This is a genomic window from Maribacter luteus (genome assembly GCF_009674825.1).
GTDB lineage: Bacteria > Bacteroidota > Bacteroidia > Flavobacteriales > Flavobacteriaceae > Maribacter_A > Maribacter_A luteus.
This window is the reverse complement of the sequence record NZ_WKJH01000005.1, coordinates 173,014-230,684: the sequence shown is the minus strand read 5'-3', so window position 1 is coordinate 230,684 and position 57,671 is coordinate 173,014. Positions and strand designations below refer to the sequence as shown.

The 57,671-nt window shown below is 39.7% G+C and carries 56 protein-coding genes (2 of these 56 only partly in view); 40 read left to right on the top strand and 16 right to left on the bottom strand.

The window, feature by feature from the left end; all coding sequences use genetic code 11:
• The 20 genes from porW to GJ691_RS08800 form a co-directional block, all read left to right on the top strand.
• Positions 1-994, top strand: the 3' end of a protein-coding gene (gene porW, locus GJ691_RS08895; RefSeq protein WP_154365983.1) for a type IX secretion system periplasmic lipoprotein PorW/SprE. It extends 1,559 nt beyond the left edge of the window; 994 of the gene's 2,553 nt are visible here — the last part of the coding sequence; its start codon lies off the left edge, out of view; its stop codon occupies positions 992-994.
• A gap of 2 nt (positions 995-996) precedes the next feature.
• Positions 997-1,434 (top strand): bactofilin family protein, encoded by a 438-nt coding sequence (locus GJ691_RS08890; protein WP_154365980.1) that lies wholly within the window; start codon positions 997-999, stop codon positions 1,432-1,434.
• On the top strand, positions 1,412-1,642 hold the full coding sequence (locus GJ691_RS08885) for an AtpZ/AtpI family protein (RefSeq protein WP_154365978.1): 231 nt from the start codon (positions 1,412-1,414) through the stop codon (positions 1,640-1,642). The genes GJ691_RS08890 and GJ691_RS08885 overlap by 23 nt, the downstream gene beginning before the upstream one ends.
• Complete coding sequence (locus GJ691_RS08880; protein WP_154365976.1) at positions 1,642-2,037, top strand: DUF6168 family protein; 396 nt, start codon at positions 1,642-1,644, stop codon at positions 2,035-2,037. The genes GJ691_RS08885 and GJ691_RS08880 overlap by 1 nt, the downstream gene beginning before the upstream one ends.
• A gap of 114 nt (positions 2,038-2,151) precedes the next feature.
• Positions 2,152-3,282, top strand: coding sequence for a F0F1 ATP synthase subunit A (gene atpB / locus GJ691_RS08875; RefSeq protein WP_154365974.1), 1,131 nt, complete (start codon positions 2,152-2,154; stop codon positions 3,280-3,282).
• 62 nt (positions 3,283-3,344) lie between these two features.
• A complete protein-coding gene (gene atpE / locus GJ691_RS08870; protein WP_109648393.1) occupies positions 3,345-3,536 on the top strand; it encodes an ATP synthase F0 subunit C in 192 nt (63 codons plus the stop codon).
• 85 nt (positions 3,537-3,621) lie between these two features.
• Positions 3,622-4,122 (top strand): F0F1 ATP synthase subunit B, encoded by a 501-nt coding sequence (locus tag GJ691_RS08865; RefSeq protein WP_154365973.1) that lies wholly within the window; start codon positions 3,622-3,624, stop codon positions 4,120-4,122.
• Between the two features lie 6 nt (positions 4,123-4,128).
• Complete coding sequence (gene atpH / locus GJ691_RS08860) at positions 4,129-4,668, top strand: ATP synthase F1 subunit delta (RefSeq protein WP_154365971.1); 540 nt, start codon at positions 4,129-4,131, stop codon at positions 4,666-4,668.
• A gap of 46 nt (positions 4,669-4,714) precedes the next feature.
• Complete coding sequence (atpA, locus tag GJ691_RS08855) at positions 4,715-6,295, top strand: F0F1 ATP synthase subunit alpha (RefSeq protein WP_154365969.1); 1,581 nt, start codon at positions 4,715-4,717, stop codon at positions 6,293-6,295.
• 73 nt (positions 6,296-6,368) lie between these two features.
• On the top strand, positions 6,369-7,229 hold the full coding sequence (gene atpG, locus GJ691_RS08850; RefSeq protein WP_154365966.1) for an ATP synthase F1 subunit gamma: 861 nt from the start codon (positions 6,369-6,371) through the stop codon (positions 7,227-7,229).
• Between the two features lie 163 nt (positions 7,230-7,392).
• The gene (locus tag GJ691_RS08845) at positions 7,393-8,853 is read left to right on the top strand and encodes a lipopolysaccharide biosynthesis protein (protein WP_154365964.1); all 1,461 of its coding nucleotides are present in this window, start codon (positions 7,393-7,395) and stop codon (positions 8,851-8,853) included.
• Positions 8,850-9,284, top strand: a complete 435-nt coding sequence (gene dut / locus GJ691_RS08840; RefSeq protein WP_154365962.1) for a dUTP diphosphatase — start codon at positions 8,850-8,852, stop codon at positions 9,282-9,284. The genes GJ691_RS08845 and dut overlap by 4 nt, the downstream gene beginning before the upstream one ends.
• A gap of 145 nt (positions 9,285-9,429) precedes the next feature.
• On the top strand, positions 9,430-10,356 hold the full coding sequence (locus tag GJ691_RS08835; protein WP_154365960.1) for a tetratricopeptide repeat protein: 927 nt from the start codon (positions 9,430-9,432) through the stop codon (positions 10,354-10,356).
• A gap of 3 nt (positions 10,357-10,359) precedes the next feature.
• The gene (lolB1, locus tag GJ691_RS08830; RefSeq protein WP_154365958.1) at positions 10,360-11,145 is read left to right on the top strand and encodes a lipoprotein insertase outer membrane protein LolB1; all 786 of its coding nucleotides are present in this window, start codon (positions 10,360-10,362) and stop codon (positions 11,143-11,145) included.
• Positions 11,135-12,379, top strand: coding sequence for a murein hydrolase activator EnvC family protein (locus GJ691_RS08825; RefSeq protein ID WP_154365956.1), 1,245 nt, complete (start codon positions 11,135-11,137; stop codon positions 12,377-12,379). Before lolB1 ends, GJ691_RS08825 begins: the two co-directional genes overlap by 11 nt.
• A gap of 9 nt (positions 12,380-12,388) precedes the next feature.
• Positions 12,389-13,237, top strand: coding sequence for an aldo/keto reductase (locus tag GJ691_RS08820; protein WP_154365954.1), 849 nt, complete (start codon positions 12,389-12,391; stop codon positions 13,235-13,237).
• A 128-nt stretch (positions 13,238-13,365) separates the two neighbouring features.
• Positions 13,366-13,695: a hypothetical protein gene (locus tag GJ691_RS08815; RefSeq protein ID WP_154365952.1), complete on the top strand. Its 330-nt coding sequence runs from the start codon at positions 13,366-13,368 to the stop codon at positions 13,693-13,695.
• Positions 13,696-13,719: 24 nt separating this feature from the next.
• A complete protein-coding gene (locus tag GJ691_RS08810) occupies positions 13,720-13,917 on the top strand; it encodes a hypothetical protein (protein WP_154365950.1) in 198 nt (65 codons plus the stop codon).
• A 30-nt stretch (positions 13,918-13,947) separates the two neighbouring features.
• A complete protein-coding gene (locus GJ691_RS08805; protein WP_154365948.1) occupies positions 13,948-15,930 on the top strand; it encodes a tetratricopeptide repeat-containing sensor histidine kinase in 1,983 nt (660 codons plus the stop codon).
• Complete coding sequence (locus GJ691_RS08800) at positions 15,923-16,540, top strand: response regulator (protein ID WP_154365946.1); 618 nt, start codon at positions 15,923-15,925, stop codon at positions 16,538-16,540. Before GJ691_RS08805 ends, GJ691_RS08800 begins: the two co-directional genes overlap by 8 nt.
• Here GJ691_RS08800 and GJ691_RS08795 read toward each other — a convergent pair.
• A complete protein-coding gene (locus GJ691_RS08795) occupies positions 16,537-17,061 on the bottom strand; it encodes an acyl-CoA thioesterase (RefSeq protein WP_154365944.1) in 525 nt (174 codons plus the stop codon). The two genes, GJ691_RS08800 and GJ691_RS08795, sit on opposite strands and share 4 nt — an antisense overlap.
• A gap of 56 nt (positions 17,062-17,117) precedes the next feature.
• Entirely contained in the window at positions 17,118-18,068 is a 951-nt protein-coding gene (locus tag GJ691_RS08790) for an HU domain-containing protein (RefSeq protein ID WP_154365942.1), read from the bottom strand.
• 105 nt (positions 18,069-18,173) lie between these two features.
• On the opposite strand from GJ691_RS08790, the gene dprA reads away from it, so the two are divergent.
• Positions 18,174-19,277, top strand: coding sequence for a DNA-processing protein DprA (gene dprA / locus GJ691_RS08785; protein ID WP_154365940.1), 1,104 nt, complete (start codon positions 18,174-18,176; stop codon positions 19,275-19,277).
• A gap of 230 nt (positions 19,278-19,507) precedes the next feature.
• Here dprA and trpS read toward each other — a convergent pair whose 3' ends face one another.
• On the bottom strand, positions 19,508-20,476 hold the full coding sequence (trpS, locus tag GJ691_RS08780; protein ID WP_154365938.1) for a tryptophan--tRNA ligase: 969 nt from the start codon (positions 20,474-20,476) through the stop codon (positions 19,508-19,510).
• Between the two features lie 73 nt (positions 20,477-20,549).
• Between trpS and GJ691_RS08775 the strand changes: the two genes are divergently transcribed.
• Positions 20,550-21,296, top strand: coding sequence for a lysophospholipid acyltransferase family protein (locus GJ691_RS08775; protein ID WP_154365936.1), 747 nt, complete (start codon positions 20,550-20,552; stop codon positions 21,294-21,296).
• A 37-nt stretch (positions 21,297-21,333) separates the two neighbouring features.
• Here GJ691_RS08775 and GJ691_RS08770 read toward each other — a convergent pair whose 3' ends face one another.
• From GJ691_RS08770 to recA, 4 genes are all read right to left on the bottom strand, one after another.
• A complete protein-coding gene (locus tag GJ691_RS08770) occupies positions 21,334-22,848 on the bottom strand; it encodes an outer membrane beta-barrel protein (RefSeq protein ID WP_154365934.1) in 1,515 nt (504 codons plus the stop codon).
• Positions 22,849-22,907: 59 nt separating this feature from the next.
• Positions 22,908-23,474: an RNA polymerase sigma factor gene (locus tag GJ691_RS08765; protein WP_154365932.1), complete on the bottom strand. Its 567-nt coding sequence runs from the start codon at positions 23,472-23,474 to the stop codon at positions 22,908-22,910.
• Positions 23,475-23,499: 25 nt separating this feature from the next.
• Complete coding sequence (locus GJ691_RS08760; RefSeq protein ID WP_154365930.1) at positions 23,500-23,919, bottom strand: hypothetical protein; 420 nt, start codon at positions 23,917-23,919, stop codon at positions 23,500-23,502.
• Between the two features lie 156 nt (positions 23,920-24,075).
• Positions 24,076-25,080: a recombinase RecA gene (gene recA / locus GJ691_RS08755; RefSeq protein ID WP_154365928.1), complete on the bottom strand. Its 1,005-nt coding sequence runs from the start codon at positions 25,078-25,080 to the stop codon at positions 24,076-24,078.
• Between the two features lie 534 nt (positions 25,081-25,614).
• Here recA and GJ691_RS08750 point away from each other — a divergent pair.
• Genes GJ691_RS08750 through trhO form a run of 3 tightly spaced genes read left to right on the top strand, consistent with a single transcriptional unit; the run spans position 25,615 to position 28,171 of the window.
• Entirely contained in the window at positions 25,615-26,856 is a 1,242-nt protein-coding gene (locus tag GJ691_RS08750) for a peptidase U32 family protein (RefSeq protein WP_154365926.1), read from the top strand.
• The gene (locus GJ691_RS08745; RefSeq protein WP_154365924.1) at positions 26,856-27,086 is read left to right on the top strand and encodes a ferredoxin; all 231 of its coding nucleotides are present in this window, start codon (positions 26,856-26,858) and stop codon (positions 27,084-27,086) included. The genes GJ691_RS08750 and GJ691_RS08745 overlap by 1 nt, the downstream gene beginning before the upstream one ends.
• A 53-nt stretch (positions 27,087-27,139) precedes the next feature.
• A complete protein-coding gene (gene trhO, locus GJ691_RS08740; protein ID WP_154365922.1) occupies positions 27,140-28,171 on the top strand; it encodes an oxygen-dependent tRNA uridine(34) hydroxylase TrhO in 1,032 nt (343 codons plus the stop codon).
• A gap of 2 nt (positions 28,172-28,173) precedes the next feature.
• Here trhO and GJ691_RS08735 read toward each other — a convergent pair whose 3' ends face one another.
• Positions 28,174-29,355 carry an MFS transporter gene (locus GJ691_RS08735; RefSeq protein ID WP_246200151.1) on the bottom strand — a complete coding sequence of 394 codons (1,182 nt, stop codon included), beginning with the start codon at positions 29,353-29,355 and terminating at the stop codon, positions 28,174-28,176.
• Between the two features lie 162 nt (positions 29,356-29,517).
• Between GJ691_RS08735 and GJ691_RS08730 the strand changes: the two genes are divergently transcribed.
• From GJ691_RS08730 to GJ691_RS08705, 6 genes are all read left to right on the top strand, one after another.
• Positions 29,518-30,681 (top strand): PSP1 domain-containing protein, encoded by a 1,164-nt coding sequence (locus GJ691_RS08730; protein WP_154365920.1) that lies wholly within the window; start codon positions 29,518-29,520, stop codon positions 30,679-30,681.
• A complete protein-coding gene (locus GJ691_RS08725) occupies positions 30,674-31,159 on the top strand; it encodes a gliding motility lipoprotein GldH (protein WP_154365918.1) in 486 nt (161 codons plus the stop codon). Before GJ691_RS08730 ends, GJ691_RS08725 begins: the two co-directional genes overlap by 8 nt.
• A complete protein-coding gene (locus GJ691_RS08720; protein WP_154365916.1) occupies positions 31,152-33,512 on the top strand; it encodes a penicillin-binding protein 1A in 2,361 nt (786 codons plus the stop codon). Before GJ691_RS08725 ends, GJ691_RS08720 begins: the two co-directional genes overlap by 8 nt.
• A gap of 131 nt (positions 33,513-33,643) precedes the next feature.
• Positions 33,644-34,345, top strand: coding sequence for a CoA transferase subunit A (locus tag GJ691_RS08715; RefSeq protein ID WP_154365915.1), 702 nt, complete (start codon positions 33,644-33,646; stop codon positions 34,343-34,345).
• A complete protein-coding gene (locus tag GJ691_RS08710; protein ID WP_154365913.1) occupies positions 34,345-34,998 on the top strand; it encodes a CoA transferase subunit B in 654 nt (217 codons plus the stop codon). The genes GJ691_RS08715 and GJ691_RS08710 overlap by 1 nt, the downstream gene beginning before the upstream one ends.
• 343 nt (positions 34,999-35,341) lie before the next feature.
• Positions 35,342-35,884: a GNAT family N-acetyltransferase gene (locus GJ691_RS08705; protein ID WP_154365911.1), complete on the top strand. Its 543-nt coding sequence runs from the start codon at positions 35,342-35,344 to the stop codon at positions 35,882-35,884.
• A 3-nt stretch (positions 35,885-35,887) separates the two neighbouring features.
• Here GJ691_RS08705 and GJ691_RS08700 read toward each other — a convergent pair whose 3' ends face one another.
• From GJ691_RS08700 to GJ691_RS08685, 4 genes are all read right to left on the bottom strand, one after another.
• The gene (locus tag GJ691_RS08700; protein WP_154365909.1) at positions 35,888-36,370 is read right to left on the bottom strand and encodes a very short patch repair endonuclease; all 483 of its coding nucleotides are present in this window, start codon (positions 36,368-36,370) and stop codon (positions 35,888-35,890) included.
• Positions 36,371-36,435: 65 nt separating this feature from the next.
• Positions 36,436-37,185, bottom strand: a complete 750-nt coding sequence (locus tag GJ691_RS08695; protein WP_154365907.1) for a succinate dehydrogenase/fumarate reductase iron-sulfur subunit — start codon at positions 37,183-37,185, stop codon at positions 36,436-36,438.
• Between the two features lie 79 nt (positions 37,186-37,264).
• Complete coding sequence (locus GJ691_RS08690) at positions 37,265-39,280, bottom strand: fumarate reductase/succinate dehydrogenase flavoprotein subunit (protein WP_154365905.1); 2,016 nt, start codon at positions 39,278-39,280, stop codon at positions 37,265-37,267.
• Between the two features lie 12 nt (positions 39,281-39,292).
• On the bottom strand, positions 39,293-39,970 hold the full coding sequence (locus tag GJ691_RS08685; protein WP_154365903.1) for a succinate dehydrogenase cytochrome b subunit: 678 nt from the start codon (positions 39,968-39,970) through the stop codon (positions 39,293-39,295).
• Positions 39,971-40,527: 557 nt separating this feature from the next.
• Between GJ691_RS08685 and GJ691_RS08680 the strand changes: the two genes are divergently transcribed.
• The 3 genes from GJ691_RS08680 to GJ691_RS08670 all read left to right on the top strand — a co-directional run bounded on the left by GJ691_RS08680 (position 40,528) and on the right by GJ691_RS08670 (position 43,243).
• A complete protein-coding gene (locus tag GJ691_RS08680; RefSeq protein ID WP_154365901.1) occupies positions 40,528-41,418 on the top strand; it encodes a RimK family alpha-L-glutamate ligase in 891 nt (296 codons plus the stop codon).
• Entirely contained in the window at positions 41,396-42,367 is a 972-nt protein-coding gene (locus GJ691_RS08675) for a succinylglutamate desuccinylase/aspartoacylase family protein (protein ID WP_154365898.1), read from the top strand. The genes GJ691_RS08680 and GJ691_RS08675 overlap by 23 nt, the downstream gene beginning before the upstream one ends.
• A gap of 306 nt (positions 42,368-42,673) precedes the next feature.
• Positions 42,674-43,243 (top strand): peptidylprolyl isomerase, encoded by a 570-nt coding sequence (locus GJ691_RS08670; protein WP_154365896.1) that lies wholly within the window; start codon positions 42,674-42,676, stop codon positions 43,241-43,243.
• Between the two features lie 11 nt (positions 43,244-43,254).
• Here GJ691_RS08670 and GJ691_RS08665 read toward each other — a convergent pair whose 3' ends face one another.
• Positions 43,255-46,413, bottom strand: a complete 3,159-nt coding sequence (locus GJ691_RS08665) for a WD40/YVTN/BNR-like repeat-containing protein (protein ID WP_154365895.1) — start codon at positions 46,411-46,413, stop codon at positions 43,255-43,257.
• A gap of 164 nt (positions 46,414-46,577) precedes the next feature.
• Here GJ691_RS08665 and GJ691_RS08660 point away from each other — a divergent pair, with 164 nt between their 5' ends.
• From GJ691_RS08660 to GJ691_RS08650, 3 genes are all read left to right on the top strand, one after another.
• Positions 46,578-47,870, top strand: coding sequence for an aminopeptidase P family protein (locus tag GJ691_RS08660; protein WP_154365893.1), 1,293 nt, complete (start codon positions 46,578-46,580; stop codon positions 47,868-47,870).
• Positions 47,871-48,043: 173 nt separating this feature from the next.
• On the top strand, positions 48,044-49,123 hold the full coding sequence (locus GJ691_RS08655; protein ID WP_154365891.1) for a glycoside hydrolase family 53 protein: 1,080 nt from the start codon (positions 48,044-48,046) through the stop codon (positions 49,121-49,123).
• 132 nt (positions 49,124-49,255) lie between these two features.
• Positions 49,256-50,914, top strand: a complete 1,659-nt coding sequence (locus GJ691_RS08650; protein ID WP_154365889.1) for a SulP family inorganic anion transporter — start codon at positions 49,256-49,258, stop codon at positions 50,912-50,914.
• A gap of 13 nt (positions 50,915-50,927) precedes the next feature.
• On the opposite strand, the gene GJ691_RS08645 is transcribed toward GJ691_RS08650, so the two are convergent.
• Positions 50,928-52,379: a sodium:solute symporter family protein gene (locus tag GJ691_RS08645; protein ID WP_154365887.1), complete on the bottom strand. Its 1,452-nt coding sequence runs from the start codon at positions 52,377-52,379 to the stop codon at positions 50,928-50,930.
• A 99-nt stretch (positions 52,380-52,478) separates the two neighbouring features.
• A complete protein-coding gene (brnQ, locus tag GJ691_RS08640; RefSeq protein ID WP_154365885.1) occupies positions 52,479-53,750 on the bottom strand; it encodes a branched-chain amino acid transport system II carrier protein in 1,272 nt (423 codons plus the stop codon).
• A 265-nt stretch (positions 53,751-54,015) separates the two neighbouring features.
• On the opposite strand from brnQ, the gene GJ691_RS08635 reads away from it, so the two are divergent.
• Positions 54,016-54,234: a hypothetical protein gene (locus tag GJ691_RS08635; RefSeq protein ID WP_154365883.1), complete on the top strand. Its 219-nt coding sequence runs from the start codon at positions 54,016-54,018 to the stop codon at positions 54,232-54,234.
• Here GJ691_RS08635 and thiL read toward each other — a convergent pair whose 3' ends face one another.
• The gene (gene thiL / locus GJ691_RS08630) at positions 54,235-55,284 is read right to left on the bottom strand and encodes a thiamine-phosphate kinase (RefSeq protein WP_154365881.1); all 1,050 of its coding nucleotides are present in this window, start codon (positions 55,282-55,284) and stop codon (positions 54,235-54,237) included.
• A 234-nt stretch (positions 55,285-55,518) separates the two neighbouring features.
• Here thiL and glgP point away from each other — a divergent pair, with 234 nt between their 5' ends.
• Entirely contained in the window at positions 55,519-57,162 is a 1,644-nt protein-coding gene (gene glgP, locus GJ691_RS08625; protein WP_154365879.1) for an alpha-glucan family phosphorylase, read from the top strand.
• Between the two features lie 208 nt (positions 57,163-57,370).
• On the top strand, positions 57,371-57,671 hold the 5' portion of the coding sequence (locus GJ691_RS08620; protein WP_154365877.1) for a HesB/IscA family protein. Its footprint extends 29 nt past the window's final position; only the first 301 of its 330 coding nucleotides appear in the window; it begins with the start codon at positions 57,371-57,373; the stop codon falls past the right edge of the window.

The window sequence follows — 57,671 nt, the reverse complement described above, 5'->3', positions numbered from 1 at the left end:
CCCCACCGATGAGGAAAAGTTTTCCTTGGATTTTTATATGGATCGCATCCCGACCGATGTTTCGGTCATCGATAGTCTAAAGACCGAACGGAATTTCGCGAACTATCAATTGGGATTGATCTACAAAGAAAAATTCAATGAGAATCTATTGGCCGCCGGTAAATTGGAAGATGTGTTACGGTCAGATCCTGAGGAACGTTTGGTCCTTCCATCTAAATACAACCTTTACAAAATCTATGAGGAAGAAGGGAGCACATTGGCGGCAGAAATGAAAGCGGATATAGTTCAAAACCACTCCAATTCAAGATATGCCGAGATTTTATTGAATCCGACAGCCATATTGGAAGGTAACACAAATAGTCCCGATGCTCAATATGAAAGGCTTTATAAGATGTTCCAAGACCAAAAGTTTTTGCAGGTAATAGCGGAAACGGAGAAAAACATAAATAAATATACAGGTGACCCCATAGTGCCCAAGTTCGAGATGCTCAAGGCCAACGCAATAGGTAGGTTACAGGGCTATGAGGATTTCAAGGAAGCCTTGAACTACGTGGCATTGACATACCCTAACAATCCGGAAGGCAAGAAGGCGGAACAAATGGTGGCCGAGCAATTGCCTAAATTGGAAACCAAGGAGTTCTCAAAAGAAACCGGTTCCACAGGCAAAGGAAATTGGAAAGTGGTCTTTCCTTTTAAGAGAAGTAATGATAAAGAGGCGGTTGATTTAAAGGAGCGACTTGAGAAATCGATCCAAGACCTTAAATACAAAAATATCGTTTCAAAGGATATTTATAATCTCGAAGACCAGTTTGTTGTTGTACACGGATTCAAATCCAAGGATTTCGCCTTGGGTTATGCCGAACTACTAAAAAACAATAAGGATTACAGAATTAGCAATGAGAATTTTGTAATTTTATCTTCGAACTATAAGATCATACAGGTACATAAAAACCTGTTGGATTATAAGAATTTCGTTTTAACCCCAAAACCATAAACATGTTTTCAGACAAACAAAAACCCAGAGCTATGAATGAAATAGGTGGACAGCCGAACAGAATCGAAAAGAACACAAAGATCAAAGGGGAAATCATCTCCGAAGCTGATTTTAGGATCGACGGTAAACTCGACGGTAACGTAAAGACCTCAGGAAAGGTCGTAATAGGTAAAGATGGCTATATTCACGGAAAAGTGGAGTGCGTAAATGCCGATATCGAAGGTAGTTTCAATGGAGAGCTGCTCGTGTCCGATCTATTGTCATTAAAATCATCCGCTGTAATCGAAGGAACGGTTTCCGTAACCAAATTGGCCGTAGAGCCAGGTGCGACTTTTAATGCTTCGTGTACCATGAAAGGTAAAGGAAGTACTATAAAGGGGTCCAATACGGGCGGTTTTAAAGGATCGGTAAGTGGAAATGAGCAAGCAAAAGCCTCCTAATAATAAGAACAACCTTAGAAATATTGCAATGCTTTCGGGTATTGCGTTTGAGATGGGTGCCATAATCTATTTAGCAGCCCAAGGGGGAATATGGCTCGATGAACACTATCAAACCGAAAAAAGAATATATACGGCAATTGCCACACTTATCGGTGTGGCAATTTCTATTTGGGTGGTTTTGCGACAGCTTAAAAGAATAAAGTATTGATGGCAAAAGTCAACCCCATAGTTCAGTTTATTTTAAGTGCGGCTTTTTCTTTAGGCGCGGTTTTTCTAATCCATTTGATCATTCTCGATAATTTGGGGTTTCCAAAGTTCAATGATCTTATTGGCCTTTCGTATATCGTAAACGGTTTATTGGCCATCGCGATTTTTGTTTCCATCTATATTTTCAGAAGTAAATTAAAGAATCAGATCGGTTTTCTTTTCATGGGCGGAAGCTTTTTGAAATTTCTTTTTTTCTTCATTTTGTTTTATCCAGCATATAAGTCCGACGGTGAAATGAGCCGATTGGAATTCGCCGCTTTTTTTGTCCCATATGTTGTCTCTTTGGTCGTTGAAACGATCTTCACCGCACAAATTTTAAAAAAATGGATTAATTAGAACATTCTCATTTAGAGCGCCTATACCTTTAAATAAACTCAAAAATGCTTTTTTCTTTTTGCGAGAATAACTTACATTTGCAGCGATTTTTAGAGACCGATACCATAAAGTGATATGCGAAAACCATTTTTATTGAAATTTCTTTTGGCTGCTGTTCTTCTTCTGGGAAACACTGCTTTTGCTAGTGATAGCGACGTTGAAGAAGGCAAGGATAAAAAAACAGAGATAAAGGAATTCATAGAACATCACCTTCAGGATTCCCATTATTTTAACCTTTATGGTACCACCGATGAGCATGGGAAAGTGCATCATGTAGGTATTCCATTGCCTGTTATTTTATGGGATAATGGGTTAAAAGTGTTTTCGTCTTCCAAATTCCACCATGGGGAGGAAGTTGCCGAAGTTGATGGCAACTATTACAAATTATATCACAGTAAAATTTACAAAACAGACGCTGAGGGTACCATCACTTATGATGAAGAACACCACCCGACCAATGTTAGGCCATTGGATTTTTCCATTACCAAAAGTGTGGTAATGATGTTGGTAACAGGGCTTCTATTGTTATGGCTTTTCAGTAGTCTTGCTAAGAGTTATGCAAAGAACAACAGTGTTCCTACAGGTGCCGGGCGTTTCTTTGAGCCTATCGTTCTTTATATCCGGGACGATATTGCCATTGCCAATATCGGCGAGAAAAAGTATAAAAGATACATGCCTTTCCTTTTAACGGTATTCTTCTTTATCTGGTTTTTGAACATGTTCGGCCTAACGCCATTAGGGGTGAACGTAACCGGTAATATCGCTGTAACGACTGCCTTGGCCGTAATTGTGTTCTTGATTACCAACTTTACCGGAACCAAGGATTATTGGAAACACATTTTCGATCCACTTGGCGACGGTATGCCATGGTATGGTAAGATCATTATTTATATTATCTTGGTCCCCATTGAAATTTTGGGTCTTTTCATTAAGCCTTTTGCATTATTGATTCGTTTGTATGCGAACATGACTGCAGGCCACGTAGTATTAATGAGTTTGGTCGGATTGATATTTATTTTCAAAAGTTGGGTCGGAGGCCCATTGTCATTTGGCCTTTCGTTTGCCATATCCCTTATAGAGGTCTTGGTGGCACTTTTGCAGGCTTATATCTTTACGATGTTGGCAGCCTTGTATTTTGGATTCGCTTCTGAGGAACATGATCACGATCATGAACACGAAGAGGAAGCTGAATTGGCTCATTTATAAGTATTTTTTGGCCTGAATGATCAGGCGACAGGATTGAATGTTTAATTTTTAATATATATTTTATGGAAATTCCAAGTGTAGTAGGTGCAGGTTTAGCGGTCATCGGTGCTGGTATCGGTATCGGGATGATTGGTGGAAAAGCAATGGAAGCTATTGCTCGTCAGCCTGAAGCTTACGGTAAAATTCAAACAGCGATGTTGATTGCAGCAGCGCTTATTGAAGGAATTGGTTTTGCCGCTATTTTCGCGGGATAAACCAAACAAAAAAACGAACGGCTATGACGGTTGGTCATAGCTTTTCGTTATTGTTCATAATCATAGAATAGAATAACAAGACAACATGGAAAAATTAGTAAATGACTTTTCGTTCGGCCTTTTCTTTTGGCAGATCATATTGTTCGTGCTATTGCTTTTATTACTTCGCAAGTTCGCATGGAAACCTATCTTGAATGCCGTAAATGACAGGGAAGAAGGGATTAAAGATGCTTTGGCGGCCGCTGAGAATGCCAAAAAAGAAATGCAGAATGTTACAGCCGATAGCGAAAAATTATTACAGGAAGCCCGTGCGGAACGTGAAGCAATGTTGAAAGAAGCCCGTGAGATCAAAGATAAGATGATCGCAGAATCAAAAGATCAGGCTAAAGCCGAAGGGGATAAAATGATAAAACAAGCCCAAGCTACCATAGAAAGTGAGAAAAAGGCTGCGGTTGCTGATATTAAGAACCAAGTAGCTGAACTTTCGGTTGAAATAGCGGAAAAAGTCATCAAGGAACAATTGTCTAATAAGGATAAGCAGTTGAAATTGGTTGATGATATGTTGGGTGACATTAAATTGAACTAATCAAGAATGAACGATACTAGAGCCGCCATACGATACGCTAAAGCAATATTGGATATTGCTGTTGACAACAAAGCAACTGCTGCTGTTGAAAACGATATGCGCTCTATGGTCAAAACGATTTCCGACAGCAAGGAGTTAAAAGACATGTTGGCAAGCCCAATTGTTAGATCTGAGGTTAAGAAGAAAGCATTGAATGGTATTTTCAAAGGTGTTCATGCTATTTCCGAAGGGATGATTAAGCTTTTGGTAGACAATAAGCGAATCGGGATGTTGAATGAGGTTGCCTTGAAATATATCATTTTGAACGAGCAATTAAAGGGGCAGGATGTAGCGCTAGTTACAACCGCCGTGCCTTTGACCAAGGAGCTTGAAAAGAAGGTATTGGTTCAGGTAGCCCAATTAACGGGGAATGAAGTAACCGTTGAGAATAAAATCGATGAAAGTATCATCGGAGGTTTTATCCTTAGGGTCGGGGATTTGCAATTCGACGCCAGTGTGGCCAACAAGTTGAGTAATTTAAAAAGAGAATTTACAAATAGTCTATAATATATTTTAAGGCTCAAGAGAAGTCTAAACTTTATATCTAAAACAAATGGCAGGAGTAAAAGCCGCTGAGGTATCAGCAATTTTAAAACAGCAATTATCAGGATTTGAAGCAACCGCTACTTTGGACGAAGTAGGTACCGTATTGCAAGTAGGTGATGGTATTGCAAGGGTGTATGGATTATCAAATGCCCAATATGGTGAATTGGTTGAGTTCGAAGGAGGCCTTGAAGGTATCGTTTTGAACTTGGAAGAAGATAATGTCGGTGTTGTACTTTTGGGCCATTCAAAAGAAATTGTTGAAGGAGCCACTGTAAAACGTACCCAACGTATCGCTTCAATCAATGTGGGTGAAGGTATAGTTGGCCGTGTGGTCAACACCTTGGGAGCTCCAATAGATGGTAAAGGACCTATCTCGGGTGACGTATACGAAATGCCATTAGAACGTAAAGCTCCAGGGGTAATATTCCGTCAGCCGGTAAATGAGCCGTTACAAACAGGTATCAAAGCGATAGATGCCATGATCCCTGTGGGGCGAGGACAAAGGGAGCTTGTTATTGGTGACCGTCAGACCGGTAAAACAACGGTTTGTATCGATACCATCCTAAACCAGAAAGAATTTTACGATGCAGGTAATCCTGTGTATTGTATATATGTGGCCATTGGTCAAAAAGCGTCCAACGTTGCGGCCATAGCCAAGGTATTGGAAGATAAAGGCGCTTTAGCCTATACTACGATAGTAGCGGCAAATGCCTCTGACCCTGCACCTATGCAGGTATATGCTCCATTTGCAGGTGCTGCGATCGGGGAATATTTCAGGGATACGGGAAGACCGGCATTGATCATATATGATGATTTATCAAAACAAGCGGTAGCTTACCGTGAGATTTCATTGTTGTTAAGACGTCCACCGGGACGTGAAGCCTATCCAGGGGATGTATTCTATTTGCATTCAAGATTGTTGGAACGTGCAGCAAAGGTTATTGCTGATGATGATATCGCAAAGGATATGAACGATTTACCGGATGTCTTAAAACCTATGGTAAAAGGTGGTGGATCTTTAACGGCTTTGCCTATTATTGAGACCCAGGCAGGTGACGTTTCAGCCTATATCCCAACAAACGTGATCTCTATTACCGACGGACAGATATTCTTGGAGCAGGATTTGTTCAACCAAGGTGTGCGTCCAGCAATTAACGTTGGTATCTCCGTATCAAGGGTAGGGGGTAATGCACAGGTAAAATCTATGAAGAAAGTAGCCGGTACCTTGAAATTGGATCAGGCCCAGTTTAGGGAATTGGAAGCTTTTGCCAAGTTCGGTTCCGATTTGGATGCCGCGACCTTGAACGTTATCGAAAAAGGACGTCGTAATGTGGAAATATTGAAGCAAGCACAAAACGATCCTTTTACCGTTGAAGATCAGATTGCGATTATCTATGCAGGTTCCAAAAACCTGTTACGTGATGTTCCTGTTGAAAAGGTAAAAGAGTTTGAAAATGACTTCATTCAGTTCATGAATGCAAAACACAGGGATGTATTGGATTTGCTAAAAGCAGGTAAATTAACCGACGAGGTTACCGATACATTAACGGCAGTTTGTAAAGATTTAACAGGTAAATACAGAAGCTAGTTAAGAATCTTGAGTAAAGAGTTGAATCAATAAAAACCCAAAACTCATCATTCACAACTTATAACTTATATAAATGGCCAACTTAAAGGAAATACGTAACAGAATAGCATCGGTATCATCAACAATGCAGATTACCAGTGCCATGAAAATGGTGTCTGCTGCAAAGTTGAAGAAGGCGCAGGACGCAATTACTGCCATGAGGCCTTATGCTGATAAACTCACAGAGCTTTTACAAGCCTTAAGTGCGAGTTTGGATGCCGATTCAGGTAGTTCATATGCGGATAATAGACCTGTAAATAAGGTTTTGGTTGTAGCTATAACATCGAATCGTGGTTTGTGTGGGGCTTTTAATACCAATATCTTAAAACAAAGTTCATTTTTGGCTGAAGATACTTTCCAAGGAAAACAAGTCGACTTTATGGCGATTGGGAAGAAAGCCAATGATATATTGGGAAAAAAGAATACCATTGCGGCAAACCATAGTGATGTTTTTGATGATTTGACCTTTGAAAATGTTGCCATTATTGCCGAAGAACTTATGGATTTGTTCAAGAACGGTTCCTATGATCGTATAGAACTAGTCTACAATAAATTTAAGAATGCTGCTACGCAAATAGTAACAACGGAGCAATTTTTGCCTATCGTCCCGGCTGATGGAGATCAAAGTTCGAATGCTGATTATATTTTTGAGCCTTCAAAGGTAGAAATCGTTGAGCAATTGATTCCAAAATCACTTAAGACACAATTGTACAAAGCTGTACGTGATTCCTTTGCAAGTGAGCACGGTGCTCGAATGACCGCAATGCACAAGGCTACGGATAATGCCACGGAATTGAGAGATCAATTGAAGCTGACATATAACCAAGCTAGACAGGCCGCCATTACGAATGAAATTCTGGAGATTGTAAGTGGTGCAGAGGCACTGAGCAATTAAGAAGAACGGAAAATGTACTTTGAATTTGTTTTTTAATGTCCAAATGAATTAATTAATAGAAAACCTCGCATTAAGCGAGGTTTTCCAATTTTATGGGCCATTTGAAAGCGGACCTTTTGTAGCTTTGGGTTAAATACCTATTTTTAACTTTAATTATTCTTGGTTGAACCTTTTTAAAAAACTTTTTAAACAAACGGCCATTTATGGTTTGGCAACTGTACTACCACGGATGCTTTCCTTTTTATTATTACCGTTTCATACCGATATTTTGGCTACTGCTGACTACGGTCAGCTTTCGGTAATATACGCTTGGTTTGCCATTTTCAATGTTTTTTTGGCCTATGGTATGGAGACCGCATTTTTCCGTTTTTATAATGGTTCCGAAAACCGTAAAAAAGTGGTTTCAACTTCATTGATCTCGATTTTGGTCTCTACAATGGTGTTCATGGTCATGGCATTGTTACTTCAGAATGGCATTTCCGAACTTTCACACATTGATCCTAATTATTTAAGATATGCCATTTTTATTTTGACCTTGGATGCCTTGGTCATTATTCCCTTTGCCTGGTTAAGGGCCAATGAAAAACCAATGCGCTATGCAGTGGTAAAAATATTGAACGTAGCCATAAACCTTGGATTGAATGTATTTTTCCTTTATTTCTTGCCAAAGATGGCTGCATCCAATCCAGATGGGATTTTAATCGGGTTATACAAGGAAAACTTTCAAATATCATATATTTTCATAGCGAACCTACTTGCAAGCGCCACAACGCTTCTATTGATGTTGAAATTATACCTACGAACAAAGTTCGTCTTTGATAGGGAACTTTGGAATAAAATGTTGAAATATGCTTTGCCGGTACTTGTTGCCGGGGTCGCCTTTACGGTAAATGAAGTCTTTGATCGTATTTTACTCGAAAGGTTACTACCCGAAAATGTTGCGGATAGTGAGGTGGGGATGTATTCTGCATGCTACAAATTGGCCTTGTTCATGACCCTCTTCGCTACGGCGTTCCGATTGGGTGTTGAGCCTTTCTTTTTCAGTCATTCCAACACGGAGAACCCTCAAAAGGCATATGCCCAAATAACCAATTATTTTGTTGTCTTGGGTAGTATCATATTATTGGGGGTTGTCGTCTTCGCTGATGTATTGAAAATTCTTTTTGTTCGGGACCCAAAATATTGGGAAGCGATGGATATTGTCCCCATAATCATACTGGCTAGTTTTTTCTTGGGAATCTATCATAACCTATCTGTTTGGTACAAAGTTACTGATAGGACCAAATTCGGTGCATATATTTCTTTGATCGGGGCAATTTTGACCATAATCATCAATCTTGTGTTCATTCCCCATTTTGGATATATGGCTTCAGCCGTGGCCACACTTACGGCCTATGGTTGTATGATGATGCTTTCTTTTATTTTTGGTAGAATGTATTATCCCATACCCTATAATTTCAGGAAAATCACTTTCTATCTTTTGATCTCCATAGTATTTTCGATCTTGTCATTCTATGTCTTTGATCGCAATCTGTTCTTTGGAGTACCTTTGTTAATCCTATTTTTGGGAATGGTCTACAAACTCGAAAATGACAATCTCAGAAAAATATTCTTAAAAAAATGAAGATAAATATCATTAATAAATCAGCCCACGAATTACCAAATTATGAAACATTGGCCTCGGCGGGTATGGATCTTAGGGCCAATATTTCGGAATCAATCGTTCTTCAACCTCTAGAACGTTCAATTGTTAAAACGGGATTGTTCATTGAACTGCCTATTGGTTTTGAAGCACAGGTAAGACCACGAAGTGGCTTAGCGGCAAAAAAAGGCATAACGGTACTCAATGCCCCAGGAACTGTAGATGCGGATTATCGTGGTGAGATAGGGGTTATCCTCGTAAACTTATCAAATGAGCCTTTTACAGTTGAAAATGGGGAGCGAATAGCGCAACTGGTCATTGCAAGGCACGAACGAGCCGAATGGAACGAGGTTGATATATTATCCGATACTGTTAGAGGTGCCGGTGGTTTCGGCAGTACGGGAACAAAATAAGAGCCATTAATTTGCTTTATCGCTTATACGGTAAATTTTATGCCTTCTTTTAAGGGTGTTTTAACAAAAAAGGGTAAAACTCTGGAATACTTATTGATAATTTTATCCCGTAATGCTTTTGAATTAAATTAATTACGTTTTTCAAATGAAATTCCTTCGCTTAATTTTCATGTTTACCTTGGTTGCCCTTCCATTTGGAGGCTTGGCACAGCAACGTGATATGAATATCGAAGATAGTTCAGAGGTTTTTTTAGAGGAATATTCCGATACGTTCCAAGAGAATTTTTTTGAGGCTTTAAAGCAGAAAGGTATTGAGAATTACGACAAGGCCATAAACCTGCTTTTGGAATGTAAGTTGATCGATGGGAGCAACCCAGTGGTAGATCACGAATTGGCCAAAGTATACCTGATAGAGAAACAGTATAGTGCCGCCCAAGATTATGCAATATCGGCGGTATTGTCAGAACCAGAGAATTTGTGGTATTTGAATACCTTGGTCTCTACCATACAAATGCAAGGAAGTTCTTTGGACCAAATGGACATCGATATTCCTATGGACAACCCGACACTTATAGAAAATTTGGCATTGATTTACTTTAAACAACAGAATTACGAGAAGAGTTTGGTGGTACTTTCGGGTATCAAAAACTCGGAATTTACAGAGGATCTAACGGCCAAGATCAAGGATTCTATGAAGAAAAAGGAAGTTAAGGTAAAGAAAGAGGAAGTGAAGGAGCCTGAAGAAACCAAGGAAAACCCAATAGAGGCGCTAAAGGTACAATTGGCCGATTTATTGGTGAAGAAAGATTATAAAGGCTTGGCGGCACTTAGTGAACAGGCTATGGAAGATTTTCCGGCACAACCTTACTTCTATTATATCAATGGTCATGCTTTGAACAAAATGGGCAAACATGAAGAGGCTATTGAGGTTTTGGAGGGTGCTTTGGATTATATGTTGGATGATGTTCCCCTTTTGAACAACATTTATCAAGAATTGGTCAATGGGCATACGGCCTTGAATAATTCTTCAAAAGCAAATATGTATCTTCGTATGATAAAACCCGGGTTTTAGACTATGGCTACTGTAATTAGATGGACACGATTCAGTGTTTTGATACTTTTGATTTTTTCATGTAAATCCAAGAAACCGATCTCAGATAGCGCGGTTATGGAAAATATGTCGGCAAAGGCCGTTATCCGGACCCATTATCAAAACCATATCAACTTCAAGACGTTGAGTGGCAGAATGAAAATCGCCTATTTTGATGGGCAATCCACCAAAGGTGTAACCGTGAGCCTACGAATGGAAAAAGACAAGGCCATTTGGATCAGTGCCCCTTTAGGTATCGTTAAGGCCTATATTACCCCGAACAGGGTCTCTTTTTATAACAAGTTGGAGAATGAGTACTTTGATGGTGATTTTTCATATCTGAGCAATATGTTGGGGACTGAACTTGATTTTAACAAAGTCCAGAATTTACTTTTAGGGCAGGCTTTGTTCGATTTAAGGGATACCAAATATGAGGTTTCACAAACTGAATCCGAATATATACTGAAACCTAAAAGGCAGATTGACCTTTTCAAAACAAGTTACATGATAGAACCGCAGAATTTTATGATGTCTGCCCAACAGTTGTCACAGCCTGCAAAAAAACGTGTTTTGGATATTACGTATAAAAATTATCAAAAGGTAAACAATAGGATATTGCCCAATGAGATTTTGATTACCGCGATTGATGGCAATGGAAAAAACACTATTGATATTGATTATAGAAGTGTTGAGTTTAACAGGGACTTGAACTTTCCTTATAAAATACCTAAGGGTTTTAAAAAAATAGCATTAAAGGCCGATGCTTTGTAAACGCATATTCTTCGTTTCTATATTTCTGTTTACGACGTTACTGTCGGTACAGGTAGTTTATGGCCAAACGAATGAGCAAAAGGCCCTAGAAGTAAAGCGGGAACAACTTCAGAAAGAAATAAATGAGATCAATCGGTTGCTCTTTGCCGAAAAGAAAGAAAAAGGCAATGTCTTGGATCAAATGGAGGCATTGGACCAAAGAATTAATGTGCGCCAACAATTGATTCGGGTCACAAACCAACAATCCAATTTGCTGAATAGACAGATCAATGCCAATATTCGGAATATTTCCAAATTGCGCGAGGATCTTGAGCTTTTGAAGGATGAATATGCGACCATGATCCGTAAATCCTATCAAAACAAATCCCAGCAAAGTAGGTTAATGTTCCTTCTGTCTTCTGAAAATTTTTTTCAGGCATTCAAGCGAATGCAATATTTGAAGCAATATACAGAGTATCGTAAAGAACAAGGGGAAAAGATTATCTCAAAAACGGAGGAGCTCACCCAATTGAACGTTGACCTTACCAAGCAACGTAAGGAAAAGGATCAATTAATTGCCGAAAACAATAAGGCTAGGGCTGAATTAATGAAAGAAATGAAATCCCAAAAAGAGTTATTGGGAAGCATCCGGAAGAATGAAAGCAAATACGCATCGGCAATTGATCGGAAAAAACGTGAGGCCCGCAAAATCGACCAACAGATAGAAAAACTTATTCGCAGCGCCATAGCGGCATCGAACAAGAAGGTCGGTAAAGGTGCCAAAACCACGAAAGTATCTTCTAATAAGTTTGTGCTAACCCCTGAAGCTACTTTGGTTGCAAAGAATTTTTCGGCTAATAAGGGAAAACTGATTTGGCCTGTTGAAAAAGGTATAAAAAGCCAGGGTTTCGGTGTTTATAAAGATCCTGTTTACCCTGGGATCAAACATCAAAGTAATGGGGTTATCATCGCCACGGACGAAGGTTCTACGGCAAGGGCCATTTTTGAAGGCGAGGTTATTGCCATTTTATCGGTTCCAGGAGGAAATAAAGGGGTACAGATCAAGCATGGTAACTATATAAGCACATATTACAACTTGTCGGATCTCTATGTAAAAAAAGGGGATAAAGTGGGTATTAAAACAGAATTGGGTAAAATATATACCAATCGGTCCAATGGTCAGACCCGCCTAAAGTTCTACTTATACCAAAATACTTCACGATTGAATCCCGAAGAATGGGTTTACCAACTTTAAATTATTAATATGTCAACATCATCAAAGATAATCACGGATCTAAAAGGTACTTTCGAATTACATAACGGCGTTAAAATGCCATATTTTGGATTGGGGGTGTATTTGTCCGAAGATGGTAACGAAGTCATCAATGCTGTCAAATGGGCCATTGAAGCAGGCTATAGGCATATTGATACGGCAGCTATCTATAATAATGAAAAGGGAGTTGGCGAAGGTATTCGACAAAGCGGGATCAATAGGGAGGAACTGTTCGTTGTCAGTAAAGTTTGGAATGCCGATCAAGGTTATGATAACACATTGAAGGCATTTGATGAAAGCTTGGAGCGATTACAATTGGATTATCTTGACCTTTACCTGATCCATTGGCCCGTTAAGGGCAAATACAAGGAGACCTGGCGTGCTTTGGAATATTTGTACCAAGAAGGGAAAGTTAGGGCCATTGGCGTAAGCAATTTTTTAAAACATCATTTAGAAGATATACTCGATTCCGCGGAAATAGTGCCTATGGTGAATCAAATGGAGTTTCACCCGTATTTGGTACAGCAAGGTTTATTAGACTACTGCAACGAAAATCAAATTCAGTATGAGGCATGGTCCCCAATGATGCAAGGAAAAATATTCGAGTTGGATGCTATTAAGGATATGGCCAAGAAATATGGTAAATCCCCGGCCCATGTTGTTTTACGCTGGGACCTTCAGAAAGGCGTCGTGACCATACCGAAATCGGTTAAGAAAGAACGTATTATCAATAATGCCGATATTTTTGATTTTGAATTATCAAAAGAAGATATGGCCTATTTAGATGGTCTTGAAAAAGGACATAGATTTGGCCCAGATCCCGATACATTTGATTTTTAAAACTTCCTAGGTTAATAGTTCGAATTGGTTTTTTATTTCTTATGACTTGATTATCACCCACATGGGTGTTTTTTGTTCCTTTTGTTTTATCAATCTTTGGTTAAGTATTCATTTAAAAGGGAACAGCCATGGAAAACACATTGATTTTAGAACAAGAAGAACAGGTTGCTATCAGCACCCAAAAAGTTGAAAGTGCCAAGCTAAAAAGGAATAGGTCACTATATTCCATAAAACCCATATTGATTTATCTATCTTTTTTCGGTACTTGTTTGGCCTTGGTATTCGGTAAAATCTATTTGTGGGCCGTACTGCTCTTTGTCGTTGGAAACCTTGCTTTTTTATGGTTTTATATTATAGATCAAACCACCGAATTCGATATTTCCATAAATCTGGATTCCAATATTGACCAGGCGAAGTTGGAAGAGCAATTGTATGATCGCTCTAAAAGAAACAATTGATCATAATATCCAATCCCCCATTTTATGAATGTCCATAATCATCAGAATGACATGATCAAAGTTGCCGTTCAGGAGCATGTAGCCCTGAATATGGCGCTAAAAGGATTATTGGAAATAGATACCTTGCTGACGAAATCAATACCTGAATCTACAACTATAACCAAAAAAAAGCCATTTATACAATTTCTAAAGAACCTCAGGGATTATTGGTTATATTTTTAGCTATACATCAAATGAACATAGCTTTCTGTCATGGTACAAGGAATAGCACAGGACACGTTTAAAATTAAGATTTACAGAGAATTACTATCGGTATACATCAAGATGGCAATATGTACTTCCTTTGCCCCGATAGTCCTATGGTCGCAAGAAATACCTTTGGATAGCATTGATAAATTATTGACCCATAATTTAGGGGTGGAACAACATAAGAACCTACTTTGGATGGGGGCCGAAAAATCCCTGGAACAGGATAGTACGGTTTATAGGACTAAAGATTTTACGTCGGAATTACGATCTCTTCCCGAAATTCAAAATGACAGCGCATCTCTAATGAGGGCCCTAAAGTTAGATGCTCATGCAGATAGGGTCATGGGTAATTATATCAAAAGTATAGACCAGTTTAAGGTATGCCATGATTATTTCCAGCGTACGGCGGATACGGCTAACTGGGCCTTCTCTGCCAACCAACTTGGGACTATGCATGTTTTTATGGGTAAAAATGAAAAGGCACAGGGTTATCTTTTCGAAGTCTACGATTTGTACAAATCCCAAGGCAATATATTAAGATTGGCCCAAGCCACTAATGGTCTTGCTATATTTTATGATAACATCAACCAAGAAGAGAAAGCCATTGAACGGTATACGGAAGCCCTGAAAATGTTTCAAGAGATAAAGGATACCATGGGGCAGGCCAATGTACATGCCAATTTAGGTATTACGTATACGGATAGGGGAGAATACGGGAAGGCGGAATACCATTTAAGTATGCAGGGAAAGTTAGATTCCCTTTTAAATACACAATGGGGTTTGGGCTTTTTCTTTGATTATTTAGGATATCTCCGTGAAAAGCAGGGAAGATACCAAGAAGCCTACCAAAGCCATTTACAATCGCTTAAAATAAGGGAAAAATTACCCAGTCATTTTAACATTACGGAGAGTAGAATCAGTTTGGCCGCTGTATTGATTCGCTTGGGCCATTATGACAAGGCCATAATTGAGGCGAATAAGGTGTTTGAAAAGTATGACGAGCGGCAGTCCCTTCACCAGTTACAAAGTTCATATGAATTACTTTCAGAAGCCTATGAAGGCAAAAAAGATATGGCCAAAGCCCTTGATTACCATAAATTGTATAAAAAAATATCGGATTCTGTTTTTAATTCGGATATGATAGAAACCATTACGGAAAAGGATGCCAAGTTTGAAAGAGTCCAAAAAGAGAGCGAAATAGCTATTTTAAATTTAAGAAACGAATCTTCCCAGAAGATTATCGGTCAAAAAGACCGTACAATTCTAATGAGTGGAACAGGATTGTTCTTGGTCTCCTTACTTTGTATTGGACTTTATTTAATTACCAGAAAGTATCTTGGGCAAAGACAGCAATTGGCAAAGGCGCTATCCGATAAGGACATCTTATTGCGAGAGATACATCATCGGGTTAAGAATAATCTACAATTGATCAGTAGTTTGTTGACTTTACAGGGGAGAAGTATCGATAGTAAGTCTGCACAAATAGCCATTAATGAAGGTAAGAGTAGAATACGATCTATGGCACTCATTCATCAGGATCTCTATCAAAAAGAAAACCTTACCTCTGTTAATACCCAACGGTATTTTAATAACCTATGTCAAGAATTGTTTACGACATATAACACATCCAAGGACCAGGTTCATTTAGAGACCGATATTGATGATATTGCTATTGATGTTGACACGTTGGTGCCTTTAGGATTGATGACCAATGAAATTATTTCAAACAGCCTTAAATATGCCTTTCCCAACCATAAAAAAGGGCATTTAAAAGTTGTTCTTAAGGGAGAAAACAAAGGTTTGTACCTAAAGGTAAGCGACGATGGTATAGGTTATGACCCAAAGGAAGTATCGGTCAAATCATTCGGAAATCGATTGATTCTTTCCTTGGCTCAACAGTTGGAAGCAGAGTTGAAAATAAGTACGACAAAAGGAACCACAGTTGAGATAATAATGCAAAAATTAAATATCGAGACGTATGATTGAGGATAAAAAAAGGATATTGATTATAGAGGACGAGATATTGATTGCAGAGGAAATAAGCTCAACCCTTATCTTACTGGGTTATTCTGTGGAAGGTATTATAATGAACGGTGACCGGGCTTTGGATGCCATTATGAATCTAAGCCCCGATCTTATCCTATTGGATATTCATATTAAAGGAAGCCTCTCGGGTATAGATCTAGCCCATATCATTCGAAAGAAACATGCCTTGCCGTTCGTATTCCTAACGGCATATTCCGATAAGGACACTTTGGAAAAAGCCAAGAAAACCATGCCTTATGGTTATATTTTAAAACCATTCAACGAGACTACCATAAAGGTGAACCTTGAAATGGCCTTTTTTAAACACAGCGCTGAGCGACAACGAAACCTATTGACCAAAAATTATATAGAAAAGAAATATCAGACCAACTTATCTGAGCGTGAATATGGTGTATTGGAAGCTTTTATAATGGGTTTCACTTATAAAAAGACCGCGGATAAAAATTGTATCAGTGTCAATACCGTAAAAAGTTATCAGAAAAGATTGTATCAGATTTTTGAAGTGGACAGTAAGGCGGCACTCATGCAAAAATTCTTGAATAATCCTTAGTTTGGCGATTTACCCATAAAGAGGGCCTTGAGTTCAGTAGCATCGCTAGGTTTCATTCTTTTGGCCAAGATCAAACTCAATTGTTTACGTCGTAAGGCACCTTCAAATCGTTCTTTCTCCAAATCGGTTTCAGGTATTAAAGCCGGAACCTTGGTAGGTATACCGGAATCATCTACTGCAACAAAGGTATAAATGGCCTCATTGGCTTTGGAACGTTTTCTGTTTTGACGGTCTTCCATCCAAACATCAATATAGATTTCCATTGAGGTATTGAAAGCCCTGGAAACCGCTGCCTCGACAGTAACCACACTTCCCAAGGGTACGGGATGGTTAAAGGCAACGTGGTTAACGGAAGCCGTTACCGTAATTCGTCTAGAATGACGCCGGGCTGCAATACTGGCAGCACGATCCATACGGGCCAAAAGCTCGCCCCCAAAAAGATTGTTCAAAGGGTTGGTCTCGCTAGGTAAGACCAAATCGGTCATAACGGTACGTGAATCGCTTGGATTTTTGGGCTGCATAAGAGTTATCTTGAAGCTGTTAAATTATAATATGATGGATGTTACGAAGATAGCGCTTATCTGATCGATAGTAACCACGCATCCTTGGATTGGGTACTTTTGATTGCCCTAAGGTTTTGTAGCGCTTCATTAACATCGGTAAAGCTACTATAGGTCACCATATGCAGGCCATGGTCATTAGTGCCAAGATAATGGGCATCATAACCACGTCTTTTCAATTCCGATATTTTTTTATCGGCATTTTCCTTGAACCTAAAAGCGCCAGCTACAATATGGTGCGTGGCAATTTCAGGACTTTTTGTAACGGCCTTCAGGTTAAGCGTAGGTAACTCTAATGGTGCAGTGTCAAAAAAAGTAGCCTCCTGAATGCTTTTCGAAACCTTTTCTTGGGCATTCTCAACAACGATCTGCTTTTGCTCAAGGCTTTCGTTGTAGAATCTATAGCCGGTCAAACCAGTGGATAAGGCCAATAGAAGTACGGCCGCATATTTTAAATAGGGGCGTAACGATGTTTCCTTTCTACGTTCTGGAGTAATGATGAAAGGGACTTTTTCCTCCATGGTAACCACCTCTTTTTTCAAGACTTCCCTGGTAATGGGTACTGATACATAAGAAGATAATCCAAATGAGGATGTTAAATGGTTTACTTCATATGATGGCTGGAATAAAATGTGCCCTTCTTGGTTAGATTTAAGGTTGCCGATGTTCTCAAGTGACAATCTTTCACCTTGTTCCAAGGTATGCTTCCATTGTTCCACTTTATCCATAACCCGCCCAAGCATTTCTTCATAAGGGCATTTTTCCACTTCTGCTATGTAGGAAACCAATAGTCCATCATTCGAGGACAATTGCTTATTGAACGACAAGGATTTTGAAGGTGGGTGAAAAGAATGGGTCTGTTTGTTCAGCTGGGCTGATTTATGCTGTGATAAAAAAGCACCAAAGCCTGGCACAACCACACAGTTGTATCTATAAAGTAAATCGGAGATATAGTGTTCTAATACCATCAGGACAAATATTGCAAAAATTATAGAGGTTCAATAGAATCCAGGACACTTTTTATTAACATTATATTTTTGGTAAATTGTGAACAACTAACTTGGGAAATACAAATGACTACAGATGAATTGATTGCGGTATTAAGGCTCCAGAACATTCCTAATATTGGGGATGTAACTGCAAAAAAACTTATTGCCCATTGTGGTGGGCCAATGGCTGTTTTCGACGATAAATCGCAAAATCTCTTGAAGATCGATGGCATTGGTACACATACTATAAAGCGATTGCATGATGCAGAGCATCTTGAAGCTGCTGAAGACGAGGTGCAATACATTCGTGATAATGAAATATCATACGTTTATTTTACCGACAAGGATTATCCGCGATATTTGAAACACTGTATAGACAGTCCTATATTTTTGTTCAAAAAAGGGAATTTCGACTTGGAAGATCGTAAAATTATTAGCATTGTCGGCACAAGGAACATTACAAGTTACGGAACGGCTTTTTGCGAAAAACTCATTGAGGACTTGGCCCCACTTGATCCCATTATTGTTAGCGGATTTGCGTATGGTGTTGATATTTGCGCCCAGAAAGCAGCTATAAATAACGGCTTGCAGACCATAGGGTGTTTGGCTCACGGATTGAACCAAATCTATCCTAAAGTGCATGCAAAGTATGCAAGGGATATTGAAAAAAATGGGGGATTCTTAACTGAATTTTGGAGCACAAGTAATCCTGACAGGGAAAATTTTTTAAAGCGTAATCGGATAATAGCGGGTATGAGTCAGGCTACGATCGTGGTTGAATCGGCGGAAAAAGGAGGAAGTTTGGTCACTGCGGATATTGCCCATAGTTATGATCGGGAGGTGTTTGCCGTTCCGGGGAGGGCACAGGACAAATACAGTTCCGGATGTAATAACCTGATCAAGCAACAGAAGGCTCATATGATCACTTCTGCTGCCGATATCATTTATTTGTTGAACTGGGAATTGGAAGAGAAAAAACCACAGCCCATTCAGCAACAGTTGTTCGTTGAATTGAATAATGACGAGAAATCCATTTACCTGTATTTGCAAAAAGAAGGCAAACAAATTCTCGATACCATTGCTTTGGATTGTCAGTTACCTATTTTTAAAGTGTCATCCACATTATTGAATATGGAAATGAAAGGATTGGTTAGGCCTTTGCCCGGAAAGCTGTTTGAGGCTATATAAAAAGACTTTGGATTATTTGTTCCTTATAGGTTGTGGCCAAAGATTTTAGACTAAACGGTTTGTTTTTGGCTGGTTGTTATAGTAAACCTACGTTATTTAGACACTTAATCGATAAAGTGTGAAGGTAAACCTACGTTTAAAAAATAAAATTATAACCAGAACTAAACAATACCGACCAAGCGGTTTGTTTGGTTATGTTCGTAATCTAATTGAAAAATAGGGGTATCTACTTAATACCCTAGTTTGGTACGTACTCTTAATATGACATCATCAGCCACTTTTCTGGCTTTTACCGCACCAAGCTCCAAGGCTTTGTCCACTTCTTCAAGATGGTTTATATAATAATCATATTTTTCACGTATTTCTCCAAAACGTTCCAATATAACTTCGTATAAAGCTTGTTTTGCATGGCCATAACCATAGTTGCCGCCTAAGTAATTGGCCCGCATTTCTTCAATCTGGGAATCTGAAGCGATGATTTTATAAAGGGCAAAAACGTTATCGGTATCCGGATTTTTAGGATCCTCCATTGGGGTACTGTCCGTTTCTATCCCCATGATCTGCTTTCGCAATTTTTTGTCCGTTTGAAATAAGTTGATGAGGTTTCCACTACTTTTGCTCATTTTCTTACCATCGGTACCCGGGATGATCATAGCATTATCCTGGATTTTCGCTTCAGGCATAATGAAAGTTTCCCCCAATTTGGAATGGAATCGAGCAGCAACGTCCCTTGTAATCTCCAAATGCTGCAATTGGTCTTTCCCAACAGGGACATATTCAGCATCATAAAGCAAAATATCCGCAGCCATAAGCATGGGATAGGTAAACAAACCGGCATTGACATCTTCAAGACGCCCGGCCTTATCCTTAAAGGAATGGGCGAGGGTCAACCGTTGATACGGAAAAAAACAGCTAAGGTACCAGGAAAGTTCTGTGGTTTGTGGCACGTCGCTTTGACGGTAAAAAACGGTTTTATTAATATCAAGCCCACAGGCAAGCCAAGTGGCGGCAACGGCATAGGTATTGTTCCTTAACTCCTCTCCGTTTTTTATTTGGGTAAGGGAATGCATGTCCGCAATGAATAAGAAAGATTCATTCTTGGGATCTTGCGCCATTTGTATCGCTGGGAGAATCGCTCCCATGATATTTCCAAAATGGGGTACCCCTGTGCTTTGCACGCCTGTTAGTATTCTTGCCATTCTATTGTTTTTTTAAGAACCACAAAGGTAAAACAATTCACAAAAAACTGGTTCAATTTGTTACTTTTGATCTATGCTGAGATTAACCCAAAATGTAGGATTCACATTATATCGTATTTGGTTTTATATATTGGTGGCACTACCGATAATCGTTTTCTTCCCTTTTTTGGTTTTGGCGACCTTTTCTGAAAAATGGTATCCCCAATTTTTCTGGATGGCAAGGAACCTATGGGCAAGGCCTATATTACTGGGTATGGGTTGTCCGCAAAAAGTCTATTGGGAACAAAAACTGGTTCGTGGAAAAAGTTACATGTTGGTCGCCAACCATACCAGTATGTTGGATATTATGTTGATGCTGCGCATAAGTAAAAACCCTTTTGTCTTTGTAGGCAAAAAAGAATTGGTAAAAATACCCCTTTTCGGTTTTTTCTATAAGCGGGTATGCATCATGGTAGACAGGGGCGATAGTCGCAGTAGAACAAGGGTTTATCGAAGGGCCCAACGGCGTTTGGACCAAGGTTTGAGTATCTGTATTTTTCCGGAAGGTGGGGTCCCGGATGATGAAAGTATTTTGTTGGATCAATTTAAGGACGGGGCTTTTAAAATGGCCATTGCCCATAATATACCGGTGGTACCTATGACTTTTTATGATAATAAAAAGCGTTTTTCCTTTACTTTTTTAAGTGGGGGTCCAGGACTGATCCGTGCCAGGGTGCATACTTTTTTTGAGACTGCGTTTCTGGGTGATGAGGATAAAGCCATGCTACGGGAACAGGTTCGCAATGTCATTTTTGAGGAACTTCAAAAATCACTTAAATAAAAGAATTAAACCAAGGGTGAGTTATTGAACCTTTCTTTCAAAATTTAAAATTAAGGCCACTGTAAACACCAATGCTAAAAGGTCTAAAGTCACCCGAAGTATCTGAAAATGTGTTTAATTGATATTTAAAAATGGGTTCAACGTTCAATTGAACCTTGGGCGTAAACTTATAATTAAAGCCAAAGCCGATATTGGTACTGAAGTTAATTGAGTTAATGTTATTGGCTTCGCCCATTTCTGTTGTTAATTCCCCAGAGGTTAAAGAGACTGAATTATCTATCAAAAACAAGGAACTAAGACCACCGACAAGATCAACACCGAATTTTTTATCGATTAGTGCATAGTTCAGTTCCAGGGGTACCTCGAGGTAACCGAATTGTTGGGCCATTACACCGGTTAAGATCGGGGTTTTGGCCGCAGCATCTAAAGCGGTTTTTCCGGTAAAGGAACTAGCATTGCTGACATTGCTTTCTACCCTGATATTTTTTGAGGCACTGCTATAGTCTATGTTGGCTATTTGTCCGTTTCCGAAGCCGTCTAGACTGGATGAGAATTCTATATCATTGGTGTTGTAACCATATTCTACTTTATTTATACCTGTTTTTATCGAAAGTTTTGTACTTACTTCATATGCGACCGCAATACCATAACTTAAATTGACATCCCCTGATTTGGAATTGGGTACAAATATCGAGTGTACGGGAGAACCACTTCCGATAGCATCAAAATATACAGGGGCTATATTAGGGCCAGCAGACCATCTGCTTCCTTGTACTTCGGCTACCTCCACTTCTTTTTCTTCGATTTCATCGAAAATTGATTTTTTAGTATTCTCTACGTTCTCTTTGAAAGCGTCTTCTTTTTTAACTTCCGCTATAGCTTCTTCATTTGGTTTTGTTCCATCTTCAATATGATTATCACCATCCCTCTTAAGGGCCAAAGCCTGGTTTTTACCAGAATGATCATGAGGAGTTGCCTGCTGGGCAATGGCTTTATCGGAAACCGAATCGTTTTTTATGAAATTCCGATTAGAATCATCTGAAACTTTGTTCTTGTAAGTCTTTGTATTTGTCGCAATTTGAACGTTTGTTGACTCTTCCGTTTGTAATGCCCGGTTAGTGCGATTATTTTCGACCATGACCTCTTCGTTTTCCAAAGTTGTTTTTGAATTTAATATATGGGATGGATTATCTGGTTGAGTTGCCCTCTCCGTAGTATTGTTTTTTACGTCTTCCGTGTTGGTTTCTTCAACGATTTTAGGTGTATTGACGATCGGTGATCTGTCATCTTCAATTTTGTCCTTTTTGTTTTCAACATCGGTAATGATGTTATCGGTACCGGTTGCATCATTATTAAAAGGGATGGTCAAGTATATGCCAATGGCCATTACGGCGGCTATGCCACCCAGTTTCCACCAAATGGGTATAACCTTCCGGTTTTTCTTCTTTTTATTCAAAGAGGCCTCGATCGATTTCCAGACTTTTTCTGTAGGGACGTCTGAAAACTCCGAGAATTTCTCCTGGAATAATTTGTCCAATTTTTTTTTGCTCATTTTGCTATATGTTTAGCAATGTTCATATTTTTCTATGTCGTTGTGAACACCTTTTGGTTTCACTGATTATCGTTTAATACCATGATCAATATTCCGATTATGGCCTGGGTCTTCTTATTTTCGATTTTTTCCTTTAAAATCATCCTTGCACGGGCAAGGTTAGATTTTGATGTGCCGGGAGATGTGCCGAGCATGGTACTTATTTCTTTATGTGAATACCCATCCAAAACGTATAAATTGAATGTTAAACGGTATTTGTTCGGCAATTCCTGAATATATTCCAGCAAGGTATCAAGATCAATATCCGTGTAACCGGTTTCAACTTCTATTTCCTCTTCCGTATTTTCGGTTACAACTTTGAGGTATTCTTCTTTCCTGTATTTTTGAAGAACGGTGTTCACAGTGATACGCTTGATCCAACCTTCAAAAGAACCCTTGGATTTGTATTGCCCGATCTTTTCATAAATGGTCATGAAACTATCATGAAGACTATCTTCCGCCTCCGATTTATTGCGTGAATATTTCAAGCATATACCGAACAGTATATTGGCGTATTGCCTATATAGCAGCTCTTGTGCCTTCCTCTCGCCTTTCTTACATTTATTTATGAGTTCTTCTTGACTCAAAATATCGGTTAGGTTATTACATTAACTAATTCACGGGTACTTCAATTTCTATAAATTGCGGGTCACCGTTGGTATCATCCCCATTGTAAAATCGAAACAGATATGGTTCATTATGTATGACGATAAAATCAAATGAACCTTCTACTTCGCGAATAGCTTCCGTGCACACCTCTTGATCGGTTCTTTGGGAACCGATTGCTACAACTTCCCTAGTGGTCAAATCGTCTTTGGTCACGTCAAAACCCTCAAAATAAGTGCACCCATCCGGAATGGTGTAAGTCACATTTATTTGATAGGTTTCGTCAAGGACAAATGAATCCGGCATTTCTACACTTACTATTTGCAAGGGTACAAAATGAAAGTTTGGACTATCATCATCAATGTCACAAGAATTGAAAGCTAGCGCTACAGCAAGGGCACAAAGTGCCAAAAAACTCCTTTTCATAAACTAACAATTTATTTTATCCCTAAGATGAAACTATTCGTTTATGGTTGCGTTTGCAGTCGTTAAGGTACAAGAAAAGTTGTTTAACCCCGAAAATCAGTACACAAAAAAACAGGCGCTTTCGGCGCCTGTTTTTAAATCATATGGTGTAAAGGATTACTTGACAGCTTTAATCGCTTCACGGATTTTAGCATCAAGTTCTTCGTACAATTCGGGATTGTCATTTAAGAGGGATTTTACGGCATCCCTACCTTGTCCAAGTTTTGTGTCTCCATAACTGAACCAAGAACCACTTTTCTTTATGATCTCATATTCGACACCAAGATCGATTATCTCACCCACTTTAGAAATACCCACTCCGTACATAATGTCGAATTCTGCCAATCTAAAAGGCGGGGCTACTTTGTTCTTTACAACTTTTACCCGTGTTTTATTACCTTGGACTCCACCATCGGTATCTTTGATTTGGGTAGACCTTCTAATATCCAATCGAACAGATGCATAGAATTTAAGGGCGTTACCACCGGTCGTTGTTTCAGGGTTACCGAACATGACCCCTATTTTTTCCCTTAATTGGTTAATGAAGATTACCGTACAATGTGTTTTACTGATCGATCCCGTAAGCTTTCTAAGGGCCTGTGACATTAATCGTGCATGAAGACCCATTTTGGAGTCTCCCATTTCCCCTTCGATCTCACTTTTTGGAGTCAAGGCGGCAACAGAATCTATTACGACTATATCAATGGCCCCCGAACGAATCAAGTTATCGGCGATTTCAAGTGCTTGCTCACCATTATCGGGTTGTGAAATAATTAAATTGTCAATGTCGATGCCCAATTTTTCCGCATAAAAACGATCAAAGGCATGCTCTGCATCGATAAAGGCAGCGATACCACCATTTTTTTGTGCTTCGGCAATGGCATGTAGGGTCAAGGTTGTTTTACCGGAAGATTCAGGACCGTATATTTCAATAATCCTTCCTCTCGGATATCCACCCACACCCAAGGCGATGTCTAGCCCTAAAGATCCAGATGGGATTACTTCGACATCCTCAACAACACTATCGCCCATCTTCATAACGGCGCCTTTGCCGTAGGTCTTGTCCAGTTTATCTAAGGTTAGTTTTAATGCTTTTAATTTTGCTTCTTTTTCAGAACTCATCTTTTATTTTTATTAGGAACGCTAATTTACCATTTCTTTTGGCATATTTCCATCACTCCAAATTATTTTATACACAACCAGTCTGGGCTTCACCGAATTAAAAACGCAACCCTTTGGTAAAAATGTCATCTAAAGTTTAAAATGCATATACTAACTCAATATATGAACCATTTGTTTTTGTACAATGGGCAATGGTGGTCAATTCCTTTTTTGCAACTATTTAAGAGCTATGAAAAAGAAGAAAATAGGGTGACCGAATTAAGAGTCTTGAAATTTTCAAGACTCTTTTTTTATTAGAGAAACCCCAGTACGACGAGCCTGTAAGCCGCTTCAGGACAGTTAGGTTGAGCAAGTAAGGAATGGTTTCCCTGAATATTAATACCAATATCCCAATTTCTTAATCATCAATTTTAAAGGGCAAGATTAATCTCTAGCCTAATTAAGGTACTATAACCCTTATAATTAGCCGGGTAGAATGGTAATATGCCTATAAAATGTATCTTTGCAGTCCAAAAAATATAGCACCTTGTAGGTATGACAAGAAATGGAAAGATAGAATTAATGGCTCCGGCAGGGAATTTCGAATCCCTACAGGCGGCCATCGACAATGGAGCGGATTCGGTATATTTTGGCGTGGAGCAATTGAACATGCGGGCGCGGGCAACCATTAATTTCACTTTGGATGACTTACCGGAAATAACACGACGATGCAGCAAAAAGAATATTAGGACATATCTTACGCTTAACACTATTATTTATGATCATGACCTATCGATCATAAAAACGGTCCTGGATACGGCAAAAAAAGCGGGTATAACCGCTGTTATTGCTATGGATCAAGCCGTAATTGCCTATGCTAGGCAAATAAATATGGAAGTACATATTTCTACCCAAATAAATATTACAAACATTGAAGCGGTAAAGTTCTATTCCTTATTTGCCGATACTGTGGTTTTGAGTAGGGAATTAAGTTTAAGGCAGATTAAGAATATCTGCTCGCAAATACAAAAGGAGGATGTGAAAGGCCCCTCGGGAAACTTAATTGAAGTTGAGGTTTTTGGCCATGGCGCATTATGTATGGCTGTATCCGGGAAATGCTATCTGAGCTTACATTCCCATAACTCATCGGCCAATAGGGGGGCATGTAAACAAAATTGTCGAAAAAAGTATACGGTCATTGACCAAGAAAGTGGATTTGAGATCGAAGTCGATAATGAATATATGATGTCACCCAAGGATCTTTGTACGATCGACTTTTTGGATCAGATCATTGATGCAGGTGTTAAGGTCTTAAAGATCGAAGGCAGGGGTAGGGCACCTGAATATGTGGCCACCGTAATAAAAACGTATAGAGAAGCGATTGATTCCCATACTGAAGGAACATTTTCCAAAGAAAAAATCGATGTTTGGATGAAAGCCCTTGAAAAAGTCTATAACCGTGGATTTTGGGGAGGGTATTATTTAGGACAGAAACTAGGGGAATGGAGCGACGGACCCGGAACACAAGCCACACAAAAAAAAGTGTATGTGGGCAAAGGGGTACATTATTATCCAAGACCGGGAATCGCAGAATTCAAAATCGAGGCCTTTGATATAAAAGTTGGTGACACCTTATTGATTACCGGACCCACAACTGGGGTACAAGAATTGGAATTAGATCAAATGATGGTTGATGATATTCAGGCTGCTGTGGCCGAAAAAGGCAATAGTTGTACGTTTCCAACCGGGTTTAAAATCAGACCATCGGACAAATTGTATAAAATTGTGAAGGAATAATGGTCGTCGTTACCCTGCAACGCAAGAAATGTATTGGCTGTAATTACTGTGTTGAATTGGCCCCAGAACAGTTTCAGATGTCAAAAAAAGATGGCAAAAGTGTTTTGCTAAGGTCTACGGACAAAAAAGGTTTTTTCACCATTAAATCGCATGACAATGCAATTTATGAACCTTGTAAACAAGCCCAATTGGCGTGCCCGGTTAAAATCATTACCACTAAGATACTCTAGGATTATTTTATATTTGCCCAAAAACTATTCTTTAACTTAACGATTCGTATAGCATGCAACTGTACAATACTTTAAGTGCAAAGGAAAGGGAAGCCCTTATTGAACAGGCCGGACTGGAACGTCTGACCATTTCCTTTTACCAATATGCACACATAGGAAATCCGACTATTTTCCGGAACCACTTATTCATTCATTGGAACGAACTCGATGTCCTTGGCCGAATTTATGTGGCCCATGAGGGTATAAATGCCCAATTATCAGTTCCAGCCCAGAATTTCGAGGCATTTAAAGACCATTTGGATAGTATTTCTTTTCTGAAAGACGTACGGTTGAATATCGCTATAGAGCAGGACAATAAATCTTTTCTGAAATTAAAGGTCAAGGTCAGGAAGAAAATATTGGCCGATGGGTTGAACGACAAAACTTTTGACGTTACCAATAAAGGTGTTCACGTAAACGCGGCAAAATTCAATGAACTTATTGAGGATCCGGATACGATCTTGGTTGACATGCGAAATCATTATGAGAGTGAAATAGGTCATTTTAAGAACGCCATAACTCCCGATGTTGACACTTTTCGCGATTCTTTGGATATTATTGAAAAGGATTTAGAAGCTTTCAAAGAAGATAAGAAACTGGTTATGTACTGTACAGGGGGTATCCGTTGTGAAAAAGCCAGTGCCTATTATAAGCATAAAGGTTTTAAGAACGTTTTTCAGTTAGAAGGAGGTATTATAGAATATGCCAGACAGGCCAATGACCAGAACTTGGAAAACAAGTTCATAGGTAAGAATTTTGTTTTCGATCATCGAAGGGGAGAGCGAATATCCGAGGATATCATCGCACAATGCCACCAATGTGGCAAACCTTGTGACACGCATGTAAATTGTGCTAATGAAGCCTGTCACTTGTTGTTTATCCAATGCGAGGATTGTGCCAAAGAAATGAACGATTGTTGTTCAAATGAGTGCAAAGAAATCCATGCATTGCCCTATGAAGAGCAAAAGGCACTGCGAAAAGGAAAAACGGTGAGCAATAAGATTTTCAAAAAAGGGCGGTCCCAAGTATTGAAGTTTAAAAAATAGGTTCAAATCCTTTTGTTGCCAAAGACCATATGAACCAATAACAAAAGTAGGGAAAGGGCAAGACCTAGGACAGATACGCCTGTCCATCGAAAATGTTGCCATGCAAGGGCGCCTAAAACCGTTCCCAGGGCTCCTCCCATGAAAAAGATTACCATATAAACCGTATTTACGCGATTTCGGGCATTTTCGTTTTTGGAAAATATGATGTTTTGGTTGGCGATATGAAGCGATTGTTGTCCAAGGTCTATCAAAATAACGCCAATAATAATGCCGATTATGGAATGATGGGAAAATAAAAAGACCGTCCATGAGATAATAAAGATGAGTGTCGCCGTAATTATGATTCGGTTTTTGCTCATCTTATCACTTAATTTTCCGACAACGGATGCTGCCAATGCCCCAACAACACCTACTAGTCCAAAGGTTCCGGTGACACCGCTTCCATAGCCGAAATTATCTTCCATTAGAAAAACCAAGGTAGTCCAGAAGGCACTTAAACCAGCGAATGACAGTCCGCCACGAACTGCTGCCAAACGTAAAGACGGTTCTGCTTTAAAAAAATGAACCAATGACTTCATCAAATCCCTATAATTGCCCTTATAGACCGGTTCAACTTGTGGCAGTTTTAACTTTAGAACTATAAAAAGAAAAAGCATCATTATAGAAGCCACCAAATACATGGTGCGCCAACCAAACTGCTCACCAATGAAACCACTGATGACCCGACTTGCCAAAATACCGATGAGCAGGCCACTCATGACGATCCCTATAGCGCGACCCCTGTTTTGGGGATTCGATAATTGAGCGGCCATAGGCACAAATAATTGAGGTAAGGCCGAAGTACAACCGATAAAAAAACTTGCGGCTACAAGAAACCAGAGCGAGGTGGAGAAAACCGCCGCCATTAAAGAAATGATCATAAAGGAGAAATCGATTTTCAGTATTTTTTTATTGGAAACCATATCCCCAAGTGGAATCACAAAAAGTAACCCCACGGCATAGCCCAGTTGTGTGGCCAATGCCACATTGCTCACGGCAGATTCGGTTGCCCCGAAACTTTTCGAGATCAAGTGAAGTAAGGGCTGGTTGTAATAAAGGTTTGCTACGATCAAACCTGCGGAAAGACTCATCAGGTAAAGAATGGAGTCACTTACCCCTTTTTGTTTATCCATATCAACGAACATCCAGAATTTTAAACTTTCTTGAAATAGGAACAAAGGAACGAAGAACCTGTGTAAGTTGAGATAACTTTTTAGCACATTAAAAATTTACTACCTTTACCGATAAGATTAATATGAACCTTTTCCCGATTTGTCGTATGGCGTTTCGGGATCAACATACAAAATATGGGTTGCAACAGTTGTTCAACCGGTAAGGACGGACAACCAAAAGGCTGCAAGAACAATGGGACTTGTGGTACAGATGGTTGTAATAAATTAACGGTGTTTGATTGGCTTTCCAACATGTCACTACCAAATGGTGAAAAACCATTCGACATTGTTGAGGTCCGATTTAAAAATAGCAGAAAAGAATTCTTCAGAAATTCGGAAAATCTAACACTTTCAATTGGTGATATTGTGGCCACACAAGCCCAATCTGGCCACGACATAGGCATGGTTACCCTAACAGGTGAACTGGTCAGGGTGCAGATGAAAAAGAAAAAGGTACGGGACAATGCCGAAGAAATCCCCAAATTATACCGTAAGGCTACCCAAAAAGATATCGATATTTGGCAAAAGGCAAGAGATCGTGAGGAGGAAATAAAGAAACGTTCCCGTGAGATAGCCATCATCTTGAAATTGCAGATGAAAATCTCTGATGTGGAATTCCAAGGAGATGGTTCCAAGGCCACTTTTTATTATACAGCTGAAGATCGGGTCGATTTTCGTCAGTTGATAAAGGATATGGCAAAGGCTTTTGGCATTCGTATAGAAATGCGCCAAATAGGATATCGCCAAGAAGCACAGCGTTTAGGGGGTATTGGTTCATGTGGAAGGGAATTGTGCTGTTCAACATGGCTAACAGATTTCAGGTCGGTGAGTACGTCCGCTGCACGTTACCAACAGCTCTCGTTGAATCCTCAGAAATTGGCAGGGCAATGTGGCAAATTGAAATGCTGTCTCAACTATGAGCTGGATCTTTATTTAGAGGCATTAAAGGATTTTCCTTCACAAGACACCAAGTTGTTTACCGAAAAAGGAATGGCCTTTTGCCAGAAATCAGATATTTTCAAGTCTACTTTGTGGTTTTCATATAAAGATGACCCATCTAACTGGCATATGCTTTCCAAAGATCAGGTCATAGAGATTATCGGCAAGAACAAAAAGAAAGAAAAGGTAACAAGCCTAGAGGAGTATGCTGTTGACAATATTGTTGAGGAAAAGGTGGTCTTCGAGAATGTAGTTGGCCAAGATAGTTTAACGCGTTTTGATAAACCCAAACGACGGAATAACAGAAACAAGAATAAGAAAAGGAGAAATAACAGAAAAAAACGTCAGAATAATGCTTAGGGGAATATTGGCATTTATTGGGATTGTTTTTATGGTTTCCTGTAACAATTCCATCGTAAAAACAGAATTTAAACCCACTGAAAACGGTTCATGGAACAAGGATAGTATAATGGAGTTTAATTTCTCAGGATTGGATACGATTCAAAAACACCATATGTTCATTAATGTTCGAAACGATAATACATTTCCTTATAGCAACCTTTTTATTATCGCCGCACTGGATTATCCAAATGGAGAAACCGTTACCGATACTTTAGAGTATATTATGGCAGAACCTGACGGCACATGGCTTGGTAAAGGTTATGGAAGCATCAAGGAAAATAAATTATGGTATAAGGAAAACATCGTTTTTCCTTCTTCTGGCGTATATACATTACGCTTATCCCAAGCCATGCGTAAAAATGGCAATGTTGATGGTATCATTAACCTCGAGGGTATTACCGATGTAGGATTTGAAATAGTAAAGAGTAATGAGTAAAAAAACGGTGAAGGCCAAAAAGAAAACCACCAATAAAGGCTTTTCTAAATTTGTTAAATGGTTCTGGATCTTGTTCACTTTGGGTGTTCTTTCCGGGGCATTGTTGTTTCAACTGGCCTCTTGGGGAGTTTTTGGCGAACTGCCTCCTTTTGAGTATTTGGAGAACCCACAGACCAATTTGGCATCTGAAATTTTCTCTTCTGATGGGGAAACCCTTGGAAAGTTCTATTTGGATGATAATAGAACCCCAATCAAGTTTGACGATTTACCGGAGAATTTGGTCAATGCGTTGATTGCGACTGAAGATGCACGTTTTTATGAACATTCGGGAATAGATGCCAGGGGAACTTTAAGGGCGTTTGCTTATTTAGGAAAAAAGGGGGGGGCTAGTACCATTTCACAACAGTTGGCACGTCAGTTGTTCATTGGGGCCCGTGAGAAGGAGAAAAAGACCCAAGCGATACTTCAAAAATTAAAGGAATGGGTTTTGGCCACACGTCTGGAAAGGCAGTATACCAAAGACGAGATCATTGCCATGTACTTGAATGTTTACGATTTCGGATATGCGGCTGATGGTATTCGTTCGGCTTCAAAGATATATTTCGGAAAAGAACCTAAGGATCTAAAAATTGAGGAGTCCGCTATGCTGGTAGGTATGTTGAAGAATTCTTCATATTACAATCCGTTAAGACGGGAAGAACTGGTTTTCAATAGAAGGAATACCGTATTGGCCCAAATGGCCAAATACGAATATATCACAGAACAGGAAAAAGATTCTTTACAGGCTTTGGAAATGCAAGTACATTTCAATCCCGAGAACCACCGTGAAGGATTGGCAACTTATTTTAGGATGTATCTACAAGGTTTCATGAACGACTGGATCAAAAAAAATCCAAAACCCGCTGTTGAAGGAGAACGGGACAAATGGAGTCTTTATTTGGATGGATTGAAGATCTATACTACCGTCGATTCCCGAATGCAAGCCAATGCTGAAGAAGCGGTACAAGAACATATGAAGCGCTTACAGGCAGAATTTTTCCATCAAAACACACCCGATCGTAATAAAACGGCCCCTTTCCTGGATTTGGATAAATCGGAAATAGACAATATCATCGAGCGTGCCATGAAGAATTCCGATCGGTGGCGCCAAATGAAAAGACAGGGCAAATCAGAAAAGGATATACGTAGTTCATTCACAAAGAAAACAGAGATGACCGTCTTTGATTGGAACAGTGATTCCCATGAAAAGGATACGATAATGACCCCTATGGACTCAATTCGATATTATAAATCGTTCCTAAGAACGGCAATGATGTCCATGGAACCCCAAACAGGCCACGTAAAGGCTTGGGTAGGTGGTGTTGATTATAGGCATTTTCAATATGACAATGTGTATCAAGGTGCGCGACAAGCAGGGTCCACTTTCAAACCTTTTGTTTACGCTGCGGCTATAGATCAATTAAGGTTATCCCCATGTTATGAACTACCGGATACGCAGTATTGTATAGAGGCGGAAAAGCACGGGAACCCGGAACCTTGGTGCCCTAAAAACTCCGAAGGTAAATATTCCGGTGAGATGTATACATTGAAAAGGGCATTGGCCAATTCCAAAAATAGTGTGACGGCCCAATTGATAGACCGGGTAGGGCCTAAATCCGTTGTTTCGATTGTGAAGAACCTTGGGATTACAAGTGAGATTCCCGAAGTACCTTCGATTGCCTTGGGGACACCCGACCTTAGTGTTTATGAAATGGTAGGTGCCTATGGGGCTTTCGCCAACCAAGGAGTATACGTAAAACCTGTAATGGTTACCCGTATCGAGGATAAGAACGGAACCGTGTTGTATGAGTATGTACCGGAAACCAAGGATGTTTTGAGTAAGGAAGTGGCCTACGCCATGGTCAATCTTATGGAAGGAGTTACCCAAGGAGGTTCAGGAACACGGTTACGTACTACGGGCTATGATAAATGGCGTCCTGAGTATAAAGAGATCATTACCGGGTACCCCTATGAATTTAAAAATCCGATAGCCGGTAAAACAGGTACTACCCAGAACAATAGTGATGGCTGGTTTATGGGTATGGTTCCAAATTTGGTCACCGGTGTATGGGTCGGTGGTGATGACCGGTCTGTACATTTTAAAACAATCACTTATGGGCAGGGAGCATCAATGGCCTTACCTATTTGGGGATTATATATGAAAAAGAATTACGCAGATAAGGATTTAGGGGTCTCTGATGGTGCATTTGCAGAACCTGAAAATATGTCCATTAATTTGGATTGTTCCAAACCTGCGGATGACGCTGATACGGAAAAGGATTTAGATGATGACCTTGATGACTTAGATTTCTGAACCTTCGGTTTATTTAAGGCACAGAAGTGAATGCCCTTACTTTTTAATTAAAGTTAAGGGCATTTTCTTTTTAAAACCTTATTTTAGTATCAATGGATTTTTTCTGATTATCAATTGAATAGAAGGATATTATGATTCGTAAAACAGTAGATAATGTTCAAGATGCCTTAAAAGGGGTCAAAGATGGAATGACTTTGATGCTTGGCGGTTTTGGATTGTGTGGAATACCCGAGAATGCGATATCGGAATTGGTTCGGTTACAAGTCAGCGGTCTTTATTGCATTTCAAATAATGCAGGTGTCGATGATTTTGGATTGGGACTACTTTTACAAAATAAACAGATTAAAAAGATGATATCTTCCTATGTAGGGGAGAACGATGAGTTTGAACGTCAAATGTTGAGTGGTGAATTGGAAGTTGAACTTACCCCTCAAGGAACGTTGGCGGAAAAATGCAGGGCGGCACAAGCCGGTTTCCCTGCCTTTTATACTCCAGCTGGTTACGGTACCGAGGTTGCCGAGGGTAAAGAAACAAGGGAATTCAATGGTAAGATGTACGTCTTGGAGAAGGCTTTTGAGGCCGATTTCTCATTCGTAAAGGCATGGAAGGGGGATGAAGCGGGAAACTTGATTTTTAAAGGTACGGCGCGTAATTTTAATCCGTGTATGTGTGGTGCGGCCAAAATAACGGTAGCGGAAGTTGAAGAGTTGGTACCGGCGGGCTCCTTAGATCCAAATGAAATCCATGTACCGGGAATATTCGTACAACGTATATTCCAAGGGGAAAAGTATGAGAAGAGAATTGAACAACGAACAGTAAGACCAAGAAACTGATGTTAGACAAGAATGGTATCGCAAAGCGTATTGCAAAAGAAGTCAAGGACGGGTATTATGTTAATCTCGGGATAGGTATTCCTACCCTAGTGGCCAACTATGTCAGGAATGATATTAGTGTGGAGTTCCAAAGTGAGAACGGGGTATTAGGTATGGGTCCTTTTCCTTTTGAGGGTCAAGAGGATGCCGATATCATTAATGCAGGTAAGCAAACGATTACCACCTTGCCAGGAGCTTCGTTCTTTGATTCTGCCACAAGTTTTGCTATGATCAGGGGTAGACATGTAGATTTGACTATTTTAGGGGCCATGGAAGTTGCTGAGAACGGTGATATTGCCAATTGGAAAATTCCGGGTAAAATGGTCAAAGGTATGGGAGGGGCAATGGATTTGGTTGCATCTGCTGAAAATATCATTGTGGCAATGATGCATACCAATAGGGCCGGAAAATCAAAATTGCTTAAAAAATGCACACTACCCTTAACGGGTGTTGGTTGTGTAAAAAAGATAGTCACTAACCTTGCCGTACTCGAGGTTACCAATGAAGGTTTTAAGCTGTTGGAAAGGGCACCGGGAGTTACAGTTGAGGTCATAAAAAGGGCAACTGAGGGGCGATTGATCGTTGATAGGGAAGTTCCGGAAATGAATATTTGAAGCCTATTTTCAGGTAGTTCATCGATAAAATTTGTTTTTCGAATTTTTCACAACAATTTCAGTGTAATTCACAACAATATTTTAGGGAAAATGGGTGTTTTGAATTATATTTATGGTGAAGAAATCAATAAGTATAAATCTATCCCCAAACCTAATTAATATGGATGCCCAAATTAACCACCCTTCAAATGAAAATGAGATTTTAGTTTACAAAAATGATTTTTATCACGGCATAGTTTTATTGATTAAAAAATTATTCATGATTTAATCTTTTTCGTATAAGAAATAAAAAAAGCCCTGATGACTATCAGGGCTTTTTTTATTTTTAGTGAAAACAAGAATTATGGAATTGGAGTTTCGTAAAGGTACATTGTCTGATTTAAAAGTTCTAGTGCATATATCTAAATCCACTTTTAGTGAATCCTTTGAAAAGGACAATGACCCTGACGATTTTAGAAAGTATATTGATTCCGCTTTTTGTGAGGAGGAGTTATCAAGTCAATTAAACAACTTGAATACTTTTTTTTATTTCGTTTATCTGGAAAATATTCTTGTCGGCTATTTTAAGCTTAATATTGGGGATGCACAGTCCGATCTTAAACAAGACGATAGCATAGAGCTCGAAAGAATATATGTAAGGCACGTTTATCAGGGGAAGGGCATAGGTAAGTATATCATTGCAAAAGTGAAGCAATTGGCCTTAAAAACTGGTAAATCGTTTTTATGGTTGGGAGTTTGGGAAAAGAATACCCGGGCAATCTCTTTTTATAAAGAACACGGATTCGTGAAATTTGGGAAACACCCCTATTATATAGGAAAAGACAAACAGATGGATTGGTTGATGAGGTATGAACTACCCCAGAATTCTGATAAGTCTATGAACTAGCTTTTATCTGCCGTGTTCTGATTGCAATTTCAAATGGGCAATAACTTTATCTAAACACCCTTCCAGGTCTTTTTTAATTTCTTTATCCCAAAATCGGAAAACCGTATAACCAAGTCTTTTGAGTTCAGCGTTAACTTCTCTGTCCCGTTGCTGGTTTCTCTCGATTTTGGCAATCCAGAATTCTCGATTGGTCCTTAACTTGGCCTTACGTTCTTTCCAATTGAAGCCATGCCAGAATTCCCCATCAATAAAGACAATGGTTTTATATTTGTTGAGCACAATATCTGGCCTTCCGATTAATTTTCTGGAATCTATTCTATATCTGTACCCCGAAGCCCATAGTGCCTTTCGAAAGGCAAGTTCTGGCTTGGTATTCTTCCCTCTTATTTTCCCCATGATCTTGGATCGTTCAGGCGTAGTATAAAAGCCAGATGCTTCATTGAATCTTGGAACTTTTATGCGATTTTCGGGATAGGTTTTAGACATATATAAAAATAAAAAATCCCAACCGAATTCGGTTGGGATTTTAATTATATGATAAAACTTAATATTTAGAACTTAATAAGGCTGGCTTTGAACAATTCACGGTTCATACGTGCAATGTTCTCCAAAGTAATCCCTTTAGGGCATTCAACTTCACATGCACCGGTATTGGTACAGTTACCAAAACCTTCCAAATCCATTTGGGCAACCATGTTCTTGACTCGGTCCGTGGCTTCAACCTGGCCTTGTGGCAATAGGGCGAATTGAGAGACTTTTGCCCCAACGAACAACATGGCCGAAGAGTTTTTACAACTAGCGACACAAGCACCACATCCGATACAGGCGGCAGCATCCATGGCTTCATCAGCAGCATGTTTTGAAATCGGGATCGAGTTGGCATCTTGGGTATTTCCTGAGGTGTTCACAGAGATATAACCACCAGCTTGTTGTATACGCTCAAAAGCGCTTCTATCTACTACCAAATCCTTTATTACGGGAAAAGCCTTGGCTCTCCATGGTTCAATGGTTATGGTATCACCGTCCTTGAACATTCTCATGTGCAATTGGCAGGTGGTAATTCCTCTATCGGGACCATGGGCTTCCCCATTTATATGTAAAGAACACATACCGCAAATACCTTCGCGACAATCGTGGTCAAAAGCAACAGGTTCTTCGCCAGAATTTACAAGCTGTTCGTTCAAAACATCCATCATTTCCAAGAAAGACATATGTTCGGAAATATCAGACACTTTGTAATCGACCATCTTGCCTTTGTCCTGTGGTCCTTTTTGTCTCCAAATTTTAAGCGTTAGATTCATACTATATGAGTATTAAGTAATATGGTTAATGATATTAGCAGGTTATCGTCATCATACCCACTGCTACAGCTACATATTACTATTTATAACTACGTTGTTTTAATTCAATATCCTTAAATTCCAATTGCTCTTTGTGCAATACCGCATCAGCAGGTTCCCCTTTGTATTCCCAGGCGGAAACGAAGGCAAAATCCTTATCGTTACGTTTGGCTTCCCCTTTTTGTTCTCCGTCCAATTCAACGGATTCCTCACGGAAGTGACCTCCACAGGATTCTTCACGAACAAGGGCATCTTTGGCGAATAATTCACCAAGTTCTAAGAAATCGGCAACACGACCGGCTTTTTCCAACTCCGGGTTCATTTCGTTTGCTGATCCAGGAACTTTGACCTCTTTCCAGAATTCTTCGCGAATCTGTTTAATTTCGGCCATTGCTTCCTTTAACCCTTTTTCATTACGTGACATTCCGACTTTATCCCACATTACTTTACCTAAACGTTTGTGGAAATAGTCTACCGATTTTGTTCCATTGTTATTGATGAAGAAATCGATTTTGTCTTTTACTTCTTTTTCAACTTCATCGAACTCTTTGGTGTCGGTTGGGATGACACCTGTTCGAATATCATCGGCTAAGTAATCACCGATAGTATAAGGTAGAACAAAATAACCGTCGGCCAAACCTTGCATTAAGGCGGAGGCTCCCAATCGGTTGGCACCGTGATCGGAGAAATTGGCCTCCCCGATACAGTAAAGACCGGGAACAGTTGTCATTAAGTTATAATCTACCCAAACCCCTCCCATGGTATAGTGGGTTGCAGGATAGATCATCATAGGTGTTTTGTATGGGTTCTCATCTACGATCTTCTCATACATTTGGAAAAGGTTTCCATATTTTTCTTCTACGATGGCCTCACCTAATTCGGTGATTTTTTCTTTTGAAGGATTGGATATACCCTGGATTTTAGCTTGTACTTTTCCATAGCGTTCGATAGCCGCTGCGAAATCCAAATATACGGCCTCACCAGTTGCGTTAACACCGTAACCGGCATCACAACGTTCTTTTGCGGCCCTTGAAGCAACATCACGTGGCACCAAGTTACCGAAAGCAGGGTAACGGCGTTCTAGATAGTAATCCCTATCTTCTTCGGCCAATTCCGTTGGTTTTAATCTACCTTCCTGAATAGCCTTGGCATCCTCTAGTTTGGCTGGCACCCAAATTCTACCATCATTACGCAATGATTCTGACATTAGCGTTAATTTAGATTGGTAGTCTCCCGAACGGGGAATACAGGTTGGGTGAATCTGTGTAAAACAAGGATTCGCGAAAAACGCTCCTTTTTTATGTATTTTCCATGCTGCAGTTGCATTGGATCCCATTGCATTGGTCGAAAGGAAATAAACATTACCATAACCACCGGTTGCAATAACAACGGCATGTGCGGAATGACGCTCAATTTCACCTGTAATTAAGTTACGTGCAATAATTCCACGGGCTTTCCCATCAATCTTAACAACATCAAGCATTTCATGGCGATTGTGCATTTCAATCTTACCACGGGCAATTTGACGGTTCATGGCCGAATAACAGCCAAGTAATAATTGTTGACCGGTTTGTCCTTTGGCATAGAATGTTCTTGAAACCAATACACCACCGAACGAACGGTTGTCCAACAATCCTCCATAATCACGTGCGAAAGGAACCCCTTGTGCAACACATTGGTCAATGATATTGGAAGAAACTTCGGCCAAACGATAAACATTCGCCTCACGTGAACGATAATCGCCACCTTTTACGGTATCATAAAACAAACGGTAAGTAGAATCACCATCGCCCATATAGTTTTTAGCGGCATTAATACCACCTTGCGCTGCTATTGAGTGTGCTCTACGAGGGGAATCTTGGTAAGCAAAAGCTTTTACATTGTATCCCAACTCTGCCAAGGTAGCTGCGGCAGATCCCCCTGCCAATCCAGTACCAACCACAATAATGTCTATGTGACGTTTGTTAGCAGGGTTTACAAGGTTTATTTTATCCTTGTAGTTAGTCCACTTGTCTTTTATTGGCCCTTCGGGCACTTTTGAGTCTAGTACAGACATAGGTAAATGGTATTAATGGTTAAAATGATGGAAGAGGGCAACAACTATAAATCCTAATGGAATAAGGATCGAATATGCCTTGCCAATATTTTTCATTGCTTTTTGTCTTCCCATGGTCGCTCCTACGGATTGGAAAGCAGAAGTAAAGCCGTGCAATAAATGAAGTGCCAATAAAATAAAGGCAATTACATAAGCACCTACCCTTAAAGGGTTAACAAATTTATGTTGTAGCTCTTCGAAATAACGAAAACCTTCTCCGTCCGCCAAAAGGCCAGACATATCGCCTTGAACATATTTTGTATTCAATTCAGGAATCCAGAAATCAATGAAGTGTAGTACGATAAAGGCCAAGATGACCAATCCACTATAAATCATGTTTCGGCTCATCCATGTGGAATTGGCAGCGCCATTGTTCCTGGCATACTTAATGTTCCTGGCGCTTTTGTTTTTAGCTTCAAGAACAAATCCCATAACAAAATGGAAAACCACACCAAAAATCAAAATGGGTTGAAGCCCAAATTGTATTAAAGGGTTGGTGCCCATGAAGTGGGAGAGGTCATTGAACACATCTTCACTAAAGACAGATGTAATGTTTACCGCTAAATGGATGACTAAAAAAATAATAAGAAAAAAAGCAGAAAATGCCATTGCATATTTTCTACCTATCGAAGAATTAAAGAACCCGCTCATTGGTTGTTGATTTTGAGGTGCAAATTTACGTTACCGATGAATTATGGACAAGTTTTGAAGTACTTAAGTAGCCTTATTTAGATTCATTTTAAGCACGTACAAAATCTGTTTAAAGTTTCATGCGAAAAAAGCCTGCTCAATAGAACATTCTTAAACAAGAAATAGGACATAATTAGTGCAAATATTACTAGTAGAACCATTGAAAATCAGTTAATAACAGTTGTTTTTTAATTTTCATCAAGGAGTAGGGGTTACGGCTCGTCTTTATTTAGGATAAAACAGTCATAAAATCCGTAAAAGTCATACGCTGAAAAACCAATCATTTGAAAAGCTTTTTTTAAGGGCATTTCATATTAGTTATGAAGGTTTTTTACAATTATTAGGATTGGAAAAACATATTTGAGTAAAAAATATATAGGATTGGCCAAGGTTTCATTTTTATATTTCCGCAAATTGTAACTTTCTTTATGAACCAATAATTTGATGGCGTAATTAGCCATATTCCGATTTTTAACCGATATTACATTCAAATCACTTAAACCAACCAACTACATTCGATGGATATTGGACTTCTTTCTGTGAGTATGAATGTGTACTCTACAAAACGCATTGCGGAAGAGGCTGAGGAACGTGGACATTATATAGAGTTGATCGATCATACAAAATGCTCGGTGAAATTAGGCTCGGGAAACCCCAAGGTCTATTACCTTAATGAGAATATTACCGATGCTTTTGATGCCATTATTCCAAGAATAGGGGCAAAAGTCACCAAACACGGAGCGGCCATAGTTAAACAGTTCGAGATGAACGGGGTGTTCAGTACGGCCCATGCATTGAGTATTTCCAGGGCAAGGAATAAAGTTCGGACCTTGCAGATTCTGTCGCGCAAGCACATTCCCATTCCTGAAACCTTGTTTTCAATAAATCCGGATGACATTGAGCATCAGATAGAGTTATTGGGAGGGCCACCTGTTATCATTAAACTTCAGGAAGGTACGCAAGGGCTTGGGGTGATTTTGGCCGAAACTAAAAAATCGGCTAAATCGATTATCGATACCTTTTATAAGATGGACACCAGTATTCTTATCCAAAAGTATATTGAGGAATCTAACGGAGAGGACATTCGTATTTTCGTGGTAGGCCAAAAGATAGTTGCCAGCATGAAACGAAGTAGTGATGTGGAAGATTTTCGCTCTAATGTTCATCGGGGTGGTTCAACAGAAGCCATAAGACCTACCCCCAAGGAGCAACATATGGCTTTGAATGCAACCAAGCATCTTGGTTTGGGGGTTGCAGGGGTTGATATTATACGTTCTAAAAAAGGACCCTTGCTTATTGAGGTAAATGCCTCTCCGGGCCTGCAGGGTATTGAAGCGGCAACAGGAATCAACATAGCCAAGGAAATAATATTGTTTGTAGAAAAGAATGTTTCAAGAAAAAGAAAATAAAATCATTGAAATAGGAGGGGAAGCCGTTCTTCCAGGGGAAAATAAATCTGTCCATATTAAAATTGATAGACTTCCCACGGGCACCCTTATCGATATACCTGTATATGTTTTCAATGCAAAAAAACCTGGGCCCACCCTATTGGTACAGGCAGGGTTACATGGCGATGAGGTCAATGGTATAGAGATCGTACGTAGAATGTTGCATGAAAATTGTTTTGCAATTGATAAAGGTGCCGTTATTGCCGTTCCTATTTTAAACGTTTTCGGATTCATTCATTTTTCACGTGATGTGCCCGACGGGAAAGATGTTAATCGTAGTTTCCCCGGTGCAAAGTCCGGTTCTATGGCAAGCCGTATGGCCTATCATTATGCTTCTCAGATTCTTCACCAAATAGATTTCGCCATCGACTTGCATACAGGTGGCGCCCAACGCCATAATTATCCGCAAACACGTTTTACACAAGATGATTTAAAAAGCAAGGAATTAGCAACGATTTTTAATGCGCCATTTTCTTTTTCATCCCGTTTGATCAAAGGATCGTTCAGGAATGCTGCCTTTCGTTTGGGTAAACCTACAATTGTTTTTGAAGCTGGTGAAAGTATGCGTTTTGATGATTTTTCAATTCAAGAAGGGATGCAAGGTATACGTAATGTACTTAGTCATTTTGGGATGAGTGAAAGGGCAGCTCCGAATCTCGGTGAACGAAATGACTCGGTTTTGCTGGGTGAGCGTAAATGGCTTCGCGCACCAACGGCAGGAATGTTCATTCCGGAAATCTTAAACGGGGTCGAGGTTCGAAAAGGGCAGGAAATGGGTATTGTAACCGATACATATACCAAGCACAGTAAAAAAATAAAGGCCCCTTTTGATGGTTTTGTTTTCAGTATAAACCACCAAGCTGTAGTAAATCAAGGTGATGCCCTTTTTCATATAGGAAAGCCAATCTGAATAAAAGGTTTGGTGAAGGGATGTTCTTTAAGATGCATTTATGCGAAGGAAGGAATCCAAGAGCACAAACCGTTTGGTCTGTAGCATTGTTCATTCCCTTATTCAAAAATTAAATACCCGTCGTTAATCTGTTTTTTTGGGCTTCTAATCCCTATTTCTTCTGTTTGTATGTTGGGATAAACAGGACAAAACCGACTGATCGGTCGGTTTAGGGTATTTGAAGTCTTTCTGTTTCGTGATACCCTTAAAGTGATTATTCCATTTTATTTACTCTCTTTTTTATAACTTGACCGAAAGATTCAGGAAATGTATAAATTATTTTTACCGGTTTTGTTCTTATTATCCACTTGTGGTAACCAGACAAAGCTTGAAGTAGGGCAAATTAAAACCCCAAAAGGGGAAATTTTGATTTGGTTGTATGATGAAACACCAAATCACAAACAAAGTTTTTTACAATTGGCTAAAAACGGGTACTGGGATTCTCTTACATTCAATAGGGTAATCCCCGATTTTGTGGCCCAAGGTGGTTGTCCTGATACTCCTGAAGGTTTTAATGATCCCGAATATCTTTTAGCACCGGAATTCAACGATAAATTGTCACATGAATATGGCGCGGTAGGTGCCGGAAGGGATGATAACCCTGGTAAACTATCGGCCCGATGTCAATTTTATATTGTTCAAAACAAAAAAGGGGTACACCGATTGGACGGGGATTATACCGTATTCGGAAAAGTAATCAAGGGAATGGACGTCGTTGATGCCATTGTGAACAGCCCAAGGGATTCCATAGACCAGCCTTTAACACCAATATCTTTGGACGTTAATATCATAAAAATGAATGCTGAAGAATTGAAGGCCTTAGCCGTCAATAAATAATATATTACGGTCTAAGATTTAATTTTTCTATCGAGTAGAATTTGATATTTGCTCTTTTTCAGTTGGGAGTTCAATTGTTTTACATCGACCTTCATGAACTTTTTAAACTTTTCATTTACGTTTTCCAAACGCTTGTTGAAAATGGCATAAACCTCACGTTGTTGGTCGGTTGGTTTAAAATCTGCTCCATTCGCCCCAATATCGCTGGCCAAGGCACTTAATCTACCATAAAGTTTCATGGGTGATCGAAAGGCATCTTCCCGTGCTCCAGTCAAATGAATGTCATATAAAGAACTTGATATGGATTCGGCCATTTTTCGGAGCTCTGTCGCACGTTGAATATCGTTTTCACGTTTTAAGCTGGGGATAACTTCATTCAATTCGGCCCGTAGGGTTTCCAAATCGTTGATCAGGGTGACCGCAATGTTTATGGCATCCCTTAGTTCCAGCGAAAAAGCTACTTGTTCCTTAATACTTTCCAATGTGCCTTCAGATGCGGGGTCTTTAAGAACGGTCAACTCACGAACATATTCGTCTTTGCCAATAATGAGTTTTACTTTATAGGTATCGGGTATTACCCGTGGCCCGAATTGTCCACGCCATAGATCCAAATCCCATGTAACCAATGGGCGCCAACCTTCCCCGTTGAGCTGTACCCAAGGTCTTCCTGGTGGGGTCGACTTTAATTTGGGCTTGTAGGTGGGTTCGTATCGTAAATTCCATACGGTTCTATGAATGCCTTTGTCATTTTCACCTTTTAACGTACGTATTATATCATTGTTGGCATCCAATATTTGTATTTCTACTTTTTGATCTGTACTATCTTTTAAGTAATAGTTGATATCTGCCCCGTACTTTGGGTTTCGGCCAGAGTTGTTACTGGGACCATCGGTCTTTATACTTTCTTTTTGTTGAAAGCGATAGGCTTGTCGTAAGCTAAACAAATGGGCTTCTTCGTTTTTGGCGTACCAATCGAATTCACGTAGGGGAGAAACATTATCAAGAATGTAATAGCCCCTGCCGTAGGTACCGACCACCAAATCATCAAAACGCTCCTGAATTTCTAGCCAATATACCGGTGCAGGGGGTAGGTTATTTCGCAGGCGCATCCAATGGGCGCCGTCGTCGTGACTGATGTACAAACCATTATCAACCCCGGCGTAAAGCATACCTTCCCTTTTGGGATCTTCTTTGATGACATGAACGAAGCTGTGAACCGACTTTGGAATTTTGCCACTTATCAATTTCCAACTTTTGCCATAATCCTCTGTTTTGTAGATATAAGGATTAAAATCACCCATTTGATGAAGGTCCACACTGATGTACGCAGTGCCTTTTTTATACCGAGAGGTTTCTATATTGGATATAGTACCCCATTTTGGTAGGTTGGGGATGTTTCGGGTCACGTTCGTCCAACTTTCACCTCCGTTTCGAGTGAATTGTACTTGACCATCATTACTACCTGTCCATATTACCCCGGCTTCTATTTTTGATTCCTGTATCGCAAATAAGGTAGAACCGTCAAAGGTCATAAGGTTGTCTTTGGCAATACCCCCTGAACTTTGTTGGTGCGATTTATCGTTTAGGGTAAGGTCTGGACTGATTACCTGCCAACTTTGACCGTTATCATCACTTTTATGCACATATTGACTGCCTAGATAAACCCTGTGTTTTACATGGGGAGAAAAGGCAAGTGGGAAATTCCAATGCCATCGGTATTTCAATTCGGCAGGGGCCCAGCCGTAACCCGCTTCAGGCCATACGCGAACATCTTGTGAATGTCCTGTTTTTGCATTGTACCTTTCCAATCCACCATCATAACAACCAGACCAGACTATATCGTTGTCAAAGGGGTCTGGTTGCGCAAATCCACTTTCACATCCGCCCACTCCTTTCCATAAACCAATGGGTATATATCCTTGCAGGCTATTGCTGGGACCTTTATAAGAGTAGCCATCTTGACGGTTTCCATAGACGTTATAAGGTATTTGGTCGTCTACGGCCACATGGTACATTTGGGCGATGGGCAGTACCACCCTTTGAAAAGTTTCCCCATGATTAAGACTAATACTCGCTCCTCCATCATGTGCGACCATGATACGGTCGGCATTGGTTGGGTCTATCCATATATCATGATTATCGCCACCTGCCTTGTAACCACCTTTTAGGGTTTTGCCACCATCTTTTGAAGTGCTGAACTTTACATTCGCAAAATAGATCTCATTGGGGTCATTGGTCGATACGGCCATGCGGGTATAATAGGGTGCACGCTCATTGATATCGTGGTTGCGGGTTTGGAGTGTCCATGTTTCACCAAAGTCATTCGATTTATAGAGGGCCGGACTATCAATCTCAAAAAGGGCATAGACTGTATTGGGGTTTGAATGGGAAATGGCGACACCCGTTTTTCCAACGGGATTGTTTTTTCCTCCCGGTAATCCTTTTTCTGTGAGCGCTTGCCATGTATCACCCCCATCAAGGGATCGGTATATACCGCCACCGGGACCACCACTGTTCAAACCCCATGTATTTATATGTATGGACCACATGCCGACCAATAACCTATCTGGATTTTTAGGATCCAAGGCAATATCCGCAGCGCCCGTATTTTCGTCTATGAATAGGATTTGTTTCCAACTTTTACCACCATCAATGGTCTTGTACACACCGCGCTCCTGCTGGGGTCCATAGGTATGACCCAAGGCAGCGGCATAAACGATATCGGGATTGGTAGGGTGAACAACGATGCGGCCTATTCGGCCTGTTTTTTCAAGGCCCATGTTCTTCCAGGTCTTACCAGCATCTTCTGACTTGTAAATACCGTCCCCCATGGCATGGGCAGGCCTTATCACAAAGGTTTCTCCTGTACCCACCCAAATAACATCGGGATTTGTAGGGGCTATAGCTAAAGAACCGATGGAAGAAACATCCTGATCATCGAAAATCGATTTCCAAGTTACCCCGCCATCCGTTGTTTTCCATAAACCTCCTGAGGCCGCGCCGATATAATTGATCATAGGATTTCCTGGAACGCCGGCAATGGCAATGGTCCGGTTACCTTCAGGACCTATAAATCGGAATTTCAAGTTTTTGAATACCTCTGCATCAGTCTGTGCATTGCCGTAGAATGAAATAAATAATAGAAAAACTACAAAAAATCTTGAACTCATATGAAATGGACGATTGGAAGAATCCCTTAAACAGAAAAAATCTCCAACGAGTTTGAAAATATAGGGATGCCGTAATTTAATTTATCCTTACTAAGATAATTAAATTTAGAAATTGACCCTTTACATATCGGAATTATTAATTTTGTGGTCCAAATACATTCCACATGAAATACGAACAGATCAGCAGTGAACTTTTTATTAAGAATCGCAGGAAATTCATGTCTAAAATGGAGCCTTCGAGTATTGCAGTGTTTAATTCCAACGATATCTATCCCGTAAGTGCGGACAGTACTTTGCCATTTGAGCAACATCGCGATATTTTTTATTTAAGTGGAGCCGATCAGGAAGAAAGTATTTTATTGCTTTTTCCGGATGCCCATGACAAGAAACTTCGTGAGGTCCTTTTTGTACGTGAGACCAATGATCATATTGCCGTTTGGGAAGGTGAAAAATTGACAAAGGAAAAGGCAACGGAAATATCCGGAATCGAAACTATTTATTGGTTGAGCGAGTTTGACAAGGTCTTTTTTAATTTAATGACCGAAGCCGATACGATATATTTCAATACCAATGAACATTACAGACAGTCCGTGGAGACCCAAACCCGTGAAGATCGTTTTATCCGGGATTGTAAACTAAAATTCCCAGGGCATAAGGTCGCCAAAAGCAATCCTATTTTACAGGAAATAAGAGGCGTTAAGGAGCCTGAAGAAATCGACTTGATGCAAACGGCCTGTAATATTACAGAAAAAGGTTTTAGAAGATTATTGGACTTTGTAAAACCGGGTGTATGGGAATATGAGATCGAAGCCGAACTTTTACATGAGTTTATCCGAAACCGCTCTAAAGGTTTTGCCTATACCCCGATTATAGCATCCGGTGCCAATGCCAATGTGCTGCATTATATCGTGAACAATCAGCAGTGTAAGGATGGGGATATGTTGTTGATGGATGTTGCTGCTGAATATGCCAATTATTCCAGTGACCTCACAAGGACCATTCCTGTGAATGGAAGGTTTACCGAACGTCAAAAAGCAGTATACCAATCGGTATTAAGAGTGAAAAACGAAGCTACGAAAATGTTGGTACCCGGTACCGACTGGGCAGAGTATCATAAGGAAGTAGGGAATATCATGACTTCGGAACTGTTGAGCTTAGGCTTGTTAGACAAGGCCGATGTACAAAATGAGGACAAAAACTGGCCTGCCTATAAAAAGTATTTTATGCACGGTACCAGTCATCATATCGGATTGGATACGCATGATTACGGGCCTTTAAAATCCCCTATGAAGGCAAATATGGTCTTTACCGTTGAACCGGGCATTTACATTCCGGAAGAGAATATGGGTATTCGAATTGAGGATGATGTGGTAATCCAAGAAAAAGGGGAGCCTTTCAACCTTATGGCCAATATACCCATTGAAGTAGAAGAGATAGAGGAATTGATGAAGGCCTAGTCTTCGCTATCAATGTGATTTTACATTCCCTTTTATTAAATTCCATAATCTAAAATTCGGGGGAATATTGGGTTGTATTTAAGTTGTTGTACATCTCTTCGATAGTATTATATACTAACACTGATTATTTGTTTCCAAGTTTTGGGACCTGACTGCTTAATGTTACATAGGCAATGAATAGAATTATTCAATTTGTTTTACCTTTTTTGGTTGTTATTTCTTGCGCCAAGGACGAGGTACATGTAGCCGACACATCGTATACAGATTCAAAGATCATTGCAGCGATTGACATTTCGAGCTATCCTGAAATATCGGAATCAAATCCCATTTTCTATGACCTTGAAGGCAAAGAGAGCAATTTTCTGGACATACTAAAGTCAAACCGAGTCAATACCATTCGCTTGCGTTTATGGGTAAATCCGGAAGGAGAACATTCGGGATTCAACGAAGTGAAAACATTTTCCAGAACACTTAAGACCCAGGGATTTAAAACTTGGTTGACGCTTCATTATTCCGATACATGGGCCGATCCTGCCCACCAGGAAATACCAATGCAATGGCAAGGTTTGGATTTTTCCCGCATAAAAGACAGTGTCTTTAACTATACCAAAAGGGTTATGACCGAACTTCAACCCGATTACATTCAAATCGGGAATGAAATCAATTCTGGCTTACTTCATCCTTATGGGGATATTTCAAAGAATCCGGATAATTTTAAGATGTTGGTGAATGAGGGAATTACCGCAGTGAGAGCTGTTTCAGAAGAGACAAAGATTATTTTGCATTTTGCGGGTATGGAGGGTTCCGATTGGTTTTTCAATCAAGTACATACCTTGGATTATGACATCATAGGGTTGTCATATTATCCCTTATGGCACGGAAAATCGTTAAATGACCTCCAAACCACCATACAAAGTTTGGGTAATACGTACTCCAAGGATGTGCTCATAGCAGAAACGGCCTATCCCTTTACATTGGATTGGGATGATTGGACGGATAATATCGTTGGATCGAATAATCAATTGATACTGCCGGATTACCCTGCGACTCGCGAAGGGCAACAGAACTTTATAGCGCAAATTAGAACAATAATGAATCAAGTAGAAAACGGATTAGGCTTTTGTTATTGGGGAGCTGAGCTTATTTCATGGAAGGGGAGCGAATCAACGGAAGCATCGCCTTGGGAAAACCAAGCATTGTTCGATTTTAACAATAAAGCTTTACCTGCAATACACGAATTTAACACAGAATGAAATTCATTTGATCCGTAAACGGGTTAATTCGTAAAACACCACTAATATCAAAGGAACATCGATAATCCAATAGAAGTACATGGGTAATAATTTGGATTTTGTTCGAATAAATTTTAAAGGAGAAATATTATTATGAATACTATTTTTAAACCTAAATTCTTCACAGTTTTAAAATCAGGATTGGATAAGAAACAACTATCCAATGATGTTTTATCGGGCATTGTAGTAGGCATTGTGGCCTTACCTTTGGCCATAGCCTTTGCCGTAGCCTCGGGAGTATCCCCGGAAAAAGGACTTATAACGGCCATAGTTGCGGGTTTTTTGATTTCATTACTGGGAGGTAGTCGTGTGCAGATCGGTGGGCCAACAGGTGCCTTCATTGTTATCGTCTATGGTATCGTGGAGAAATATGGTATAGATGGATTGATTATTTCTACCATATTAGCCGGCATGTTATTGATTATCTTTGGATTGTTGAAGTTGGGTACCTTACTCAAATATTTTCCTTTATCATTGGTCGTAGGGTTCACAAGTGGTATTGCAATCGTAATATTTTCCACACAGATCAAGGATGCCTTGGGTTTACCAATAGATAAGGTACCTTCCGAATTCCATGAAAAATGGTTGGTCTATTTTTCGAACTTGGATCATATTAATTGGGAGGCATTTACATTAACTGCCATAACAATTTTGATTACGGTTTTCTCAAAAAAAATAACAACGAAAATTCCAGGTTCCTTCATTGCTATTATACTAATAACACCTTTGGTATACCTGTTGAAAATTGATGTGCCTACCATCGAGAGTTTTTTTGGCACGATTCCGAATAATTTTCAGATAACCATTCCCGAAATTCAATGGAACCAATTACAAAATTATGTAGCTCCTGCAATGACCATAGCTTTGTTGGGAGGTATTGAATCCTTACTTTCAGCAGTTGTTTCCGATGGTATGATTGGGGGAAAACACCGTTCAAACACCGAACTGATCGCCCAAGGGATTGCAAATATCATAACACCATTTTTTGGAGGAATTCCTGCCACAGGAGCTATAGCCCGTACCGCCACTAACGTGAAAAACGGGGGTAGAACACCCATTTCAGGAATGGTACACGCAATGACCTTATTGCTGATCATGTTGTTCTTGGGCCAATGGGCGAAGTTGATACCTATGTCTTGTTTGGCGGGTATATTAATCGTGGTCGCTTATAACATGAGTGAATGGAGGTCTTTTGTATCTATCCTCAAAGGGTCTTATTTCGATATCCTTATATTATTGACCACTTTTTTCATTACGGTATTTTTCGATTTAACCTTGGCCATTGAGGTAGGGGTGGTATTGTCGGCCATTCTGTTTATGAAAAGGATGGCGGATTTTAGCGAAAAACGTATCGATGATTTTATAGATACGGATGTAATCGAGAATTATTCTGAACTACCTGCCGGTCTAAATATTTATGAGATCAGTGGACCCTTGTTCTTTGCATCTGCAAGAAGATATTCAGAGGCTATTGAGGAAATCGGGTTAAAATGTGAGGTCCTAATTATTAGAATGCGACATGTTTCTTTCATTGATCAAACGGGGTTGCACAACCTGAAGGATACCATCAAGATTTTGAAAAATAAGAACATTACTATACTTCTTTCAGGATTGAATCCTCAGGTCAAAACAAAATTCGAAAAATACCAATTGAACGACTTGATCCAGGAAGATCATATTTTCGACAGTTTTAATAAAGCTACCCAAAAAGCATTTGAGTTGTTAAGTCATCCATCAAAAAAAAGAGAATAACCAAAGTTGATTTCTATCGGTTCAAGATATTGGCTTTGGCAATGAATTTTTTGCTTTTTTCCATATCACCTTCCGTTAGAAAACTAAAGATAACATATAAGAAGAACGAAATAGAGATACCGATCAACGCTTGTTCGGTCGATGCTGTTTCCCATGCTACGGGCAAATCCAACCCTAAGGCTACCAAAAGATTGTAGGTTGAAAAGAACAATCCGAACAGCATGGAGATAATGGCGGCTTTTGAGGTGCCCCTTACCCATAAAAACCCCAACACCAACGGTATAAACGCACCGCTGGTAAGAAAATCGGAACCAATCCATGAGATTCTTAAAACCGACTGTATCTTCAAGGCAATAAGTAGCGCCAAGGCACCCAGGAGAAAGGTCGATATTCTACCTATCATAACATTATGGGACGGACTCGCATTCGGGTTTATATGTCGTTGGTACACATCAACCGTTAAAGAAAGTGCCCCTGTATTGATAAGGGAATCCATCGTAGACATGATAGCGGCACTCAATCCCACAAATAGAACGGCACTGATTATGGGATTGGGAATATTGCTGATCAAATCGGGAACTATTCCACTTTTCGGAACGGTTTCATATAGTACCGATGCGAACATTCCCGTATAGGTAACCATAAGATAGAGAGGTATAAAAGCGATGAAACTAATAATCATCATTTTTTTAGCGTCCACGGCCTTTTTTGCCGCTGAAATGCGTTGCCAGATATTGGCTTGGATCATCCATGAGGTGCCAAATGTAATTACATAGGCCAAGTTGTCGGATACATTGGTAAAGAATGATATATAACCTTCTTTTTGGTTTGTAATTGCCGTGACCTTTACCGCTTCGATTCCACCTGATTGATCGTAGGTCATATAAAATAAAAGTACCCCTGTCAGTAGAAAGAATACAAATTGCAGTAGATCGGTTAGTACCACCCCTTTGAAACCACCGAACAAAGAATAGGTCAATACGATCAAAGTTCCCAAAATGGCCCCTTGCTCATAGGAAATATCAAAAAAGGCATGAAAAAACTTTCCGACCACTATAATCTGAACCGTGGAGCCGATGACCATAAAGATAATAATGAAGATGGTAAGCAATAGTGAAACCTTATTATTATAACGTTGCTCCATAAGTTGGGGTTGGGATATGGAACCTACATTACGGATTCCTTTGGCAAATAGGAACATGAGCGCTGTTGCCAAAAGTACAGGTACCCCATAAATCCAGAAGGAACTAAGTCCGTTTTTATGTGCATGGTCAACTAAGTCAATGGCGGATCCTCCTCCCCACCACGATGCCACAAAGGTCACGGCCAACAACCAAGCCGGTAATTTTCGTGAAGCCAAGAAAAAATCCTCACTGCTTTCACTCTTTCTGTTCCATATGCCGATGACAATAAGGGCCAAAAGATATAATGAAAGTAAAAGAATGGTGATAGTGGTACTTGGCATATAGGTCGGGTTGCTTAGATCCCAAAAATAATCATTCCCTTCAATTTACCATGGGAAAGGTATGTTGTTAGGCAACGTTTTTAAGTCAATACGGAATTATCAAACTTTTTTAGCTGTCATATTACTCGTTAAAAAAGCTATGAAGGCTGGTAATACCCAACCCATGCTAAAACCACTTAATGGAATAACTTCGGTAATAGGGGAGATAGTATCACCTAATCCGATACTCCCCATAAAATCTGGTACACTGAACAGAATCGTAGTGACAACCACCGCTTTAAATACTACAGGGGTAGTATATTTTTCAGGCAATACGTTCAATACGATCAAGATGATTGTTATGGGATAAATGAACATGAGAGTGGGTAGGGCAACGTCGATAATATAATCAACATTGAACTGTCCCATACCAACCCCTAGGACGCAACCGATAATCGCCGTTATGGTAAAAGCTTTTTGTGAATCGTTATACCGTGATTTTATAAAATCTGCCGTACCGGTTACAATACCGACCGCGGTGGTGAAACAGGCCAAACTCACCAAGATTCCTAAAAATAGGTTGGCGGTATTACCCAGGGTTTTAATACTTATGCCGTTTAAAAGAGCGGTGCGTGAAATATCGGTATCAAACTCTTTGTGCATTAACGTTCCTGTAAAAATGAGTCCGGCATAGATCAATAGCAATGCGAATCCTGCAATCCAACCAGCCCTTCGTACAAGAGCCCTTTTTTCTGCAAAGGAGTCTCCCTTGTTTTTCAGGTTGATCGAGACGATAATAACGCCACCCACGACCACTGCACCTATGGCGTCAAAGGTTTGGTACCCTTCCAAAATCCCTGCCGAAAAAGGATTTGGGAAAACGGTCTCACCAAAGTCCATCGGATATGAAAAAAGGGTAATGCCAATAATCAATAATAGAATAACAATAATGGCCGGTGTCAAGAACTTTCCGAGAATATCCAGTATTTTGGAACGGTTCATTACAAAAACAAAGACGAGGGAAAAATAAATGATGCTCGTTAAGATATATGGGGTGTCAAAATAAGGTTGAATGGCTATTTCATGGGTCACTGAGGCCGTACGGGGTGATGGTAGTCCTACAGCAATGGCATAGATAATCAGTGAAAATACAAGAGCAAATTTAGGGGATACTTTTTTACCAAAGTCGTAAAGGGTGCCTTGCAAGCGCGCATGGGCAAAAATACCCATGATAGGGATGCATATGGCAGAAATGCAAAACCCTAAGGTAACGAGCCACCAAAAATCACCGGCCTTGAAACCAAGTAATGGAGGTAATATTAAATTTCCTGCTCCGAAGAAAAGTGAGAAAAGGGCAAAAGCCGTGACAAGGGTTTCCTTGATCTTATTCATTGGTGATAATTTCGGGCGCAAAGATACTGTAAATACGGTGCATAAAATCACTTAATTTCATCGATTAAAAAGCATAGTTTACCGATTATTCTGCATTTCATCGAATTTGCACACATTTTTTTTGGATTATCCCAATAAAAAACAGAGTTCGTGCGTTATTCAATAAAGTGTTTCATGAACCACTTTTTTAAACAAGACCAAATTAAGTATTTAGCATTGATCCAGGTCCTCAAAATGGATGAATGCTTGCCTAAAAACCTACATCATGAAAAAAGTAATCTGCCAGATTTTCGGACATCACTATGCTGTCTCAAAAAAAGTTACCCACCACATCAAGGAGTATCAATGCATTCATTGTGGTAAAGAAGTGACCACTAATGAAACCGGTGATCTTTCAGCCCTTACCCCGGAAAGACAAGAGATCAATGATACCTTGAAAACAATATACCAAAGAAGACATTGTACTGCGGATCACGCAGCCTAATTATGTTTTGGCAAATGAATTCCAGCCCTGAGCGGTCAATGGAATTTTAGAATTATTCCTGGAAACTAAGTGCGCACCTTCGTTATCAGCAGTCATGTGCCCCACGACTGTTAGATTAGGATTGCCCTTTATTTTCGGGAATTCTTTTTGGTCCAAGGTGAACAACAACTCATAATCCTCCCCACCACTAAGTGCTACCAAAGTACTATCTATCTTAAATTCCTCACAAGCTGAAATGACGGTAGGATCTAACGGAATCTTTTCTTCATACAAATTACAACCCACTTTGCTGTTTTTGCATAGGTGAAGAATTTCAGATGAAAGTCCGTCACTGATATCTATCATGGCGGTAGGGTGTGCCTCCAATTTTTTGAATAATTCAAAAATATCCTTTCGTGCCTCTGGTTTCAATTGACGTTCTACGATATAAGAATAAGGTTCCAAATCGGGTTGACTGTTCGGGTTGACTTTATAGACTTCCTTTTCTCGTTCTAAAACTTGCAGTCCCATGTAAGCCCCTCCGAGATCACCGGTTACGACCAAAAGATCATTTTCTTTGGCTCCCGATCTGTAAACTATATCTTCCGCTATTGCCTCACCGATTGCGGTGATACTTATGATTAATCCGGTTTGGGATGAGGTGGTGTCGCCGCCGACCAAGTCAACGTTGTATATTTTTGTTGCTAATGCTATTCCCGCGTATAGTTCTTCCAAGGCTTCCAGTGGAAATCGGTTAGAAACCGCTAAGGATACGGTTATTTGGGTAGCCTTTGCATTCATGGCATAGATATCCGAAAGGTTCACCATTACGGCCTTGTAGCCTAAATGTTTCAAGGGCATATAACTGAGGTCAAAATGAACTCCCTCTACCAAAAGATCGGTAGAAACAACGGTCTTTTTATCTTTAAAATCGAGTACGGCAGCATCATCTCCGATGCCTTTAATCGTTGATTTTTGGTTTAAGGGGAAGTGTTTGGTCAGGTGGTCTATCAGTCCGAATTCCCCTAACGATTCTAAATCTGTTTTATCTTGATTCTTATTCTCCAGCATTTTGCAAAAATAAGAAGGATATTCTTTTAATCTTTATTTTGGGGTAAAAGAAATAAAATCAATGTATTACCCTTTCAAGAACTGATTAATTCAATTTTTTTGGAAGCTATAACGAAAGAGTTGGCAAGATTGCGCGTAAAAAGGTGTCAACTTGATAATTCTTAGACATTTTTTAGGTGATGAATCCTGTGGTTTTGCATAATTATTACTTTTGAAAGAAAAAACGAAAATACTATGACTTCAGAATATAATAAATGGCATATGCCATATGAACCGGCCAAAGAATTCAATAAAAAAGTTGCCTATTTCAGCATGGAATTCGGTATTCACCAAGCACTGAAGATATATTCTGGTGGACTTGGTTTTTTGGCTGGATCCCACATGCGTTCCGGTTATGAACTCAAACAGAACATGATCGGTATTGGTATGCTCTGGAAATATGGTTATTACGACCAAGGAAGAAATGGGGATCAGACCATGAAAACCAATTTTATTGAAAAGAATTATACCTTCTTGGAAGATTCCGGTTTGGAAGTAGAGGTAAAGTTGCACGATAATCCATCCGTAAAGGTTAGGGCCATGGTTTTGAAACCTGAGATTTTCGGAACCGTTCCTATGTATTTATTGACAACCGATGTTGAAGGCAACGATTACCTATCCAAAACCATCACCAACCATTTATATGATTCCAATTATTTAACCCGAATTTCCCAAAGTATCGTATTGGGGATAGGTGGTGCAAAAATAGTCGAAGCCCTTGGAGGTGCCGAAATGTATCATCTTAACGAAGGCCATGCATTGCCCGCATTCTATTACTTGCGGGATCAAGGTGTCAAAAAAAACCAAATGGTATTTACGACACATACCCCTGAAAAGGCAGGTAACGAGGAGCGAGATGCCCAGCATTTGAACAGATGTGGCTTTTTTGGGCGTTATCTTTCAGAGCCAGAATTGCAAAAAGAAGTGGTAAATGGAGGAATGCTCAACTATACCGTTTCTGCTTTGAGAATGGCCAAAGTATCGAATGCCGTATCAAAATTACATGCAAAGGTATCACAGGATATGTGGAAAGATTATCCGGGAATAAGTAAGATAATCCCGATTACAAATGCACAGAACCAGAAATTTTGGCAAGATGAGGTTATCGAGGAGGCACACTTGGCCAAGGATGCTAAATTATATAGAAAGAGAAAGATTGAGCTGAAAAAAGAATTGTTCGATGTGGTTCTGAACCAAACCAATAAACTTTTTGACCCCAATACATTGACCATTGTTTGGGCCAGGCGTTTTGCCGGTTATAAAAGGGCCGATCTCTTGCTTCAGGATCTTGAGCGTTTTGAAAAGTTGATCAACAATGAAAAATATCCCGTTCAGATAATTTGGGCAGGTAAACCTTATCCATATGATTTTTATGCCATTGATATTTTCAATCACTTGGTACATTACTCCAAGCAAAAATCCAATTTAGCGGTATTGGTGGGCTATGAAATAGAATTATCACGCGAACTGAAATGTGGTTCCGATATTTGGCTTAATACTCCAAGAATTACTAGGGAGGCCTCTGGAACCAGTGGTATGACCGCTGCTATGAACGGTTCGGTCAACGTATCTTCAAATGACGGGTGGATGCCCGAATTTGCAAAAGATGGCAAAAATTCATTTGTTTTCCCGGTAATAGACCAAAATTTACCAACTTGGGACCAAGATAAAATCGACTGTGAGAACTTATATGACATTTTGGAGAACAAGGTATTGCCCACGTATTACGACAAGCCTAAAAAATGGCAAGAAATTGTATTCAACAGTATTGATGATGTTCTGCCTCAATTCGGTAGTAATCGAATGGCCAAACAATATTATGAAGAACTCTATAAGTAGGTTCTTGGTTATGTTTATCTAGGCCAGATCGGATTTTTGGCCGAAATGAATTTCTTCTTTAATCATTCAATTTGGTAAAAGGGTAACCTGTCACTTTTTGTCGTGATAGATTACCCTTATATACTTATACGTTATAATAATGTTAGGTTTTATTGTAGAACCCTACATATAACTTATATTTGTAAACTATTTAGAATCAAAACAAATAATGATACAGGTTTCAGATACAGCTAAACAAAGAGTCATTGGATTAATGACAGAGGAAGGCTATGACGCTACCAAAGACTATGTACGTGTTGGTGTCACGAGCGGAGGATGCAGTGGTTTGTCATATGAATTGAAATTTGACAATTCAATTGGGGATACCGATAAGGTTTTTGAAGATAATGGAGTACGGATTATAGTGGATAAAAAAAGTTTTTTATATCTCGCAGGAACAATTTTGGAGTATTCCGGCGGATTGAACGGCAAAGGATTTGTTTTTAACAATCCAAATGCCCAACGTACCT

Coding starts and splice junctions, on each gene's coding strand:
- GJ691_RS08890 (WP_154365980.1), top strand. CDS start 997: ATGTTTTCAGACAAACAAAAACCCAGAGCTATGAATGAAATAGGTGGA.
- GJ691_RS08885 (WP_154365978.1), top strand. CDS start 1,412: ATGAGCAAGCAAAAGCCTCCTAATAATAAGAACAACCTTAGAAATATT.
- GJ691_RS08880 (WP_154365976.1), top strand. CDS start 1,642: ATGGCAAAAGTCAACCCCATAGTTCAGTTTATTTTAAGTGCGGCTTTT.
- atpB (WP_154365974.1), top strand. CDS start 2,152: ATGCGAAAACCATTTTTATTGAAATTTCTTTTGGCTGCTGTTCTTCTT.
- atpE (WP_109648393.1), top strand. CDS start 3,345: ATGGAAATTCCAAGTGTAGTAGGTGCAGGTTTAGCGGTCATCGGTGCT.
- GJ691_RS08865 (WP_154365973.1), top strand. CDS start 3,622: ATGGAAAAATTAGTAAATGACTTTTCGTTCGGCCTTTTCTTTTGGCAG.
- atpH (WP_154365971.1), top strand. CDS start 4,129: ATGAACGATACTAGAGCCGCCATACGATACGCTAAAGCAATATTGGAT.
- atpA (WP_154365969.1), top strand. CDS start 4,715: ATGGCAGGAGTAAAAGCCGCTGAGGTATCAGCAATTTTAAAACAGCAA.
- atpG (WP_154365966.1), top strand. CDS start 6,369: ATGGCCAACTTAAAGGAAATACGTAACAGAATAGCATCGGTATCATCA.
- dut (WP_154365962.1), top strand. CDS start 8,850: ATGAAGATAAATATCATTAATAAATCAGCCCACGAATTACCAAATTAT.
- GJ691_RS08835 (WP_154365960.1), top strand. CDS start 9,430: ATGAAATTCCTTCGCTTAATTTTCATGTTTACCTTGGTTGCCCTTCCA.
- lolB1 (WP_154365958.1), top strand. CDS start 10,360: ATGGCTACTGTAATTAGATGGACACGATTCAGTGTTTTGATACTTTTG.
- GJ691_RS08825 (WP_154365956.1), top strand. CDS start 11,135: ATGCTTTGTAAACGCATATTCTTCGTTTCTATATTTCTGTTTACGACG.
- GJ691_RS08820 (WP_154365954.1), top strand. CDS start 12,389: ATGTCAACATCATCAAAGATAATCACGGATCTAAAAGGTACTTTCGAA.
- GJ691_RS08815 (WP_154365952.1), top strand. CDS start 13,366: ATGGAAAACACATTGATTTTAGAACAAGAAGAACAGGTTGCTATCAGC.
- GJ691_RS08810 (WP_154365950.1), top strand. CDS start 13,720: ATGAATGTCCATAATCATCAGAATGACATGATCAAAGTTGCCGTTCAG.
- GJ691_RS08805 (WP_154365948.1), top strand. CDS start 13,948: ATGGTACAAGGAATAGCACAGGACACGTTTAAAATTAAGATTTACAGA.
- GJ691_RS08800 (WP_154365946.1), top strand. CDS start 15,923: ATGATTGAGGATAAAAAAAGGATATTGATTATAGAGGACGAGATATTG.
- GJ691_RS08795 (WP_154365944.1), bottom strand. CDS start 17,061: ATGCAGCCCAAAAATCCAAGCGATTCACGTACCGTTATGACCGATTTG.
- GJ691_RS08790 (WP_154365942.1), bottom strand. CDS start 18,068: ATGGTATTAGAACACTATATCTCCGATTTACTTTATAGATACAACTGT.
- dprA (WP_154365940.1), top strand. CDS start 18,174: ATGACTACAGATGAATTGATTGCGGTATTAAGGCTCCAGAACATTCCT.
- trpS (WP_154365938.1), bottom strand. CDS start 20,476: ATGGCAAGAATACTAACAGGCGTGCAAAGCACAGGGGTACCCCATTTT.
- GJ691_RS08775 (WP_154365936.1), top strand. CDS start 20,550: ATGCTGAGATTAACCCAAAATGTAGGATTCACATTATATCGTATTTGG.
- GJ691_RS08770 (WP_154365934.1), bottom strand. CDS start 22,848: ATGAGCAAAAAAAAATTGGACAAATTATTCCAGGAGAAATTCTCGGAG.
- GJ691_RS08760 (WP_154365930.1), bottom strand. CDS start 23,919: ATGAAAAGGAGTTTTTTGGCACTTTGTGCCCTTGCTGTAGCGCTAGCT.
- recA (WP_154365928.1), bottom strand. CDS start 25,080: ATGAGTTCTGAAAAAGAAGCAAAATTAAAAGCATTAAAACTAACCTTA.
- GJ691_RS08750 (WP_154365926.1), top strand. CDS start 25,615: ATGACAAGAAATGGAAAGATAGAATTAATGGCTCCGGCAGGGAATTTC.
- GJ691_RS08745 (WP_154365924.1), top strand. CDS start 26,856: ATGGTCGTCGTTACCCTGCAACGCAAGAAATGTATTGGCTGTAATTAC.
- trhO (WP_154365922.1), top strand. CDS start 27,140: ATGCAACTGTACAATACTTTAAGTGCAAAGGAAAGGGAAGCCCTTATT.
- GJ691_RS08735 (WP_246200151.1), bottom strand. CDS start 29,355: ATGTTCGTTGATATGGATAAACAAAAAGGGGTAAGTGACTCCATTCTT.
- GJ691_RS08730 (WP_154365920.1), top strand. CDS start 29,518: ATGGGTTGCAACAGTTGTTCAACCGGTAAGGACGGACAACCAAAAGGC.
- GJ691_RS08725 (WP_154365918.1), top strand. CDS start 30,674: ATGCTTAGGGGAATATTGGCATTTATTGGGATTGTTTTTATGGTTTCC.
- GJ691_RS08720 (WP_154365916.1), top strand. CDS start 31,152: ATGAGTAAAAAAACGGTGAAGGCCAAAAAGAAAACCACCAATAAAGGC.
- GJ691_RS08715 (WP_154365915.1), top strand. CDS start 33,644: ATGATTCGTAAAACAGTAGATAATGTTCAAGATGCCTTAAAAGGGGTC.
- GJ691_RS08710 (WP_154365913.1), top strand. CDS start 34,345: ATGTTAGACAAGAATGGTATCGCAAAGCGTATTGCAAAAGAAGTCAAG.
- GJ691_RS08705 (WP_154365911.1), top strand. CDS start 35,342: ATGGAATTGGAGTTTCGTAAAGGTACATTGTCTGATTTAAAAGTTCTA.
- GJ691_RS08700 (WP_154365909.1), bottom strand. CDS start 36,370: ATGTCTAAAACCTATCCCGAAAATCGCATAAAAGTTCCAAGATTCAAT.
- GJ691_RS08695 (WP_154365907.1), bottom strand. CDS start 37,185: ATGAATCTAACGCTTAAAATTTGGAGACAAAAAGGACCACAGGACAAA.
- GJ691_RS08690 (WP_154365905.1), bottom strand. CDS start 39,280: ATGTCTGTACTAGACTCAAAAGTGCCCGAAGGGCCAATAAAAGACAAG.
- GJ691_RS08685 (WP_154365903.1), bottom strand. CDS start 39,970: ATGAGCGGGTTCTTTAATTCTTCGATAGGTAGAAAATATGCAATGGCA.
- GJ691_RS08680 (WP_154365901.1), top strand. CDS start 40,528: ATGGATATTGGACTTCTTTCTGTGAGTATGAATGTGTACTCTACAAAA.
- GJ691_RS08675 (WP_154365898.1), top strand. CDS start 41,396: ATGTTTCAAGAAAAAGAAAATAAAATCATTGAAATAGGAGGGGAAGCC.
- GJ691_RS08670 (WP_154365896.1), top strand. CDS start 42,674: ATGTATAAATTATTTTTACCGGTTTTGTTCTTATTATCCACTTGTGGT.
- GJ691_RS08665 (WP_154365895.1), bottom strand. CDS start 46,413: ATGAGTTCAAGATTTTTTGTAGTTTTTCTATTATTTATTTCATTCTAC.
- GJ691_RS08660 (WP_154365893.1), top strand. CDS start 46,578: ATGAAATACGAACAGATCAGCAGTGAACTTTTTATTAAGAATCGCAGG.
- GJ691_RS08655 (WP_154365891.1), top strand. CDS start 48,044: ATGAATAGAATTATTCAATTTGTTTTACCTTTTTTGGTTGTTATTTCT.
- GJ691_RS08650 (WP_154365889.1), top strand. CDS start 49,256: ATGAATACTATTTTTAAACCTAAATTCTTCACAGTTTTAAAATCAGGA.
- GJ691_RS08645 (WP_154365887.1), bottom strand. CDS start 52,379: ATGCCAAGTACCACTATCACCATTCTTTTACTTTCATTATATCTTTTG.
- brnQ (WP_154365885.1), bottom strand. CDS start 53,750: ATGAATAAGATCAAGGAAACCCTTGTCACGGCTTTTGCCCTTTTCTCA.
- GJ691_RS08635 (WP_154365883.1), top strand. CDS start 54,016: ATGAAAAAAGTAATCTGCCAGATTTTCGGACATCACTATGCTGTCTCA.
- thiL (WP_154365881.1), bottom strand. CDS start 55,284: ATGCTGGAGAATAAGAATCAAGATAAAACAGATTTAGAATCGTTAGGG.
- glgP (WP_154365879.1), top strand. CDS start 55,519: ATGACTTCAGAATATAATAAATGGCATATGCCATATGAACCGGCCAAA.